This is a genomic window from Streptomyces sp. NPDC111656 (assembly GCF_055656965.1).
In genome coordinates, this window is record NZ_JBVKCA010000031.1 from 1 (window position 1) to 57,671 (window position 57,671).

Consider the following 57,671-nt stretch of genomic DNA (forward strand, 5'->3'; position numbering starts at 1 on the left):
CACGACAGACGGTTGAACAGCCCCTCGGCATCACTCGACAGAGCTGGACAGACCCCCGCACCGCACCGCCTGCACACCTGCCTGGAAAAGGCGTCTGGCGTCGAGGACGGTGAGCAATCGGGCCATCGTGCAGCGCACAGTGCAGGCCGAGACACCGAGATGGTCGGCGATGGCGTCGCCGGTCAGTGATTCCTCATGTGGTCTGTCAAGCCGAGTGAGGGGTAGGCGGCGTGGCTTCGTAGCGCCGACCGTCGCGTAGCAGGGCCCAGAGAAGACGTTGACGCAGCGGCGGGCAAGGGCGAGGACGGTCGATGGTGTGCCGGGTGGGGATCGCCTGCACCATCTGGGCATGCGCGCGGGCGCCGGCGGGGGCGAGCGTGGCATGGAGGTCAGGAGCCGGCAGGCCACCTCGTTGGACCCGGTGAACACGCCGGGCGTGCGGGAGTACAGGTTGAGGGCGCCGAGCTCTTCCTCGTCGGTCTCGAGCAGGAAGCCCATCATGCTGCCCACCCCCAGGGCGTGGGCCGGGGGAGTGGAGGCCTTCCAGCGGGGCTGCTCGCGTTCGAAGGCCGGCGGTCCGCCGACGGCCCAGCCGCGCCGCAGCCAGTCGGCCTTCTGGCCGGCCCGCTCCGGGATTACCGCACGGATGCCCCGCCTGCGTCCGGTCTGGCGGATCGCCCGTGACGAGCAAGCCTTCTCCGCGATGACTGCGTCGGGGCACCGGCACCGGTCCGAGACACGCGCAACTTCTCCAACACCGCGTCGAATGTAGAGGTGCAGTCGGGCGAGCTGCCGCAGCCGAGGGGGCTGAGCGCACGCCCCGCTCCTGTCCGTCCTAGGCGGAACCGCGGGACTTGCGGTCGGGGTCTTCCTGGCGGCCGTCTTCGTGCCTGCGTCTTCTTGAGTGTATGTGTCGCGGAACTCCTCGCCGTCCAGGTCCTCGCGGGCCAGGGCGGCCATCAGCGCCGGCGCCCGTCGATCTCCTTTTGCGAGAGTCGACCGCGGGCGGGGTCTCCAGATCGGGCCGGGCGGACCAGGCCCTTGCGGCTCGTGCCTCCCCCGTGGCAAGTGGAAGGAAGACCGGGTCACTCATCCCGGCTCAGCGAAGTTAGCGGGGGTCGGGATGGCACAGCGCTCCACTTGGCGGTCGTCTCGGCCGGCCCCACGGCTGGGTCAGCCCGGCTTGACCGCCAGCGTCGCAAAATAGTTCGACATGTATTGAGCGGATGCGCTGGATTGGTGCGGCGCTTCCGCGAAGCCGGTGAGGACGAACCCCGCGGCGAGTTGCCCGCCGATCTGGTCGGTGAGGGTGTGGCTGTATTCAAGAGGGGCATCCGCGCCGAACTTCGTGGCGCGTTCCTCGGCGGAGTACTGCGTGACATCGCTGTAGGGCAGCTTGTGCACGACGATCAGCTCGCCGCGCTCGTCGAGCGCCTCGTGGTCGAACAAGTACACATCAGGGTTGAGGAAGCCCACGAGCAGAGTTCCGCCCGGTCGCAGGACGCGGAAGCACTCACGCCACACCGGTGCCAAGTCTGGTACGAATAGGTTAGAGACCGGATGGAATACGACGTCGAATGTTGCGTGGCCGAAGGCGCTGAGGTCGCGCATGTCGCCCAGGACGGTGCGCAGCTCGAGTCCGTCGCGCGCCGCCACCATCTGGTCCTGGCCGAGCTGGCGGGGTGAGTTGTCGAACACGGTGACCCGCGCCCCTGCGGCGGCGAGGATCGGACCCTGCTGGCCACCGCCGGAGGCCAGGCACAACACGTCCTTGCCGGTCAGGTCCGTCGGCAGCCAGGAGCGGTTGACTGGCTCACGCCCGATGAGAACAATCGACCAGTCGCCCATGCGGGCGCGCTCGACATCCTCAGCACTCACCGGCCTCGTCCACTCGTTGCCCTCTTGGACACACTTGTCCCAGGCTGCCCGATTGTGGGCAACGGGGTCGACAACAATGTCCTGCACGTTTAACTCCCTGCTCTAGCCAAGCGGACACCTGCGGTACTGACAGTTCGGTGCCGCTAGCCAACACGATTGCAGGGTGCGGGCTCAACGAAATTAGCGGGCATCGAGGTGTCCACGGGCTCGACGGGTGGTCGCGTAGCACGACCGTGCGGCCCTGATCGGCCACCGCCGCCCCGGCCGTAGCCCGTAATCGTGTGGTCAGCCGTTTACGTGGCGGTACTGGCGGGATCGACTCGGTGAACGAGCGACGCTGGCATGCCGGCTCGTCGCGCGCCAGCGGCGCTTGGCCCACACCAGCCGCGGTCGGCGGCCACCGACCGACAGGTCACGGGCTGGGTCACCCGCCGGCCCTTCGACCGCCTGGCCCGGGTGTCGCAGTCTGGGCAGTGGCGTGCCCGCTCATCAGCAGTGACCAGGCGCACCACCGGCCCGTCGGTGTCGTCGGCGACCCCGACCACGGCCAGGCCGTCAAGGCCCAACAACAGCGTCGTATCGTTTGCCACGTCCGTAGCTCTTCTGGTGTGATCATCTTGCTTCGACAACAACATGATCTACGAGAGCTGCGGGCATCTATCAGTCAGGGTCCACAGTGGAACCCCGTCCGGCGCTCAAACCCCCACCGATTTCGAAGAGTCCTCATCCCTTGTCCCGTCGCAACTCGCGCTGCATCGTTGCGACTTGTACGAGGAGTGCACAGTCGGCCGAGTGAAGTCAGCCAGGCGTGAAAGACATGAAGGCAGCCGTAGACCCGGGCCGGCTCTTTCGTGGATTCCTACAAGAGCCGGTCAGGTCTGCGGCGTTGAAAACTCCTATTACTGCGGCGGCAGTTGGCCTCAGCAGTACGGCTCCCAGAGCTCGTACTCCAGGGCATCGGAAACCGCGGGCGAGGAGTCGCGCAGGCGGGCGAGCAGGGCGCGGTTGTGCTCGCGGATCTCCTCGTCGTACCCGGCCAGCGGGCTGTCCTCGGACAGGTCCAGCAGCCACAGCGGCCGGAGCGTCGCGCCGCGCAGTGCCTTTCCTTCCGCGGTCTCGGTGCCCGCGTGAATCCAGCGCACTCCCGGGAGCCGCGCCGCCATGTAGTAGGTGATGTTGAAGTACTCGGCCGCCGACGCGAGTTGGTCGTGGTCGAGGCCGAGCCCCCGCAGGTACACGGTGTCGCCGCAACGGTAGTACAGGCAGAAGCCGACGGGCGGTTCGCCGGAGCGCGAGCACAGCACCACTTCGGCGCGCGAACCGGCGAGTTCACCCTGCTTGCGGAAGGACTCGGCCATCGGGGCCACGTCGACAGTTCTGCCGTAGCGCAGCAACGAACATGCCAGCAGCCGAGCGACGTCCTGCCAGCACTCGGCGAGCGTCCGGTGCTCCACCTCGTATCCGGCCTTCTCGAACTTCCGTATCTCGCTGCGGATACGGCGGGCCCGGTGCGCCGACAGCGATTCCAGCCAGGCGTGGTAGCCGCCGGGCGGGATCTCGATCCAGGCGTCGGTCTTCAGCGCGACCGGGGACGTCCGCACCCCCGCCGCGCGCAGCGCTCCCACGTCCTCGGTGGTCAGGTACATCGCCACGCGGGCGATCTTCGACTCCTCGTGCAGGGGTGAGCGCAGCGCGCGGACCGCGTCGAGCACCTCGACGGCGGCCTCGGTCCGATCGGTTCCCTCGCCGGTCAGCAGGTGCGCCAGGTAGCCGCGGCGCTGGCCGATGAGCAGGCCGCCCGGCTCGGGCGCCGGCAGGCCGCGCGCGGCAAGCAGGTCGTGCCACCGCAGGTCTGGGGTGGGCTCGTCGGTCACCGCCGCCACGGGGATCGCGGCCCGGCCGCCGCCCGGGGTCTCCACGTGCAGTCCGCCGGAGACCGACCCGGGGTCGAGGGCGCACGCTCGCAGCCACAGCGCCGACGAGTAGAACCTGCCGTCGGCGAGCCGGTCCCACTCGGTGTCCCCGAGCCCGCCGATGGCGTCGGCGAAAGTGTCCGTCGTGGCGGTCATGGCGCCTCCCGTAGTCTCGGCCTGACCGTGCCCGCGAGTTCGCTGCGCGATCGGACGCTGAGTGTGCCGAACATCATGCGTAGGTGATAACTGACCGTGCGAGGCCAGCGGTTGATGCGGGTGGCGATCTGTGGGCTGGACGGCCGGAACGCCCGCGGCGGCCCGACGGGCTCGTCGGGGCGTACGGACTCGCCGCGGGCCCCCGCCCGCATCGGTTCGGGTAGCGACTCCAGGACGGCCTGCCAGAACAGCGGTCGGGTGAAGACCAGCCGGTAGCCGACGCCGCCGATGACCCCGACATCGGTGGCCTCCTCCACCAGCGGCATCCCGGCGGGCTGCCCGAAGGGCTCGGCCGCCGCGCCGAGCTCGAACGCCTTGCCGCTGAGTGCGGCGAGCTGGATGACCAGCCCGCAGCGTGAGGAGATTTCGGCCATCAGCGGCAGGACCACCCCGTGCACCCGCTCGGGCAGGGCCCTCGAAGAGCAGCCGGGCGTTTCCTTCCGCGGCGGCGAGCGCCGCGAGCGTGGGTGAGGTCGGAGTGCCGAGCAGGTCGGCGGTGAGTTCCCGCACCGTGTCTTCGGACAGCGGGCCGAGGGCCACTCGGGTGTGGGGCAGCGGCGGCTCGGGCGGCAGTGCGAAGACGCGCTCGACTTCGGGCCCCCGCGGCCGGTTCGGCGGGTCAGGTCCCAGACGACGGCGGCCGGAGAGGAATCTGAGATCAACTGCGGGAGTGCTGACGGCAGTTGCGCACCCAGCTTGTGCAGATCATCGACGGCGACCAGGACGGATGCCGCAGGGTCACTGAGCCCCCGCCAGACCCATGACAGGGAGGGAACCGAGACAACATGGGCCGTCGGGACCCGGAACCCCTTTGCCGCGCCTCGGCCGACAGCAGATGGCCCTTTCCGGTTCCTGAAGGACCTTCCACCAAAAGCAGGCACCTGGTGCCGCCTTCCTCCATCGACCGGATGCGTTCCACGGGCGCTTGCCACTCTTGCGGCATGGCCGAAAACAAACGTTCCCCGATGGCTGCAGAACTATTCTTTTTCGGGTGCTCAAGTATTCTAGTCCTAACACAGATGTTCTGTGTCCGCAGGGGCCGTTGGCCGACAATTGAGCCGCAATTGAGCCGCAAATGAGTCGCACTGGAGACCGGGGTGAAACAGTGACCCCTGCGAGCCGAGAGGCCCAGTCACCATCGAGCGGGAGCGGAGACCACATGTCGGCGGAGCGGGTAACAGCCCAGTACAACGAGGAGTTCCGCACGCCGGGCAGCGACTTGCCCACGGTCGCCCAGCACGTCAAGGACTTCCCGACGCTCGCACCCTGGCATGGCGAGTATTTGACCAGACCCCTCTTCGTCGCCGAGCGTGAGATTCGCGAATTCGCCGATGACCTGCAGCACCTTGTCGAAATCCAATTTTCCTTGCCGGACCGGATGTTCGGCGGCGATCTGGACGCATTCCGGTCGGTGCTCGGTATCAGCGACGGCCACTGGGAAGCGATACGGCAGTTCGGTGGTGACGTACTGCCACCCCGCTATGGCCGGGCCGACATGTACCACGACGGCACTTCATTCAAGCTCCTCGAAACCAATCTGGGGAGCGAGGCCGGCGGCTGGGCCCTCGCGAGTGAAATCTCCCGGGCGACGATGGAGGTCGCCGGCTTCGCCGGCTTCGCGCGCCGGAACCGGCTCGGCTATGTGCATCCCGTTCGCGCCGTGGTGGAGGCGCTGCGCCGCTTCGGCGCCCGGGTGGCACCCGGGCGCGACCCGGTGGTGGCCATGCTGGAATGGCGTGGCGGTCTGAAAGACTACGGCGAGCTCGCGCTCAACTTCCAGTCCGCACTGCGCTCGGCGGGCCTCGACATCCTGGTGGCCGAGGTCTCCGACGTGCACGAACGCGGCGGGGCGCTCTACCTCGGGGACACGAAGATCGACGTGGTCTACCGCACCTTCGTCCCGGACCAGATCGCCGAGGAACCCGATGGCTGGGACGTGGTCGCACCCCTGCTGCGTGCGTATCGGGCGGGAGGGACGCTGCTGTGGACCCCGTTTTCCAGCAACATGTTCGCCAACAAGGCCGGAATGGCGCTGCTTTCGGACCCGGCGCGGCGGCGCAACCTCAGCGAAGACGAGTGCCGGCTCATCGACCGGGTGCTGCCCTGGACCCGACTGATCAACACTGACGTGCTCAAGACTGACACCGACCTCGTCGACGAATGCCTGGAGCGGCGCGAGCAGTTGATCCTGAAGGTCAACGCGCGCGGCGGCGGAGTCGGCGCCGTGGTGGGCTGGGAAACGGACGACGCCACGTGGCGGCGGGCTCTGGAGAACTCCGCCGCCGAAGGATGTGTCGTACAACAGAGAGTGATCCCCCGGCCTGAGCTTGTGGTGGACCCGGTATCCGGGGAAACCGAGGAATGGCACGCGGCCTATGGCATGTTCTACACGCCGCATGGTTGGGCAGGCGCATATGCCAAGGTGGTACCGGCCGGTTCGGGCAGCATCATCTCCATCGCGGCACATGCCAAGGCGTGCAGCGCAGCCGTCTTCCATCAGAGCGAGCTGGCCGCCGGGGGCGAAGTGCCTGCCGCGGGCGAAGTGCCTGCCGATGCAGCGAAGTAAAGAGAAGTCATGATGCCGCAGCATTCCCCCGCGCCTTCGACGTGGCGGCGGATTCGGACGGCCTGGGGTCTTCCGGACCTCGCGGGAAAAGGCCGATTCGTCACGGCCAATCTGATCGACAGCCTGGGAAACGGGTTGGTGGTGGCGTTCACCGTCGTCTTCTTCGTGAAGACGACGTCGCTGTCACTGGTGGCCGTCGGCACCGCGCTGACCGTCGGCCAGCTGCTCGTCCTGCCCTTTCCACTCTTTATCGGGCGCCTGTTGGACAAATGCGGTCCGCGCACCGTGGTCGCTGCGGGTAACTGGATTTCGGTGGCCGGATTCATCGGTTTTCTGTTTTCGCACGCGGTCTGGCAGATCGTGCTGTGGCAGTTCGTGGTGCAACTGGGTTCCACCGCCTTCTGGATGGGCAACAGTCCGCTCACCGTGCTGGTCGCCCGGGGCGTCGAGCGGGCCCGCTGGTTCGGCTTCGTCCGTGCCCTGCGCAATGTCGGCGTCGGTTTCGGCGGCGCCGCGTCCGCGGTGGCCCTGAGCATCGGAACCGTCGCCGGGCTGCGGGCGGTCATGGTGATCAACGTGGTCACCTTCGCCGTCGCAGGCTGGCTCGTGATCACCTTGCGGGGCGCGGACACGAGCGAGGCGGCCGGCGCCGGGCCCGCGGAGCCGAAGCCCGCCGAGCCGGAGCAGGCAGCGGGCGAAACCACCGGACGACCCTCGGGCGGCTATCGCACCGTGCTGAAGGACACTCGGTATCTGCGGCTGGTCGCGACGAACATCTCCTTCGTCTTCGCCTCTACGGTGATCACGGTGCTGCTCGCCGTCTACGCGGTGGACAACCTCGATGTCGGCGCCTGGATCGTCGGTGTGATCGTCGTGCTGAACGCGGCCATGGTCGCGCTGCTTCAGACGCTCGCCAGCCGGTGGATCGAGGCCCGCAGGCCGGTGACGGTGTTGGTGCTGGCCCTGCTGTTCAACGCGGCGGCGTTCGTCGTCTTCGGCACACTGCTCGTGCTGCCCGGCTGGGCGGTGATCGCCGGGCTGCTGATCGCGATGGTGCTCTACACCGTGGCCGAGATGCTCAGCTCGCCGCCGACCAGCGAACTGAGCGTGGTGATGGCGCCCGAGCATCTGCGGGGCCGCTATCTGGGCGTCTACCAGCTGTCTTGGTCGGTCGGCGGTGCCGTCGCCCCGGCGCTGCTCACAGCGCTGTTGGAGGGCGGTGCGGCGCTACCCTGGGTGTTCCTCACCGCAATCAGCGTGCTGGCCGTACCGCTCGTGCTCGGGCTCGACCGGCGGCCCGCGGCCACGAGCGAGGCCGCACCGGCCGGGGACGTCGTCCCCAAGCAGCAGCTCGACGGCGACCCCGTCGGCTGAGCCTGCCCCCACGCCTGTTGAGCGCGCACCGCGCTCGACGCCGACCGCCGCCCGGCAGCACACCGGGCGGCGGTCGGCCCGCTGGAGAACATCGTGATGTCTTCGTAGTTGGCCTTGATGCGCGGCCGGTACAGGTAATCCGCGATGGTGACCGGCCGGACAGCCCCGGCAACGGCATCTTCCTCCGCGGCCGTGAACCGAGCCGACTGCGGCTCCGGCATGGGAGTGCGGCCAGCCGCCGGACGAGCGTCCCGGTCGGCACGCCAGGCCTTCCTCTTGGCGCTCAACAGCTCGCGTCGCTGGTGGGCGAGGCGTTCCTCGACCAGCAGTCGGCAGGTGGAGCGCAGCGCCCTGGCGGCGATGTCCCAGGCTTGGTCCCCCTGCCAGGACACCCACGGGTGCAGATCCAGATCGAGGGGGCGTCCGTGGTCGGCGAGGAAGCCGTCGGCGTCGGCGAGCCGGGTTCCGGGAGCGGCGGCAGCACGTGTCCACGGTGCGAGCTGCCTGGGAGGTCCACAGGTCCAGGCAGCGGCGCTTGGTGGGCTCGTGCACCTGCGGGCGGGACCCGCGTTCGGCGACCAATGAGGGCCTGCGCGCAGCCGAGCGACGGCGCCCTCCAGTCCTGACGCCTCGTCACCCAGGGCGAGTTCGCGGAAAGCGCGGACGTAGGAGGTAGGAGGCGTGGGTGCGGAAGCTCCGCGTCTGTTCGCTGTCCGGCACCAGAGAAGGAAGAAGAATGCGTGCCACGCCTCATTGTTCCCGATGGTCACGGTTGTCCACCCTGCCGGTGGTGCCGGAGGTGTGCTGGGGGAGTCCAGTCCGGACCCGTGCAGTTCGGGCCGTACCAGGCACAGGTAGTTCTCCTGCACGCCGACCGGCTGCTTCTTCTTGATGTGCGACTTTCAGCTCGCAGGTCACACCGTCGTGGACGACGTCGGTGATGCCAAGACCCTGCCGGGCGCCCCGGCCGCCGAGCGGCGGATCCTGTTTCAGACGTACGACGCCCTCGTCGTGGAAGCGGGCCTCGGACACGTACTGGCCGCGCCGGAAGAGCTGGTCATAGGTGAGCTCGGCGGCCACGGCGGTGACAGCGGCCAGGAGCCGGCCGAACGCCTGCGGGCCCGGCTCGCCGTCGGTGAATTCCCGGACCTTCTCGTGCAGGGCGAGCAGACGGAGATCGACCTGGGGGAGTGCTGTGACCGGCCCGGGGCGGTCTGGCTGGCACTTGACTGCTGTGCGCCGTTGCCGGATGACGCGGTGAAGGCCAGCGTGTTGTCGGAGACGCTGTCGATCTGGAGCTCGTCCACGCCTGCCGCGCCGTCGAGCTCGATGGTGTCCCCGCTGGTCACCTCGACCTGACAGGTGTTGTGGAGGCAGGCGCTGAGGTCCGTGCCGTCGCTCTCCTGGCCGGCCCCGTCCCCGGCCCCGTCCGATGACGAGGACGAAGCGGGAGGCGAGTCAGGCGATGTGGGGGCGTCCGAGGAGCAATCCGAGGGAGGCGACGAGGGCGAGTCGGTCGCCCCGGCAGAAGCACCTTGCGCGACGGCCTCGACCGTCTTGGCAGCGTCGGCGAGCCCGGCGCCGCAGCCCTCCTCGCACCTTCCGGGAATCGGTCGCGCGTTGGCCTGGATGGCCGTCTCGATCTCCGCGGGTGTCAGGTTGGGGTTCACGGAGAGCATCAGGGCCGCGAGTCCGGAGATCTCCGGGGCAGCCTGGCTGGTTCCCATCTCGAAATGGAAGTTCTCCTCAGCGGGAACAGTCTTGCCGGAATTGAGGGTAGAGAGGATGCCGTTTTCGGGGTGGCCGTTACTTGTGTCACCACCAGGGGCCGAGATGTCCACGACACTGCCGAAGTTGGAGTAGAACGCCTTGTCGCCCGCTCGGTCGGTGGCGGCGACGGTGATGACGTTGTTGCAGCTGGCGAAGTCGAACTTGCCCGCATCCAGCGGCGCGGGACGGTTGCCCTGATTGCCGGTGGCGACGACGATCGTCGAGCCGCGCTGGACGGCTTGGTCGATGGCCGCCTGCATGGGTGGAGTGCACGGCGCCTCCGAGCCCAGGCTCATGTTGATGACCTGGGCCGGGGTCTGGTTGTCGGGGACACCGTCGACGCTCCCCCCGGAGGCCCAGGCGATGGCATCGATGATGTCGGAGTCCGGCGTGATGCAGCCGCCCAGCACGCGTATCGGCTCAACCTTCGCGGCGGGCGCGACCCCCACGATCCCCTTGCCGTTGTCGACGCCTGCCACGATCCCCGCGACGTGGGTGCCGTGCCACGAGGACTCTGTGGAAGTGGCCTCGTTTGCAGGGCACTGGCCCTCCTTCGCGAAATCACCCGGATCGGAGGAGTCGCTGTCGCGACCGTCACCGTCGTTCGCGTTGTCCTTGTTCTCCCCGCTCTCGTTGGGGCCGTGGTCGGAGATGAAGTCGAACCCGGGGACGATGTTGGCATCCAGGTCGGAGTGCTTGGCGATTCCCGTGTCGAGGACGGCGACCGTCACCCCCTTGCCGGTGGAGACACGCAACGCGTCGGGCACGTCCAAGCCGGCCTTGGGTTCGGACAGGTTCCACTGCTTGGAGGTGAGGTCGCTGCCGTCGGACGGCAGGTTGGACTGGGCTTCGTCAGGGGGCGACTCGATGTCCGAGGTCGGCACCAGGGCGTCCGGCACGACGTAGGCGACCTCCGCGTCGGCCTGCAACTGGTTCATGACCTTGATGACTTCTTTGGCCGGCTGTACTCCGCCCAGGTTCACCAGAGCCGCGCCCATGCTCAGACGGCGTTCGTACGACAGCTTCTCGCCGGTCTTCGCGGCCGCGGCGCTGATGCCCTCGCGTACTGCCTTCTCCGAATGCGTCTCCTGCGCCTTCGACTTGTAACCGACGATCAGGCCGGACGCGGGCTGGATCCCCGTTGTGGCGGATTTCGGCAACGCGGAGGCACTGCCGGACCCGGAGGAGTTCTCCCCGGCCATGGCGGCGAATACGGCCCCGCCGAGGAGTGTCACACCCAGCACGGAGGCGACGAATATTCGCCCGCGCCGGGACTTTCGGTGTGTACGCACTGTCTGCCTTTCGAGCGGACCGGATTCGGGCATGCCGAACCCGGGTTGGATGATGCTGGTGTCTGGCCCGGGACGACTCTCGGCTGCCCAGTGCGGTCGGGCTCCGCCGTTACCGGCGGGGAGGAGGATGGCCCTGACCGCACTGGGTTGGGTGTGTTCCCGCCCGACGTCACTGGAGCGGTGAACACACGCGCCGCGCCCGGCGTGCTGCGGCCGTACGATGACGCTTCATCCTTCTTGCACCGTACGGCCCGGGGATCAACAGCACGCTTGGCCGTGCTTCGAACTTATGCCTGACGCAGGGCAGTTACCTATGCGTGATGTCGAATCACGGGTACGTGATCAACTGCGCGGACTACGGGTGGACGGCTCCGTTGTGGGGCCGCACCGCACCCCGTCAGGACCTGGATGTGCCGCTTGGCCTGGGGGTTTGTGCTCGTAGGTGCTCGTGTTGTCGGGTGTTGTGGATGTCGGCGAACCCCACCGATCCTGTGACGCCTCGGGTACGTCCTCGGCGCAGAGGTCAATGCCGGGTCGTGATCGAAGCAGGATGCGGGTGCGGGGGAGGCGAAATGAGGTTCTGCCGTACTTGGCTCGCTTGATGTCTTGATGCGGTGGACGTGGCCCTCGACGATGCCCGAGCTCCACGGGAGGGTGAGCCCGGCGGTGACGGCGTCGAGATCGGGGCGCAGGGACTGCGCGAAGGAGCGGAGTGGGGGTGGTGCGTCGCGTTCGGCCTGGTGTACCCACTCCAACAACTGGTAGCCGCGCCGGTGGTGGAGCAGATTGTGGATGGTCCGGGCTCGGTCACCTGCTCGCGCGATGTCGGGGCATGCCAGGCGTACGCCCAGGAGTTGTTTTCCTCTCGGGCTTCAGAGCGCCGCCCTGCCGGCGCAGGTTCCCACCGGGCGCCATCGCAGAGAGAAATGCCGGGGCATGGGCCGGGACCGGGGCCAGGGCGATTCCGGCGATGATGAGGGACAGCACCGACTTGCGCAGTCGGAACAGGACTGCTCAGGAGGGTTGTTTCCCCCGTCTCTTCCGGGCTTCTTCGGAGCGGAGGCGCCGGGTGACGGTGTGTGTACTCATCGTTATTAGGTATCCGTAGGTTGATCCTCCTGCTTGTAGCAGCAGTGCAGCGGCGGTCATGGTCGGAGCGATGTTCTCGCACAGCACATCAGCGACCACTCCGGGAGATATCGGCATGGCCATCATCGACGGCCCTCACCTCGTCGTGACCGACCGTCCGCGCCAGGGACCTGCAGTACGGCCGGGGCGGACGAGGCCTCGGGCTCTGCTCATGACCAAGGCGGTGGCCGCCGCCGTACCGGAGGCACGTCGGTTTGCACGCTGCGCTGCACTGCGGTGGGCCATTCCTGACGAGTCGAGCGACACGCTGTCGCTCATCGTCAGTGAACTGGTCACGAACGCTGTGCTTCACAGCGGCAGCGCGGACGTCACTACGCTCCTGGTCTTCGACGGCGTCGCCGTGACCGTCGAGGTCACCGACTTTGGTCGTTGGCTGGTACGCGACGCCAACCGCCGTATGGCAGAGGACGGAGGCGCTGCCTTCGGACGGGGGCTGGACCTGGTCAGGGCCTGCACCAACTGGTTCACGATTCATCCGTCCCCAGAGCGCACCCGCGTTGTCGCCCATCTGCCGGTCGAGAAGTCTGGAGCAGATCAGTGACAGACAGACGTTCAGGCTCGGCTGTCACCCGCCTCTCTGACGCGGAACTCGCCGGTTCCTTGAAAGACCAGGGAGCCGATACTGCGGTCGAAGAACTGTATCGACGCCATCGATCGGCGGTCTTCTCCTATGCCTCCGCCTGTTGCAGCACGCCCCGCAGTGCCGAGGACCTCACCTCGCACGTGTTCCTCAAAGCCTTCCGCGCCGTGGCGTCCGGGAGGGGCCCCAGGGCCGCCTGGCGGCCGTACCTGCTCACCACCGTCCGCCGCACGGCTGCTGAATGGGCAGGTACGATCCGCCGCGCCGAATTGACACCTGAATTCGTGCAGTGGCTGGCCGACCTGCCCGAGCACCTGGAGTCCGAGAGCAGTGAGGCGCGCATGCGCCGCCTGGAAGACAGCAGTCCAGTCCTGCGGGCGTTCCAGGCGCTGCCCGAACGACGGCAGACGGCCCTGTGGCACACAGAGGTGGAAGGGGAATCGGCTCAGTTCATCGGTTGCCTGCTCGGCCTGGACGACAGTGTTGTCGCCCCGCTTGCTGCCCAGGCCCGGGACGGTCTGCGGGAAACCCGTCTGGGCGCACTCGCCGACCACGCAGGCGCCGATGATGAGTGCCGCCGCTACATCCCCATGCTCGGCGCCGTCGTGCGCCACACGGGGCGTCGCAGGACCGAGGATTTCGACCGGCACCTTTCGGAGTGCCAACGCTGCGCTGCTGCACTGAACGACCTCACCGACCTCGACGAGAACCTGGGCTCGGCTCTGTCGGCCGCGGTGCTGCTGTGGTCCAACAGGGCGTATGTGGCGTCCAGGATGACCGCAGCCGACGTCGGCCTCAGCAGTGCGGCGAAAACGTCCGCATCAGGACGTGACACTCTCACGGGCAGTGACACGAGGTGGCGATCATTCGTCTCGGTCTCCCCGCTCCGCTCGGGTGCTGTCGCCGGCGGCATCGTCGCCGCCGTGGGACTCGCCGCCCTTGCCCTTCCCATCTGGTCGGACGCTTGGGGCGGGGCTGCCCCTTCAACGGAGACCAAGGTCGTGCAGACCCGCACGGTTCGCGCTGAACCCCCACGGGTCACCGTCACGGCCAAGCCGTCTGCACCCAGGTCGTCGCGTGCGCTCGAGCCGCACACCGCAAAGAGATCGCGTACAGCATCCGCCGAACCGCCCGCCTCCCACGGAGCGCGACTCGGCATCGTCACCTGGTCGGGAACCCTCCGCAACAAGGGTTTCATCGCCCAGTGCGTCGAGCCCCTCGGTGCGCAGGTCGTCCAGAACACATGCGACGGCAGTGCGAGGCAAACGTGGCAAACCGTCGCGGTCAAACGGAATCCCGGGAACAGCTGGCTGCGCAACAGCGCCACTGGCCGGTGTATCGACTACAGCCGAAGCGTTCAGAGCGTGCACGACAACGCCAACAACCTGGCTGTCGTCATGGATTCCTGCCGGGCATCAGGAGAAGGGCAGTTGTTCCACTTCGACCCGTTCTGAGACGGCAGCGACGGCAGCTACCTCGTGCGCGCCGAAACCAGTGACGGGAAGCCTTGGAACGCGATGCAACTCGGCATGCTCGACTGGGCCGTGGAGGACAGCCCGCCGCTCGCTACGAATGCCACCATTGTGCTGACGTACAACTATTACAACAGCCCACAGCTCCGCTACTTTGTTGAGGGTCTGGCGCGCGGTTCAGGATATTAGCCGTACATTCCCGCGGTGCGAGGGCAGTGGGACCGCCTCAGTGAAATACCACCGAAGCCCGGTGCCTCAGCGGTCCCCGCGCACCCTCAACTGGGCCGACTGTGCCAATGGGCGCCACTGGCCTCGATCGGAAGGCATCCTCGATGCAACTGCTCTTGGGTTTGCGTCCGTTAAAGCAACCGCTTTCTGACGCAGCCCTGATGCTCGCTGTACGCAAGGGAGAGGTCGATTCCTTTCGCTATCTCTATCGCCGCCACTACGCTGCCATACAGGCTTACGCCTTCCAATGCATGGCCAGCCCATTGCATGCGCAGGAGGTGACGGCACAGGTTTTTGCCGGCCTGCTGCAACAGGCGCTGGCCGGTGAGTCCCTTATCGAGCGCCGGTATCCCGGCCTCCTGCGAACTCATCTACTGGGGAACGTCCGGACGACTGCCACCATGAGCTGGCACCGGGAACCCGAAACGCTGGCACCGGAATTCCGGGACTGGGTCGCCGCGGGATCCCGGTGGCCCTGGGGCGAGGACGGGCAGTTGACGGTCGCATTCGAGCGCCTCCCCTTGCGCGCTCAGCGCCTCCTGTGGCATTCGATGGTGGAACGGGACACTCCCACGTTGATAGCCCGGATCACGGGGCTGGCCCCCCACGCGACTCCGGTTGCGTGCGAAGACGCCAAAGACGCGCTTCGCGAGGCTCGTATGGGCCTTTACCTCGAGCGGCTTGAGCGTCAGGACTGCAGGGACGCAATACGACGTCTCGCTTTGCGATCCGGGGTTCCAGCGGATGAGGAACTCGAAGGCCATCTGCGTATCTGCCGCTCCTGCGTGAGCGTCTACAAGGACGTGGTCCGGCTGGACTCGCAGTTTGAAGCGCAATTGCCGGTCCGGTTGTTGGGCTGGTGGACCGGCGAGCGGTATCTGCGAGCGAAGGCCGCCATTCCCGTGCCACTGGGCGAACCACCGTTCCTGGCAAGGCTGCTCGAGCGAGCCAAAGCTCATACCCCAACAACACCCCCTGGTACACCCAGGGCTACGACGATCGGGGACTGGAGGCACCGGCGAGGAGGCCGACCATCCCCGCTCGTTGCTCACAACTTCCTGGCCGATGTCCCCGCAGAGCCATCGGACGGACCTCCAGCCCCGCCGCCCGCGGCACCGAGGCGCCACCGGAGGAAGAAGCGTGTGTTCGTGCCTCGTAGCTCAGGCGCCACCATCGCAGCTGCGGGCTTCATGGCCGGCGTCGGCGCAGGCATGCTCCTGCTGGCGTCGTGTGAGGGACAAGGACCCGCTCAGTCGCCCTCGCGCACCGTGTCTGGGGTGTCGCATGATCCGGGCGTTCCTCCGACGCCGCCTGCATCCACCTCTCCGGAACTCTGGGGTGTGAGATAGGGATCCGGTGGGAGAGTGAAGGTCCCACACGGTGGCGTCGTGCCATCGAGGACGGGGCCGGGTGCTCGATGGCGCCGCCGCGCACCCGCGACCGGACTGGCGTGCCTACACTCCGGTGGTGCGCTGCGGCCCCACCTCCTGAGCCAGCTGGAAGCCGCCTGCATCGCCGCCGACGACCTCGAAGGCGGTGGAGGAGGCGTTCCCTCAGCACCCGGACGCTGACATCCTCCCGGTACGAGGTGCCGCGGCTGCCGCCCCACCCGACCGCCTTGCCCGTGCTTTTCCCGTTGGGGCATGCGCTGACCAAGGGGCAGAAGGCCCGGACGTCGTGGATCCACTACGGGGCGCTCGCCGGGATGCATCAGTACATCGACTTGGACCGTGCCGCCTCGGCGGAAGGGTTCCGATGGCGGCCGCCCGCACGGCTGGGCACTCCCCTCCTGGTTGAGGCCCCCGACTGGGAGAGAGCCCATCTGAACGGGGAACGCAGATCGTGGCGGCAGCTGCGGCCCGCGGAACGGATGTGCCTGGTCACCCCGGAGGGGCAATCGCCCCTGGTGGGCCTGCAGTCCACGGGAAAGCCCTTCGGGGACTGGTCCACCGTGTTCCGTCGAACATCGGTGAGGATCCGTGAGAGGTACGAGCCGAGATTCCCCACCACGGCCTCGCACCGGCTCAGGCACACGATGGCCATGGCCACGCTCGAGCAGCTGATCAAAGGGTTCTACCGGCAAGCCGCTGCGCTGGTCGAGGACACCGGTGACGACGCGGCCCTGGCTCTGTACCTGATCAAGTCCGATCCGATGCTGGTGCTGCGTGACCTGCTCGGACATCAGAGTGTCCAGTCGACGGAGCTCTACATCGCGCGCCTGGACGTCACTCGGCTCTACCGGAACGCCTACAAGGACGCGCTGGCCCGACGGCCCCCCTCGGCCGCGGCCGAAGCAGACGCCGAGCTCGACGATGAGGAGGATGCCCGGTGACCGCGACCGTCATCGATGCCCCGCTGGCTGTTCGGTTCATACTGCGGAACGGCCGTTCGTGGACGGCGGACTTGGAGGGACTGCCCAACCCGCACCTCGCCCGTGACCTTGCGGTCGGTCTGGCGGAGAATGCGCATCCGCATGGAGGCATCGGGGCGCGGAACACGGCCAATTTCTACGCGATCTCGCTGCGGCAGATGGTGATCTCCCTGTCCGCTGCCGGGTTCGATGGCCCCGCCTCCGAGCTGACCCGCGGCGCCTTGATGCAGTTCTGGCTGACCACGCGGTACGACCGCGAGGTCCAGACACGGATGCTGCTCAAGGGCTGCGACACCGTCACCGGTGCGCTGCACCCCGAGGTCCGCGAGTACATCGCCGGCAATCCGATCCAGACGGAGAAGGCAACGCGTCCGCACCGCGCGTACACGGACGCGGAGTGGTCGCGCCTGGAGGCGGCGTGCAAGGCCGTCGTGCAAAGCAGCCGTTCCCGGCACAAGGAGGCCGTGGCTCTGGCCGAGTTGGGCGCCGAACCTCGGTTTGAGGGGCGCATCACCGAGGCCGATATTGCATGGCTCATGCGGGGCGAGGGCCCGATGGCCTACAACCCGGACTTCGTGGAGCGCGTGGGAGGTGGTAAGTGGAACCGCTCGCGCCGCCGGCTTGTGCAGGAGGTGCGCGATGGGCTCTTTCCCAGCGCACACACGCTGATCGCCTATCAGACGCTCTTCGGCATGTACTGCGGCATCGTGTCGGACGGGATCGACGGACCGGGTCTCGATGACATCGAGTGGGCCGGCGACGCGACGATCTTGCTCAGCTACGTCAAGGGACGGGCGGCGAAGGAGAGCTTGAACCTGCCCAAGCGGGCGGTACGGCTGCTGGAGCACTCCGCTCCCTTGAGGGTCTTCGCCGACGACCAGCTGCGCGAGTCACTGTGGATCGCGCAGGACCTCGCCACCGCTATCCGGGTGACGGGCCCGCCCGCTACGGGCAAGCCTCGCCAGACCTTCGTCAAGGAGGTTGGCGCGGTTGCGTCCATGGAGATGGTGTACGGGTTCGACCTGATCCGGGGTTTGCTCCGGCATCTAAATGGTGCCCGCATAGATGAACGGTCACCGGCTGATCTTCGAAGTGTCGAAGCCTCGAAGGAGATCAGCACGATGACCGCACCTGGCAGTCTGCCCCTGCACGCCCTCGCGGAAGACAACCTCGCCGCGGCGAGTCCCGATCTGCTGCGCGCGATGGTCAAGATGTTCGCCGACGCACTCATGTCCGCGGAGGCCGACGGTCTCTGCAACGCCGAATACGGGCAGGTCAGCGACGAACGCGTCAACCACCGCAACGGATATCGCCCACGCGAGTGGGACACGAGGGCAGGCACGGTCGAGCTGGCCATCCCCAAGCTGCGCCAGGGCAGTTACTTCCCGCACTGGCTTCTCGAACGGCGCCGCCGGGCCGAACAGGCCCTCATCTCGGTGGTCGCCACTGCCTACCTGTTCGGCGTGTCCACCCACAGAGTCGAGAAGCTCGCCGCCTCCCTGGGTGTCGCCCAGTTGTCGAAGTCCCAGGTCAGCACGATGGTCAAACACCTGGACGAACAGGTCGCAGCCTTCCGCAACCGGCCCCTGGACGCCGGGCCGTATGCGTTCGTCTGGGCCGACGCGCTGACCCAGAAGGTCCGCGAGGGCGGCCGGATCATCAACGTCCACGCGCTGATCGCGGTCGGCGTCAACTCCGATGGCCACCGCGAGATCCTCGGCCTGGACGTCGCCCTCAGCGAAGACGGCGCCGGCTGGCTGGCCTTCCTGCGCTCCCTGGTCGCGCGCGGTCTGTCCGGAGTCCAACTCGTCGTCTCCGACGCCCATGCAGGCCTGGTCAACGCGATCGGTGCTGTGTTGCCCGGCGCTTCGTGGCAGCGCTGCCGCACGCACTACGCTCGCGCGCTGCTGAGCCAGGTTCCGAAGTCGGCCCAGCCGTGGGTGGCCACGCTGCTGCGGACCGTCTTCGAACAGCCGGACACCGACGCCGTGAAGGCCCAGATGCGGCACGTTCTGGACGCGCTGGAGGCCAAGTTCCCTAAAGCCGCAGCCCATTTGGACACCGCCCAGCACGACGTGCTGGCGTTCACCGCATTCGCGCGTGAGAGCTGGCGGCAGATCTGGTCCAACAACCCGCAAGAACGGCTGAACAAGGAGATCAGGCGTCGCACCGACGTCGTCGGCATCTTCCCCGACCGCACCGCCCTGATCCGCCTGGTCGGTGCCGTGCTGGCCGAACAGAACGACGAGTGGACCGAAACCCGCGATACATGGGACTCGACCTGCTGGCCAAGGCCCGCCTCCACCCGATCGAGTCAGAAACCAACGAAGCCGACCTGCCCACCGAACTCACCGCATACCTCAAAGACGAGATCACCGAGTGGCCGTCAATACACCACTCCCGCGGACGTGACCCAGCGTCTGATCCCCGAGCGTGAGCGGGCCCTGCGCGTGGTCGCCGACCTCGATGCCGCCGTGTCGGAAGGGACGGCGTGACGTGCCGCGGCTGAACGCTCAGGACAAGGCCAGCAACGAAGCGGCCGTACGGGCTGCCATGGAGCGGATCCTGCGGGGCGACCTCCCGCCCGGAGCCAAGGCCGATCTGAAGACCCTTGCCGAGCTCGCAGGGGTGACCCGCACCGGCTTCTACGCGAAACGCAACCGTGACGGCACGAGCCGGCCCGTCGCCTACCAGCACCTGGCCGAGGAGTTCATGACCCGTGTCCAGGCGCTGCAGGACGCGGGCGAGATCATCGACCCCCGCGCCGCACAGCTCGAGCGGCTCAAGATGCAGAACGCCGAGCTCACGGACAGGGTGGCCCGTCGGGACGCCGAGGTGGCGAAGCTGACCGAGTTCCGGACTCTGGCGATCTCGCGGTTGGCTGCCCAGTACGACGAGATCGAACGGCTGCGCTCACCACTGACGCAGCAGGCCGGGGCCTGCGACGTGGTCACCCGCCTCGCTCCGCGCCCGTCAGGCGCGGGGAACGCGCCATTCGGGTCCTGCAGCTGACTCAGGCGGCGCACAGAACTCCGCAGGGACGATGGACGAATTCGCCCGCGCCAGGCACTCGTACGATGGATCGGTGCTCAGATGCTCGGGCTGGTGGACGTCGGCGTTTCCTGGCGGGTGATGAGACCGGAGGCGGTCACCGCCGCGGTGCGGCGTACCAGGTCGGTGAAGTCGATGCGCATGCCGGCCAGTTGCGGGTCGGAGGCGTAGGCGGCCTGCACCGCCTCCGACGGGCGGCTGCACGGCCAGGCCGTCATCGCCATCAGCAGAGTGGTCTCCACCAGAGCCACCGAGCCGTCGATGCCGAGCTCCGGCAGGTGCCGGTGCACGAGTCGTACCAGCGTCTCGATGGACTGTCGTGCGGCGAGCTTGTGGCCGATGGCGACCTCGGCGGAGATGTTGTGCTCCAGCACCGCGGCCTGCGCGCTGAGCAAGTCGCACAGCACCGGCCGCTCGGCCATGGAGGCGGCCAGGAGCTCGGCGAGATGGTCCCCGCGCTCGCGCGGCGTGCCCTCGCCGGGCGGCACGGTGGCCTCCAGTGCGGTGATCCAGTCCTTCACCTCGGCGTCGAGCAGGACGAGCAGGACGGCCTCCCGCGACTCGAAGTAGCGCAGCACGTTCGCCTTGGCCAGTCCGACGCGTCGGCTCAGCTCGTTCAGGCTCAGCTGCGCGACCGGCATCTCGGTCAGCATCCCGGCTGCAGCCTCAAGGATCTGCTCGCGCCGCTGGGCGCGCTGCTCGTCGGTACGTGCTCGCTGAAAGGCCATATCCCTATATTACATACCGCCGGTACTTTGTTAAGTGACCGGAGGTACGTTACGGTGAAACGGAGACAAGATACCGGCAGTACGTAAAAGGAGCCCGTCATGTACCAGATCCCTGACCAGCGCGGGAAGCTCGCCGTCGTCACCGGCGCGAACAGTGGCACAGGCAAGGCCGCCGCAACCGCCCTCGCCGCAGCGGGAGCCACGGTGATCCTCGCTGTGCGCACCGTCGCCAAGGGCGAGCAGGCCCAGCGCGACATCCTCGCCGCCCACCCCGGCGCCCATACCGAGGTACGCCACCTCGACCTGGCCGACCTGGACACCGTCCGCACCTTCACCGACGGACTGATTGCCGACGGCAGGCCGCTGGACCTGCTGCTGAACAACGCCGGCGTGATGATGCCCCCGGTGCGCCACGAGACCAAGGACGGCTTCGAGCTGCAGTTCGGCAGCAACTTCCTGGGCCCCTTTGCCCTCACCATCCGCCTGCTCCCGCTGCTGCTCAATGCCCCCGCGCCGCGCGTGGTGACGATGAGCAGCGGCCAGGCCGCCCGCGGCACCATCAACTTCAACGACCTCAACGCGGCCACGGGCTACAAGCCGATCCCCGCCTACGCGCAGTCCAAGCTCGCCGACCTGCTGATGAGCCAGCACCTGGCCGACCTGGCCGTGCAGAACGGGTGGCCACTGCTGTCCACCGGCGCACACCCGGGCAGCGCCCGCACCAACATCGCCGCCAACGGCCCGACCATGGGCGGCCGCCCGCCGCTGCTCCTGCAGATCCTCGGCCGCCTGGTCCCCTCGCAGGATGCCACCGGCGGCGCCCAGCCGCTGCTGCGCGCCGCCACCGACCCGGACGCTCAGCAGGCCGCCTACTACGGGCCCCGCTGGTCCATGGTCGGCCCGCCCGTCGTGGCGAAGCTGCCGCGCACGGCGGCCGACAAGCAGGTCGCGGCCCGGCTGTGGGCCGAAGCCGAGAAGCTCACCGACGTCTCCGTGCCCGCCAGTCTCTGAACCTCACGAGCCCGGCCCGTTCCGCACCCCGTCAGCCACCACGACCCCGTCGACAGGACACCATGCCTGCTCAGATCTGCGCGCACCGCGCGAGAACTCTCGCCGGGAGCCTCCTGCTCATACTCAACCCGCTCCTGTACATCACTGCGGAAGGAGTAAGCGCGGCAGCCTGGAGCCATCCCGCCTACCGCTACAGCTTCAACGCGATCAGCGACCTGGGCGTACCCAGCTGCGGCGACCTCGCCGGACATCCCGTCTGCTCTCCGCGGCACGCGGTCATGAACACCGCCTTCATCACCCACGGCGTCCTGTTCGCCGTCGCCGCGATCCTTCTCGCCCCGCTGCTGGCGAAGCGGCCGGCCCGCCGGGTCCGCATCCTTGGCGTCGTCACCGGGGTCGGCCTGCTGCTGGTCGGCACCTTCCCCGGCTCTCCGGAGGCGGTCGCCGACGGCACCATCGCTCTGCACACCTCCGGCGCCGCGCTCGCGATCTTCGGAGGCAACCTCGCCGCGGTCGCCGCAGGCGTTGGCCTGCGGCGAGCACACCAGCGCCTCGGCACTGCGCTCCTCGCCCTGGGAGCCGCCGGGATGCTCAGCGTGCTGGTCATGTTCGTCTGGGCGGCGATCGTCGCCTCCTCCGGATTCATCACGGGGGTCGCGGTCGCCGAACGCACGTCGGTCTACACGATCATGGCCGCCGAACTCCTCGTCGGCATCGCCGTGTTCACCGCGATACGACGGCGACCGACACAGCGCCGGTGCCATCGACAGGAAAGGAGCATCACAGCATGAAAGTAGTGGTCTTCGGCGGGAGCGGCCTCATCGGCGACGGCTTCCTCCAGGAGAGCCTGCGGTCCGAGGACGTCACCGAGGTCATCAACGTCGGACGGACGCCGTTGAGCCTGACGCACCCGAAACTACGGCAGGTCCTGCACCACGACTTCCTCGACTTCACCGCGATCACCGGGGAATTGAACGGAGCGGATGCCTGCCTCTGGGGCCTCGGCGTCTCCTCCGCCGGCCTGAGCCCGCAGGACTACGAACGCATCACCCACGACTACACCGTGGCCGCGGCGCGCACCCTCGCCGCGGTCAACCCGGAGCTGACGTTCGTCTACGTCTCCGGCGGCGGCACCGACAGCACCGAGCAACGCCGCAGCCGCTGGGCCAGAGTCAAGGGCGGCACCGAGAACGCGGTCATCGCCACCTTCCCCAACGGGTACGCACTGCGCCCCGGATTCGTCCAGCCCTCCCACGATCAACGATCCAAGACCGCGGTCTACCGGTGGGCCAACACCCTCGTCACCCCGCTCGTCCCGCTGCTGCGGCTACTCCGGCTCTCGCCCCGCCTCATGACCAGCACCGCGCAGCTCGGCCAAGTCGCACTGCACCTCGCCCGCCGCGGCTACGCCCGCCACGTCCTGGAGAACCGCGACATCGTCACCGTGGCGACCCTGGCGGGCAAGCATGAATGACAGCGGACGCTCGGTGCAGATTCCTGCGTCCGGCCCCGTCGATCTGGCTGGTCATGCTGAGCAGCTCGCTCCGCCTGCCCCCACGCTTCGCTCGTGGATGAGCACCATCTTCGGTGTGGCCAGGGGTAGTTGGCGTCCAGCTCTTTTCGTTACCGGGGTCTCGGCCGCGATCCCGCTGGCGGCCGTGGAACTCGCATGGGGCCTCACCGAGGCCGCCGGCTACCGCACCACCCGCTCGCTCCCTGACGTCATCGCCGCCCTGGGTGACCCCGCGGCCGTCCCACTGACCGCCGTCCTGCCTGCGGTGCTCTGCTGCTCCTCGGCGGGCTCTACGCGTTCGTCGTGCCGGGGATCTACCTGCTGTTCGCGCTGTCCATGTTCAGCTTCCCCGTCCTGTTCGAGCACAGCCGCCGCCTGCTCATCCACTCGTTCGCCCTCAGGCACCGGCGACCTGGACGGGCCCTCGCCCGGTGGGCCGCCCTCGCAGTGGTGACGGTCGCCTTCGAGGCAGCCTTGAGCCTGGCTTTCGGCGCCATCAGCGTCGTCCTGCTCGGCGATCAAGGATATGGCGCCGCCGGACACGGTCTTGGTGGCGCACTCATCGACAGCGTCCACACCGCGGTCGGCGCACCCACGTGGGCTCTGCTGGTCATTGGGCTCACGGTCACCCATGCGGACCTGCGTCACCGACTGTTCATGATCACGTCATGAACTCGACCGGCCCCCAACCTTGCAGCATGTGGATCGACATCCTCCTTTTGGCGGAGCTTGCGCGGGGACCGAGGCACGGCTACGAACTGCGCCAGGAGATCGAGGCAGCGACGGGTCACACGCTGTCGAACAAACTCCCTCTACCCCCGGCTGCGCCGGTTCGTGGCGGCGGAGACCGTGTCCCGACGCGCCGAGGAGCATGAGGGAACACCGCCCCGGCACGTCTACTCGATCACTGGCGTCGGCCGTGTGCCGCTGCACGACATGCTGGCCGAACTGCCGGAGGACACCGCCGACAACGGGCGGGAGTTCATGGCGCGGGTGGTGAACTTCGGCTGGCTCACCCCTGAGGAACAGCTCCGGATCCTGGACGCCCAGGACCGCAATCTGGCCCGCAAACGGGAGAACGTTGCCAGACTCGCGTCGTCGCGGACGGAGCCGTGGAGCCGCCGGGTGCTCGACTACGGGATGGCACGGCTGGACACCGACCGGGCCTGGGTGGCCAACGTGCGCACGGAGGTTGCGGCGAAGGCGGCGGCAACGGGCCCGGGCGGAGGCGACGACAACCCATGAAGGCCGGGCAATGCCCCTCCCTGGCCGGGACGCAACGCAGGTCACCGAGCCCCGAGGATGACAGGCGTTAGTCCCGTAGTACTAAAGGGCTGCGCCGGAATGGGAACCGCAGGGGGCACAGCGTACCCGGATCCGCTCCTAGCTTGAGATCACGGGTCAGTCAGGCCCCAGCTCACGCAATGACCTCTTCTCCTGGTGGGAGTAATCCGTGGCCACCTTCCTGTACCGGCTCGGCCGGCTGGCGTTCCGGCGACGACGCCTCTTCCTGACGTTGTGGATTGTCGTCCTGGCCGCCGTCGGTATCGGCGCCGTGAACTCGTCCGGCTCCACGTCCGAGGGCCTGAGTCTTCCTGGCACCCAGTCCCAGCAGGCGATCGACCTGCTGCAAAAGGAGTTCCCGCAGGCGTCCGCCGACGGCGCCACCGCGCGAATCGTCTTTGAGGCACCAGCCGGACAGAAGCTGACCTCGGCCGCCAACAAGACCGAGATCCAGTCCCTGGTGGCCAAGCTGACCAAGTCGCCGCAGGTGTCGAGTGTCTCCGACCCCTTCACCGACGGCCCCAGCAGGTCCGGCACCATCGCCTATACGCAGGTCTCCTACAAGGTCGCCCAGGCCGACGTCAGCTCCGCCGCACACGACGTACAGGCCGAGGTCGTCGCGCAGGGCGAGAAGGCCGGGCTGACCGTCAGTCTGGGCGGGAATGCCGTCAAGGACACCTCCTCCAACCAGCTCGCCGAGCTGATCGGCCTCGCGGTCGCCGCGGTCGCCCTGGTGATCACCTTCGGCTCTCTCATCGCGGCCGGGCTGCCCCTGCTCACCGCGATCGTGGGCGTGGGCATCGCCATTCTGTCGCTCACCATCGCCACTCAGTTCTTCGACATGGCCTCGCAGGCAACCACCCTGGCTCTGATGCTGGGACTGGCCGTCGCCATCGACTACGCCCTGTTCATTGTCTCCCGCTACCGCAACGAGATCCGCGACGGCCACCAACCGGAGGACGCGATCGGACGGGCCCTGGGCACCGCGGGCTCGGCGGTCGTCTTCGCCGGCCTGACCGTGATCGTCGCACTGAGCGGTCTGAGCGTCATCGGCATCCACTCGCTGACCTCGATGGGTCTGGCGTCCGCCTTCGCGGTGGCCGTCGCCGTGGTGATCGCGCTGACTCTGCTGCCCGCCGTGCTCGGCTTCGCCGGCAAGCGGATCACGAGTAACCGGCTGTCGACCCGCCATATGAAGGCCCTGGAGCGCGGCGAGGGTGATGCGATGGGCGTGCGCTGGGCGAAGTTCGTCACCCGCAACCCGGTCAAGGTCCTCGCGGTCTCGGTCGTCGGCCTCGGGCTGCTCGCGCTCCCCGCCACGTCGCTTCGCCTGGCCCTGCCCGACGACAGCATGAAGCCGCCGGGAAGCACCCAGCGCGTCGCGTACGACACCCTCAGCAAGGGCTTCGGGCCCGGCTTCAACGGCCCGCTCACCGTGGTCGTCGACGCGCGCGGCAGTGACGACCCGAAGGCCGCTGCCAAGGAAGCCACCACGCTGCTGGGCAAGCTGGACGACGTCGCCGGCATGAGCGACGCCGCCTTCAACAAGGCCGGCGACGTGGCCCTGATCGGCGCCATGCCGAAGAGTGCCCCGACGAGTCAGGCCACCAAGGACCTGGTGGGCTCCATCCGCGGCCAGAGCGCTGCTCTGCACAAGGACACCGGTGCCACTTTGATGGTCACCGGCTTCACCGCCGTCAACATCGACGTCTCCGCCAAGCTGTCCCAGGCCCTCATTCCCTACCTGGCCATCGTCGTCGGCATGGCCCTGATCCTCCTGCTGCTCGTCTTCCGCTCGATCCTGGTCCCGCTCAAGGCCGCCCTCGGCTTCCTCCTCAGCGTGGTCGCCACCCTCGGCCTGCTGGTAGCGGTCTTCCAGTGGGGCTGGCTCAAGGACCTCTTCGGCATCGACCAGACCGGCCCCATCGTCAGCATGCTGCCCATCCTGCTGATCGGCGTCGTCTTCGGACTCGCCATGGACTACGAGGTCTTCCTCGTCACCCGCATGCGCGAGGAGTACGTCCACGGAGCCGACCCCACGAAGGCGATCGTCCAGGGCTTCAGGCACAGCGCCCGCGTCGTAACCGCCGCCGCGATCATCATGATCTCCGTGTTCTCCGGCTTCCTCCTCGACGACGCGGCGCTCATCAAGTCCATCGGCCTCGGGCTCGCCTCCGCGGTGCTCTTCGACGCCTTCGTCGTCCGCATGACCATCGTGCCCGCCGTCATGGCCCTCCTCGGCCGCCGTGCCTGGGCTCTGCCCGGCTGGCTCGACCGGGTCATGCCGAACGTGGACGTCGAGGGCGAGAAGCTGCGCCACGCGCTGGCCGCCCAGCAGGCGAGCACCGTGCCCGAGCCCGTCCTGGCCGGCGTAGCCGCCACAACTCACAGCAGCATGGAACACAGCAGCGCCCCGTCCAACCTCGACGCCGGCTCCCGCGGCCCGGGCGCGGCATCCTCCGGGTCGCCGATACCCCGGCATCACCGCGGGCGGGCTCGCAGGCTGCCCGGGAGCCCGAACCGTCAGACGTACGGCGAAACGCCGGGGGAGACCCAGACGCCGCCGCGTCAACCGCAGACCCGGGGCAAAATACGAGGACTGTCCCAGCTCAAGCAGCGTTTCACACGTGGCAGCGACGCCACCTCCCCCGACCCGACCGACGACCAGGTACCGGGCACGAGGAGGCGGCGGAGGAAGCCCACCGAGAACAACTGACGCCGACCGGCCGCAGCGACAGCTGCCATCCGACCGTCCTTCACCGGCACCCCGCCGGAAGACGGTAGCCAACGCCCCGTTCGCCGGTCCGTTCCCCCCGGACCGGCGAACGGCCCCAAGACCACGAAGGGTGCACCGTGACTCCACCGAGCGCCCCCGCTCCCACCCCCCGCCCCGAGGAAAGCCGCCTTCTGGCAACCCTGACCGGCGACCCCGAACAGAGCGTGATCGTGTCGGTCATCGCCCGACTGGCCGCCTGGCGGCGCGCCGACCGGGCCCATCCCCGGATCCGACGGTGGGGTGTCCCGGTCCTGTGCACCCTGGCCGGCGCCGACACCTTCCTCAACCCCTACAACGTCGGCGACCCCAAGCTGCCGCTCATCCTCGCCTTCACCATCCCTCTGCTGTGGCGCGAACGCAGGCCCATGCTCGTCTTCGCCCTCACCACCGCCGCCTCCATCGCGGCCATCCCCTTCGGCGTCCTGACCGGTGCCGAATGCGCCCGGGTCGTCGCCCTGTTCAACGTCGGCCGCTTCTGCACCCCACGCCAGGTGGCCGCAGCCATCGGCATCACCACCGTGCAACTCGCCGCCTGGGCCCACTTCTTCTGGCGCGGTGGCCAACTGGCATACGCCACGCGCCCCGAGGTCATCACCCTGATGGCGATGGCAGCCATGGCCTCGTTCGCCACGCTGGGCCTCTTTGCGCGCCTGGCCTACGCCTACATCGACGTCCTGAAGAGGGAACGAGACCAGCAGGCCCGCCTGGCCACCGCACAGGAACGTGCCCGCGTCTCCCGCGAGATGCACGACATCCTCGGCCACACCCTCGCCGTCATCGTCGGCCTCGCCGACGGCGCCGCCGGACTCACCGAGGCCAAACCCGAACGGGGTGCCCAGACTCTGCGCATCATCAGTGCCAGCGGCCGCGACGCCCTGGCCGAACTACGCCGCCTGCTCGCCGTCATCAGCGACGACGGCGAGGACAACAAGGAGGGGAACCGTACGGCCGGCGCCCCGCTGGCCCCTCAGCCCAGCCTCGCAGACCTCGCCCCCCTCCTGGAACGGATCCGCAGTGCCGGTCCCACCGTCGCCCTGGACACCCAAGGTGACCTCACCGGCCTGGCCCCGGGCCTCCAGCTCTCCGTCTACCGCATCATCCAGGAAGCCCTCACCAACGCCGTCAAATACGCCGCCGCCGACACCTCGATCCAGGTGTCCCTCACTGCAGCGCCCGACGCGGTGCACATCACCGTCGAGGACACCGGCCCCTCCCGCGCGTCGGGAACAGGCCGCCCATCCACAGGCGGCGGCCGGGGCCTGCTCGGCATGCGTGAACGCGCCGCCCTCTACCAGGGCAACGTCACCGCCGGCCCCAATACCGAGGGTGGCTGGACCGTCCAAGCCCTCCTACGTCCCAGCCCGCCCGCCGACTCCCCGGAGAAGAACACCGTATGACCACCGTCCTCATCGTCGACGACCAGGCCCTGCAGCGCATGGGCTTCAGCATGCTCATGGAGCAGCACCCCGACATGACGGTCGTCGGAGAGGCCGCAAGCGGCGGCGAGGCGGTCCGGATGACCTCCGCACTGCGCCCCGACGTCGTCCTGATGGACGTCCGCATGCCCGGCATGGACGGCATCGAGGCCACCCGCCGCATCGTGGAGTCCGGCGGCCGCTCCCGCATCCTGGTCCTGACCACCTTCGACCTCGACGAATACGCCTACGAAGCCCTCCGCGCCGGCGCCAGCGGCTTCCTCCTCAAGGACGCACAGCCCGAGGAACTCGTCGCCGGCATCCGTGCAGTGGCCTCCGGTGACGCCGTCATCTCCCCAGGCCTGACTCGCAAGCTCATCGACGCATTCAGTGACCGCCTTCCCGGCCAATCCCCGCAACAGCAGAGCCGCCTCGCCGACCTGACCGAACGCGAACGCGAGGTCCTCACCGCCGTCGCCTCCGGCTGGACCAACAGCGAGATCGCCGACCGCCTCCACCTCGCCGAGTCCACCGTCAAGTCCCACCTCAGCCGCATCTTCACCAAGATCGAAGCCCGCGACCGCGTCCAGGCCGTGATCTTCGCCTACGACACCGGCCTCGTACGCCCCGCCTGAACCGTCCCCCACACCGCTCCCCTCGCACCAACCAAGTCCCGCAGCCGAGCACCTACGACGACGAACAGGACACAGCGATCGGACCGTTGACACGAACCGGCATGGGCGGCGGATCTCGGTGACGGCGTGCGCCATCGCCGACTGCATCCGCACCCCCAGGACGTCGAGCTTGAGCAGTCCGAGGTCTTCGACGTCCTCCTTGTCGGCTTGCACCATCGGGTAGCCGCCCGGGGTGGGTTGCACGGGCAGCCGCTCCAGCAGACTTGCGTCGGACAGGATGACGCAGCAGGGGTGCATGGCGTAGCCGCGGGGCAGCGCGTCCAAGCCCTCGGCCAGCTCCCACAGCGGCTCGAACTCCCCCGCCCGAGCGGCAAGTTGGCGCAGTTCCGGCAGCTCGGCCAGGGCTCCGCGGATGTCGTGCGCGCGGATGTGCGGGAACGACTTGGCGATCTCGTCCACGACCTGCGGGGCCAGTCCGAGGGCGAGGCCGGTGTCGCGCAGGGTGTGGCGGGCCCGGTAGGTCTCGGGCATGCCGGTGACCGCGACCCGATCACGCCCGAACCTTTCGATGATCTTGTCGTAGACGTCCAGGCGCCGGGCCGACTCCACATCCAGGTCGATGTCCGGAAGCGAGGTCCGCCGCTCGCTCAGAAAACGTTCGAACAGCAGCCGGTGCTCGAGCGGATTGGCCGTGGCCACGAACAGACTGTGGTTGACCATGGACCCGGCGCCGGCGCCACGCGCGGCGACCCGGATTCCCATCGCCCGTACATCCGCCACGACCTGCGCCACGGCCAGTAAATAGCCCTCGAAGCCCAAGCGGCCGATCACGTCGAGCTCGTAGCCGAGCTGCCGCACGGCGCCCTCGTCGGTGTCCAGGCCCTGGGCGAGCATGCCGGAGTCGCACCGCTGCCGCAGCAGCCGCATCGCCGAACCGGGCTCCGGTCCTGCCCCGACGACGGACGGCTCGGGAAAGTGCGGCCGCCCCAGCCCGAGATCGGCTGGGGTGAGCGCGCAGGACTGGCCAGTCGCCTCCGTCTCGGCCAGCAGACGCGCGCCCCGGTTGCGGTCGCCGGCGACGGCCTGGGCGATCCGCTCGGCGGCCGCCGTCATCGCGGCCGGGTCCTTCAGCCAGCGTTCGCCGCCGTCCAGGTACTGGCGGTCGATGGGCCGCAGCAGCCGCGCCGCATCGAGCACGTCGGCGAGCCGGTGCTGAGCGGGGTCGGCGTAGCGGACCGTGTTGGTCAGTACCACCGGCACACCCAGCTGGTCGGCCAGGCCCACGGTCCGCGCGGCCAGCCGCAGCGATCCCGGAGCGGTTCCCTCACGGCCCAGATACACGGCCTCCAGGCGCGGCCCGGCCAGCTCCCGCCACGGCACGAGCAGCTGCTCGGCGACGTCGATTCGGCCCGTGGACAGGGCCCGTACCGCCTCGGACGCCGGACCGAGCAGCACGACCAGGTCCCGGTCGGCGTACTCGCGCAGCACCGGCCAGGACACGACCGGCAGGCCTCCGTTCGCCTCGGCGTGCGCGGCGGACACGAGGCGGCACAGCCGTGCCCACCCGGCCGGGGTCTGCGCGAGCAGAGTGATCCGCAGCGGCGGTTCCGCCACGTGGGCGCTGCCGCGTGCGGGCGTACGCGGCCGACCGGCCGTCGGGTCGGACGGGGTGATGGGGGCGACGGCGACGTCGACACCGAAGACGGGGCGGATGCCGGCGGCGGCTGCGGCCTTGGCGAAGCGGACCGTGCCCGCGACGGTGTCCCGGTCGGTCAGCGCGAGCGTCGTCATCCCGCGCTCGGCAGCACGCTGCACAAGTGTGTGGGGGAGCGAGGCGCCGTAGCGGGCCGAGTAACCGGAGGCGACGCGCAGATGAGTAAATCCACGGCTTCGCACCTCCCGTCTCTCGCGTGCCCCTCCCTGACCTGTGTCCTCTCCAGGTATCCACCACAACTCGAAATCGTACAAGCGTGCGAACGGGTGACTTGATGCTGTCCCACGCCCTGCAGCAGCCGCAAGAAGCGGACGGCCTTGAATCAGCGGCCCAGGACACGCCCGTGTGACGTGAAGCGGGCGATGGCGGCCACGGATCTGGTGCCACTGAGGACGGCGACCAGGCGCAGGGCGAGCAGGGAGCCGATCCGGTAGCGGCGGCCTCGGACCCGGCTCGGGTCGGGCACCTGGTCCAGTACGTCAGCCAGGGCGCTCAGGCCGGGAAGTTCGATGAGCGGGCATGGAAGGTCAACGTCCCCGTGGTGGCGTGCGAGGGCGTCGATCAGGGAAGATGGCGCGCGAACGCGACCCCTGTTCATGATCTTTGGCTTTGAGAACCTTGATCATCAGGAGTCGCGTTCGTCATTTCCAGTCGGGCACATCGGCCACTGTGCACCACACCAGGGTGAACTTCTCATCTCGCCACGTGAGAACGCATCAGCCCTGGTCATAGGGGTTCCCGGGGTGCCCTTCTGAGGGCGAGCGGCGCGGGCAGTACAAGCTTGGCCGTTCGGGCGAGCCGATGTTCGCAAGCCTCGAAACAGGCTCGTACTGTCCTGTCTTCGCCCCGTAATGCCCCGTACACGGCGTACAGTTTTCTCATGTCCCGGCCTCGGCAGTTTGACGACGAGGAAGTTGTTCGGGCTGCTCGCGACCAGTTCTGGTCCCACGGTTACGACCGAACCTCCATCGACGATCTGAGCGCCGTCACGGGCTTGGGACGCGGAAGCCTGTACGGGGCCTTCGGAGACAAGCACGCCCTGTTCCTACAGGCTCTGGACAGCTACAACAGTGACGCGATCGGAGCCTGGCGTTCGGCTCTGCGCGGCCCGGGACCGGCCCTCCCGCAGCTGGAACGCTTTGTGTGCGACGTCTCCGAAGCGATGAGCAGGGACGTGGAGCGGCGCGGCTGCATGATGGCCAGGAGCGCCACGGAACTCGCCGCCGTCGACAAGACCGTCGCCGAGCGGACTGCTGCCACTGTCCGCGGTATGCACAGCGAGCTGTCGGACTGCCTCGCCCGGGCCCAGGAGGAGGGCTCGTTGGATGCCGAAGCGGACACGGACGGTCTCGCAAGCCTTCTCCTGGCTGTGCTGCGGGGACTGGAGGCCCTGGGCAGGGCGGGAGCCGCAGCGGAGGTTGTCATCGGCGCTGCCGAGCAGGCCTTGACCCTTCTTCCCCGCATGTCCACGAGCGAGCCGGCGCCGGATCGGCGGGAGGACCGTTCAGCGCCGTGACCCGGTCCTGTTTCGGCCTTGACTGTCACTTGGTCGTCCGGGAACTCGTGGCCACTGAGGATGGCAAACACCCTTGTTGTTCGCCGCTGTCTTGAACACCACGCGGTCCGGGGCGAACGGACGCGACTCGCTGACTCCGGCGAAAGAGAGCGCCAGCTCCCGGACGTCGTCCACGGTCATCATGGCTTCCTCGCTTCCATGACTGACGTAGCGGCGGCTGCTAGGGGCGGATGAGTACGGTGCCGACCTTGCCGGGCTGCACCGCGTGTTTCACGGCGGTGGCCAGCTCGCCGAGGTCGTACGTAGCGGCCACGTCGAACTGGTCCTTGAACGCCAGCGCGATCAGCGTCGCGGCGACCGCGTCCGATGCCCGCCTCTCGGCGGATGCCTCCAACAGCCACCGGCCCAGGTTCGCGCCCCGCACCGTCAACGACTGGTAGAGCAGAGTGGACGCATGCACCGAGATCCGCTCCTCGGCGAGTTCCCCGTAAATGACCAGCCTGCCGCCCGGCGCCAACAGCTCTAGAAGGCTTTCCGTCAGCTTTCCGCCGACAGGGTCGAAGGCCACACTGAGCGGGCGGCTGCCGGCTGCCTTGCGGACCTCGTCGGCCCAGCCCGGATTCTCTGTCGCCACGACTGGGACGTCCGGGAACCGCTTGCGCAGTTCGGCGGCACCGCGGTCACTGCGGACGACGTTGACCAGGCCCACGTTGTGGTACTGCATCACGCCCGTTACCAGCCGCCCGACCGACGAGCCAGCGGCGGCCTGCACCAAATATCCGTCGTATCCCAAGGCCAGGTGCTGCTCCGCCTCACGGCGCAGCATCACCGCGGTGAGCGGGTTCGTCAGCATCTGCGCGGCGACCTCGTCCGACAGCTCATCAGGCACGGGGACAACAATCTCGGCGTCCGCCAGGATCCACTGTGACCATCCCCCCGGCAGGGGAAAGACGGTTACACGGCCGCCGACCTCGACGCCCGGAGCCACGCGCGTATCCGGGCCGATGGCCTCGACCACGCCGGTGGCCTCCACACCGACTGGAACCGGCTCAGGTGCCGTCCCGGGGTAGGCCTCGACGGCTAGGAGATCACCACGGTGGATGGGGAAGGCTGTGGTGCGGATGAGGACCTGACCGTGCGCAGGCGTTTCCGGCTCGGGCTCCTCGATGACGGTCAGGACGTCGGCGGGCAACCCGCCGCGGGTGTAGACGACACGACGGTTCATGATTGCTCCTGTGCGCTGGTGTGCATGGGGCTTGGCCGGGGCGTCAGCCGACGTCCATGAGCAGCAGGTGCTTTGCGCTGAGTGCTCCGTCCAGCTGCATCAGCCGGCCTCCCTCCCGTAGACCGCCGAGGTCCAGGGCGGCGAATCCGAATTCGTTGAGCAAGCCGGCCACGGCCGCCTTCGCGTCGGCGTCGTCGCCCGCGTAGAAGACCACCTGACGGCCTTCCTCGTGCTGGGGGTCCGCGGCGATGAACGCGGCGAACAGGCTGTTGAACGCCTTCACGATCCGCGCTCCGGGAAGGCGCTCGGCGACCCACTCGCTGCCCGTGAGGTCACCGACGTCGTACCGGCCACTCCAGGGGTTGGCCGCGGCGAACTGATTCGTCGTGTCGACGACGATCTTCCCGGACCAGTCGGTAAGGCTGGTCAGGTCCGGCACTGCGGAGAACGGGACCGCCAGGAAGACGAGGTCCGGCTGCGCCGCCTCCTCGGCCGTCACGGCGCGGGCCTTCGGCCCCAACTGCTCCGCGACTGCCTTGAGTGTCTCGGGGCCCCGGCTGTTGCCGATGAGTACCTCATGTCCGTGACGGACGGCCTTGTCGGCGACGGCCCGGCCGATCTCTCCCGCGCCGAGAATGCCGATAGTGCTCTGTGCGGCCATGCTGCCCATCCTTGATCGTGTGTCGGGACCGTGCCGGCGCCCCGGCAGCGGCTGTGTGGTCGGCTCAGGCCGCTTGCTGCCGGGACGGTCCCGGCCTCAGCGGCAGGTGCGGGCGGTACCTACGCGCGATGCGGGTTGAAGTCCAGGAGGACCTTGCCCTTCTCCCGGAAGTACGCGAGCGCCTCGGGAAAGTCCGCGGCCTTGTAGACGGGTGCGGAGGGCAGGACGAGTCTTCCCTCGGAGACCAGCCGCGCGGACTCCGAGTTCAGAGCCGGAAGCCGGGGAAGAAACTCGTCCTGGTACATCCAGAATTTCGTCGTGGTGATGTTCTTCGTCCTCAGCACGTCAGGATCCGGCGTGAACGGCTGGCCGCTCAGATACCCGTAGATCGCCAGCAGGGCGCCGTCGGTCAGTACGTCCAGCAACAGTGCAGTCGCCGCACCGCTGACACCGTCAAGGCCGAGTAGCACCGGATCGGAACCGATGGCTTCCCGCACGCGCGCGCCGGCGTCCGCCGAGTCGACCACCACGATGTCGGCGCCGAGATCACGGAGTTCGCACACGAGTTCCGCGCGGCGAACGATGTTGATCGTGCGCAGCCCTCGTTCCTTGGCGAACACGATGACAGACCGGCCCACCCCGCTGTTGGCCGCGTTCTGCACCACCCAGGAGCCGGCCGCAAGGTCACGCAGGCCGACCAGGAGCCCTGCGCTGACGGGATTGATGGTGAGCATCGCTGCCTGTTCAAGACTGATGGACTTGTCCACGACGGTCAGGTCTGCCGCCTTGGCCACCACCCGCTCGGACCAGGAAAAGACGCCGAAGGGAAGCAGGACCCTCTCGCCGGGGCTGACCTCCATGACACCGGGCCCTACGGAGACGACCGTCCCGACGCCCTCGTTTCCGATGGCCGTCGGCAGCTCAGGGCGAACGGGGTAGACACCTTGCGCCAGGAGAAGGTCGTGGTGGTCGAGCGGGGCGTACTCGACCTGGACCAGCGCCTGTCCGGCGATGGGAGCCGGGGGCTCGGGCACGTCCACCACCTTCAGGCTCTTCTCCGGCTCCCCGAACTGGGTGAGGTGAATGGCGAGCATGGGACACGACTCCTAGCTTGGTCGCCGTCGCTTCTCGAAATTCGAGACATCGCTTCGGATGCCGACGGCCCGGTCCCCGAGAGATTCCACTGGTGTATCCAGCTCGGTTCTGCTCCGGCCCGTGAGGTGGACGGTGGAGCCCTCGGCGACGAACCGACGAGCTATAGCCAGACCGATCCCGGTCGAGCAGTCACCAAACCGACCTTGCCATCAAGCTGTCCCAGAATGTCCACTTCTTCTTCGATGTAGCTCACCCGGAGACCTGCAGAGAGCACAGCACGCCGACACACGGCAATCCATGCCCGTCCATCTGGTGACGCCCTCGTCGACGACGGAAGACTCCGCCACGCCACCTCACGGACCGCACGGTTTAGCGAGATTTGTACCTACTAGTAAAGAACCCGAACCGGGTCACTGCAACCGGAGAGGCACCTGCCCTGCCCGGTCTCCAGCTGGCTGAACAGATGCTGTGCTTGAGTTTTGACCTCACCGTGCCCTCGTAGTCCGATCAGCCTTTTCTCGCGTCCTCACTACGCGTAGTACGCGATGCCGCAGCGATGCTCCGGCAAGAGAATGGACGCGACCGTCTACGTGCAGCGTCGTTCTCGCCCGAGGAGCGGATGAGATGAGCTTGGAAGGCATGGCCGGCTTGCGGGTGATCACACATGATGTCCAGGCTGTGCTCCTGTCGCTGAGCGGCGACGAATGGGCCGCTCCGAGTGCCGCCACCGGCTGGTCAGTCAAGGACTTCACACGCCAGTCCACTGAAGCCTTGCCGGTCTTCGACACGTTGCAGAACGAGCCGTATGCCTCCACCCAGGCGCCGTACCTCGACTTGGAGACGTATCCCCTGCACAACATGGCCGACCTCTGCGCGTTCGACTTCTACGCGCATCTGCGACGGGACATTCTCGCTCCCGTGGCCCTCTGCGGCATCAACCGCCCCCACCGGACGAGGCCCGGCTTCGCCCCGCCGTGGGATGGCTCCTGGCCGGCCTGCCGAACATGCAGCCCGGCCTCATCGACAGCCTGACCGGGGCCATCCAGCTGACATTGAGCGGGCCGGGCGGAGGCGGGTGGGTGCTCGAACCAGAAGAGGGGCAGATCACCGTGAGACCGGCAACTGCCCATTCCCGCGCAGCGGCCACCGTGGAGTCGACGGCACACGACTTCACGGCCTGGGTCACGACCCGGTTGCCCTGGCGCGACGTACGACCGTGACCGGTGACCATCAGGTGGCGGACCGCTTCCTGGACACGCTGAACCTCGTCTGAGCTTGAGTTATTTATCCTGTGCGGCCGTCGGGTTTTCTCGTCGATGGAGGTGTGTTGGATGACGTCGGTCGTGGGACTGCTGGAGGTTCGGGAGTTGGCCACGCGGGAGCGCGTGGAGGGGTCGCGCGAGGCCGCGGATCGGATCCTGGCCGAGCTTGGCGAGGCGGAGACGAGGGAGCAGCCTGCCCAGCACCGCGGTGACCTCTGTTCGAGGTGCTGGCCGGGCCCCTGGCCCATCCCACGACACCCGGCGCGTGCTACCGGCGGCGGACTGTCGCCTTCGACAGCTGCAGCTCTCTCAAGGCTCGCGACCAACCGCAGATCCGCGGCTTTGTGAACAAGATCCGCCGTCACCGGAGTAGGGCCGGCCATCCGGCCCTGTGCCTGGTGGCCTTTGACGCCAACGCGTTCCTCGTCACCGCATCCGATACCGGCGCCCAACTCTTGGTCCGTCTCAACCCTCGCCGTCGTCCGGCCGTACGGACCGCTCTGCCCGACAGGTCATTCCTGACCCGCTTCAACGGTCTCAAGTTCCGCGTCATCGAAGCTCACATCATCGTCACCACCAGCGACGGGCAGCCGACGTCCTGGCACACCCCTATCACGAGCGCTGGGAAGTCGAATCGGCTTCTACGTCCTACGCCACACCCTGCTCTCCGGCCGGGTGCTGCGTTGCTGCGAGTGAATCCGTGAGCTGGAGAGAGAACGTGATGTCGTCAAATGCTGCATGGCCTTGTGAGCGAAGTAGCTGCGGCGGACCCGGCCCAGGTGGTCGGGGTGTTCAGCGGCTGCAAGGCCGAACAGGACGTTTCGCACACCACGGTATGCCGCGCGCTGGGCGTGAGCGAGTCGTGGTTCTACAAGCGGGCCGCTCGCTCCAGGACCTGATCAGCATGGTGGCGGAGCAGCGCGAGCGCCTTGGGTTCACAGCTCCGCCTTGTTGCGGTCCTTCAGCGCCAGGCCCTTGCGCGAGGCTATGCCCAACTTCCTGAGTGCGCGGGCAACATGCTGCTCCACTGTGCGCGGGGACAGGTGCAGCGTAGCCGCGATCTCGCGGTTACTGAGGCCTGAACCGGCGAGCTCCGCAACCTCCTGCTCGCGCGGAGAGAGCCGCTCATCGTATCGGGGCCGGCCCTGTGGGCGTCGCTCGGTGTGGGGATGAGCGCGCAGTTCAGCACGTACCCTGGCGACGTCCCATGTCGCGCCGAGCACTTCCAACTCCTCGGCCGCATCGGCGAGTTCCGAGACGCCCGCGGTGGTCCCCGGATTGCTCGCTTGGGCGCATCGTCCGGCGGCCTCCGCCATGAGAGCCGCGTCGTAGGGCCGGGGGAGTGACTGGTAGCAGGTACGGGCACGCCGGAAGTGCTCAGCCGCTTCCGGGAACGTACCCTCCGCCTCGGCCAGCAGTGCCCGGCACCGCATCAATGCCGCGGTGGCCATGGGCGCCTGTCTGCTTTCGACACCAGCCGCGAATTCGTCCACCATCTCCCACGCGGTTTCCGACTTCTCGGCGCGGATGGTCGCTTCCACGGCCCATGGGGCCAGCTCGGCCGCCCAGACCCACACGCCTTTGGCGCGCAGCGCGGACCACCCGTCGGACGCCTCCCGGGCCGCGGCCTCCAGGTTCTCGCGGGCGAGGGCGAGTCTGATCCGGCCGCCTGCGGCTGCGGCGGTCGATGGTACGGGACCACTTGCCTCGGAGACGACGGAAGCCGAGAGCCAGAGGCCGGCCTTGTCCCAGTCTCCCTTTGCCATGGCGAGGACGCCCAGCGCCAGCATGGCGTCGCCAGCAGCGAAGGGCGTGTCCCCGACCTCTGCCACGTACGCGCGGGCCCGGGAGGCGAGGCCCGCCCAGCGACCGGTCACCATGTCCAGATGCAGTGCGCTACCCCGTACCATCTGTTCCTCGTACACGGAACCACTGCGCATGGCCAACTCCGGTCCCTCGGCCAGTAACTCGCGCGCTCGTGTGTACTCGCCCAGCCACGTGGCCGCGTCGACGGCGTTGCACACACCGCGTGCCGCATGCTGGAGAATCCTCGGATCAGCGTCTTCCCGGGGGAGCCTTTCCAGCTGCTGCCATCCGTCCGGATCGCCCACACTGAGCAGTGCGGTCGCCTGGTTTGCCGCGACCGCCGCCTGGACCACCGCGTCCTCGCTCTCGGCCGCGGTCGTCACGGCCCGCGCCAGCCAGGTGAGATTGTCGGCCAGTGGACCATCGGGCCAGTAGGGCAGTGCCAAAGCCGCCATGGCCCGCGCTGCCAGCCTCCCGTGGCCGCTCAACTCCTCGACGGATTTGATGAGTTCGACGCGACCTTCAGCCGCCTGCCCCAGGTGATTGCCGAGGAGCAGCCCGAGGTCGAGCCGGATCTCCCCGCGCACAGCGGCGGATAGCTCGGGGTCGTCGACAAGTCTGCACAGCACCTGAACCGTCTGGTCCGAGCGCAGTCCGCTGTACGCGCTGCGGGTGAGCATCAAGGCCAGCCGTTCCCGGTTCGGATGAGCGACTGAGGGGTTCGCGAGCGTGTCCTCGAGCAATGCGATCGCCGACTGGTGGTCCCCGGCCTCCACGGCCTCACGCGCGGCTTTCTCCACGCTCTGCAGCCAGTCGGTCGTCCGGCCGGACGCGAGCTGGTGGCGGGCCAGCTGTGCCCACGGCGTCGGACGCCGAGCCTCCAGTACCGCGGCTGCGCGACCGTGCAGCTCTCGTCTCACCGGACCGGCCAGCAGCTGATACACGGCCGCGGCCTCCATCGGTATCCGGAACCCGTACTGACCGAGCCCGAGCTCGTGCAGCACCGCCTCGCGCAACGCGGCCGTCAGCGCGGAACGGCCGCTGTCCACGGACAGGTCCGCCATCGATGACAACTCGTCCTCGGTCGCCACCTCGTCCAGGACGGCCGCCGCCCACGCCAGGCGTCGTGTCTCCTCGTCCAGTGCCGCCGTGCGGCCGACCACCAGCTCGGTGAGCCGGACCGGCACCGCGGTCTCGTCCACGTGCCGGGCCGTCAGCCGGTCCCGGCCGACCGCCGTAGGTCTGGCGCCCGGATGCGGACTGGCCGTCTTGAACTCGGCCACGAGATCGGCCACGGCCTGGGCGATGCCGCCCGAACGCTCGTACAGCCGGGTGAGGAACTGGGTCGAACAGCGGTCTTCGCCCAGTGCCTCCACCGCCATCTCGCGGACCGTGGCCTCGTCGAGCGCCCCAAGCCGCAGTCTCAGGAGGTTCATCTCGGCGGGGTAACCCACGGGGGCGCCCAGCACCAGCCCGGGGCGTGCCAGCTCCTCTGGGCGGTAGGTCAGCACGGCACGTGATCCCGCCGGCGGATGCTCCAGGAGGGTCCGTAGAGCGCGAGCGTCCTGATCGCCCGCACGGTGCACGTCCTCAGCCACCAGCAGCATCGGTCCACCCGCGTCGAACGAGGCGGCCAGCTCGCTGAAAGAGGAGACGCGGGGCTGAGTTGGCTCCGACTGCACCAGGACGGTGGTTCGGGTGCCCGTGGCACGACGCGGCCCCTCTGTCTTCGTTGTCGCCGACGCGATATGTTGCGGGCGGGCGGATTCCTGGCGAACAACGGCACCCGAAGGCCTGAACGTGACTTTCAGGCGAGGTAGCTCGCCGAGTCCCGGGAGCGTGAGAAGCCACCTCACGAATTGAGTCTTACCCGTCCCCGCCGCTCCGTCGACGAGCACCAGCACCGGCGCACCCGTCGCCAGTGGCTCGCGTACCGCTGTCTCCCACTCGCGTTCACGCTTCACGCCCTCGTCCGTCCCCCTGCGTCCATGCCCACTTGCCAGAACAGAGCCCCGGCTCCGTCTGGTTCATTTCGCCATCGCCATCACATACCGAACGAGTCTCATCGAAGCAGAAGTCGGGGTGACAGTGTGCGTACTCAGAGCTATTGCGCATCCGTAGGTCGGTTCTCCTGATTGTCGTAGCGCTTCGACGGCGACACGGTCGAAAGTGATGCCTCGCACAGCTCATCAGCGGTCTCAGGAGAAAACGGCATGGCCATCACGGATGGCTTCCCCTCCATCACAGCCGACCGTCGGCGACCAAACTCGCCGGCACCAGCTAATTAGATGGCTGTCCCAGCGCAGGATTTCACGCTCCAGTTGCCGCTCCTTCTCCGTTTCGAGCAGCCGGGCGTTCTCAGCGCGTAGCAGGGCCAGCTCCTGAGCCGTGCTCTCCTGCCCCCGCCCAGCGTGGCCGGCCGCTGATAGGCGCTGTCCTTCCCACGTGCGCAGCGTCTCCCTGGTGATTCCGAGCCTGCGGCCACCGCCGCATACGGGCGCGCGCCACCGCTCGCGCGGTGCAGCGCGTTGGCGTCCCTCCGAAGCGCACGCTGGGCGTTCGGGGCCGGTTGGGCCAGGTCGTGTCGCGAGACCGCGCCCAGTTTTCGCAGGGCACTGGCGACATGCTGTTCCACTGTGCGCGGGGACAGGTGCAGCTTGGCCGCGATCTCACGGCTGCTCAGGCCGGTGCCGGCGAGCTGTGCGACCTCCTGCTCACGCGGCGACAGTTCGGTCGCCGTATCGGGGGCGGCCCTGTGGGTGTCACTCGGTGTTGGGATGGGCGCGCAGTTCCGCCCGTACCCGGGCCACGCCCCATGTCGCGCTCAATGCAATCAACTCCTCTGCCACATCAGTCAGTTGCGACATCCCACTGTGGCTCGGCGCGGGCGAAGACGCGGCCCATGAGCACTGCGCGGCGGTGACCGACGAGTTCAACTCGGCAGCGGCTGCCCCTCTGCGCTCCGACCCATCGGGGCCTCGTCGGCGAGGTCGCGGAGGAGCGCCGTACGGGCGGGAGTGCCTGACGGGTGGCCACGGCGGAGAAGCCCGCGCCGTTCCCCCCGGGGGCGCCGGCCTCGTACTGATGGCCGTGACAGTGGCGACGGGGTGAAGACCTGGACCTTCGCTTCGGGCTCGCCAGGCAGGTCACAGCCCCTGTGAGGCCGGGAGCATCCGTTTGCGACGCCTACCGGCGGCTGCCGGGCGATCTCGCCGATGGCGCCCTGGGGGCTTCGCGGGCGTCAGCGAGAGGCTGCGTGGCGGTCGGCAGAACATCGTTGCCGTAGAGATCACGGACCCAGTTGGCTTGGTAGATGGTCTCGAGATAGCGCTCTCCGAGGTCCGGGGCTATGGCCACCGTGGTGAGGGAGGGCGTGTCATGTCGGGTCAGCCAGTCGATCGCCCCGCTGACCACGGTGCCCGTGGAGCCGCCGAAGAGGAAGCCATGTCTGGCCAGGCTGTGGCAGGCCCGGATGGTGTCGGCCTCCTCGACCTGTATCGCCTCGTCCACGTACGACGAGTCGAGCAGCGGTGGTCGCATGCTCATGCCCAGGCCGGGGAGCATCCGGCGGCCAGGTGCTCCGCCGAAGGAGACCGAGCCCAGAGGGTCGACCGCCACAATCCGCACAAGGCGATGCCAATGCCTGAACCAACGGGCACAGCCCATGAGTGTTCCGGTCGTGCCCGCCCCGACGAACAGGACGTCCAGGTCAGGGAATGTGTGCGCGATGGCCGGTGCTGTTGTCTGGTAGTGCGCCTTCCAGTTGTTGGCGTTGGTGTACTGGCTCAGCCACACATAACGTTTGTCCTGTCTGCAAAGCCTGCGGATGTAGTCGAGGCGAGCTCCGAGAAAACCATCGTGCGGGCTGGGCTGGGTGACGATGTGGACCTGGGCTCCGAGTGCCTCCATCAACAACCGGGTCTGCAGGTTGCAGCGCGAGTCCGTCACGCACAGAAGCCGGTAGCCCTTGCTGGCCGCTATTACGCTCAGGGCCACGCCCATGTTGCCGGACGAGGACTCCAGCAGGATCGATTCGGGCGTCAGGACCCCTGCCCGTTCCGCGGCCTTGACCATCTCCCTGGCCGGCTTCAGCTTGATGGAGCCTGCGAAGTTGAAGCCCTCGCATTTCAGGAACAGCGGCTGCCCGAAGATCGGCTGCAGGTCGACGTAGAGGTCCTCCTCGTTGAAGCTGTAGGGGTCGGAGATGACTGGCACGATGGCCTCCGTGGTTTGATGCGCGGCGTGGCGCCGTGGGCTGCCGCGCCGTTCATCCGTAGCGGTTCAGCTGGTGGAAGAAGTCGTCGACGACGTGCGGTTCTTCGGAGTCGGCGACCTTGTCGTAGACGTACTTGCCGACGGCCGGATCGAGTGCCCCCAGGCCGAAGGGGGAGGACGGAATCGTTGGTGTCTGGTCCCGTGGCGATAGTGGCGATATGTGGAGCACGAGTGGACCGTGCGTGAACCATGCCGGGTCATGGACGTGGGGACGGGCGGCGACCGTGGCGAAGACCACCAGGTCGCTGAGGCGGATCACCTCCCCGGCGTTGTCGTGCACGGTGATGTGCCCCACGGCGCCCGACTGCTCCAGACAGCAGCGCAAGGTTGCCGCGTTGTCGGGGGACAGATCGAACACGCCGATGTTCTCGGCCGGCGTGCGTGACCAGCGCGGAAGGATGGTGACGCCGCCGCGGCTGACAACGGACTGCCAGCAGTCCTCGTCGTCGGGCTGGACCACATTGACGTCGGGTGCGACGGTCATCAGCTGCACCTTTCTGCCTGGTCGCAGCCCTGATCACAGCCCTGATCCAGCTCCCGGGCCGGATTGCCGCCCCACCAGGAGTGCGAGGGAACGACCTCCCCTTTCATGAGGAAGGAGTCCGGGGCGAGCACCGCGCCGTCGCCCACTGTCACGCCGTAGTGGACCAGCGCACCGACACCGACCGTGCAGCCGCGGCCGAGCGTGATGCTGTCGGACTTGAAGGTCCCGTCCTCCTGCGAGTGGCACTGGATGATGCTTCCCGCGTTCAGAGCGCACGCGTCACCGATGGACACCATCCGCCGCTCGGTCAAGTAGCAGCCGTCGTCGAAAACCCTGCGACCGATCCGGACGCCCAGCGATCGCCAGATCACGTTCTTGAACGGAGTGCCGTTGAAGATGCGCAGATAGGTCTCCGACGGCACCTTCCAATAGCGCTCGCGCCACCAGAATCGGGGATCGTAGATCGAGCAGTACAGGGCGCCCGGACAGCGCACCGCGGTGAGGACACGCTCGACCAGCACGAAGTACACCGCGGTGAAAACCAGAACGAGCACATCGGCCAGCGCGAGAGCAAGCGCGCCCAGACGTGCGTAGGTGTCGACAGCCCCGGCGGCGAGCAGTGCGGCAACCAGAACGTAGATCCACCGCACCAGCAAGTACCAGCCCATGGTGGCCGCGTTGTGCTTGTTCTTCGCCGCGAGGCCACGGCGAAGCTCTTCGCCGCTCGCCAGCCGGTCGAACCGACTGTCGCGCAGGACCGACCGGGGGATCTCGAAGCTGGGTGAGCCCAGCAGACCCACACCTTCCCGGAGCTTGCCGTCGACGGGGACCATGACCTTCGTCGCCAGAAGGCAGTTGTCGCCGGCGCGTGTCCGCGCCGGATAGGCGATGCGGTTTCCCAGGAAACTGTGGGCCCCGATCGGTGCCCGGGAGACCCGGAACGCTGTACTGGAGAAGTCGGCATTCACGATCGACAGGCCGTCGGCCACCATCGTTCCGCTGCCGACCGAGCTCAGGAACGGGCTCTCGTGCCTCACGTCGCAACCGAAATTCGACCCCGTCTGCTCGATGGGGGAGAAGTCGTAACCGATGCTGCGCAAATAGTGGACGATGCAGGAACTGTCACCGAACAAGCGGGTGAGGAATCGCCTGTTGGTAAGCCGCGCGACAGCTCGGTGCACTGAGTAGTGCCATCCGTACAAGGGGTAGTCGCGGCCCGGTACGACGGCGCGACGGAGCACACGGGGCAGCACGGTGATGAGCAGGAGGCCGAGCGCCACACCGCCGAAGACCAGCACGGCGGCAGCCACCGCGGCATCGCGATAGAACGTGCCGCTGGTGAAGGCCGAGGGCCCCGGCTCGATGAGCGTGTTGAACTGCGGAACCGCGACCAGCAACATGACTGTGCCGCCGACGACGAGCGGCACGGACAAGAACAATGCGCCCGCCAACTGCAGGACACTGTGCAGGGCTCTGCGGAGCGTGGCGTGCGGCATCTCGCCCACGACCTGGAAGTTCGTCTCGGTGCGCTGTGCCGGTGATCCGTGCCAGCGCTCGCCGTCGGACACAACCTGCCCGCTGTGCAGCGAGGAGGCATGGGCTAGCTGGGCTCCGTCACCCAGCGCTGTCCGGATGTCGATCACCGTGGCCTCACTGACGAGCACCGACTTCCCGATGCTGACCGGGCCCAACTGGAGCACGCCCCCCTGGGCGCGATAGCAGGAGAAGAACGAGTCCTTCCGGATGACGGTGTCCTCACCTATGGTGAGCAAGTCGGTGCACACAGGCACGTTTCGGGAGAGGATCACGGCTCCCCGCCCGATGTCGGCACCGAGCGCTCGGAGATAGAGCACGTACAGTGGCGAGCCGACGAACAGCACCAGCGGACTCGAACGGATCAGCGTCCTGACGATCCAGAAGCGAACGTACGTCAATGACCAGATACGGATCTGCCCCGGCTTCCACCGCCCGATGAGCGTCCACTTCACGAGGACGGGAAGGGCGCACAACCCGAGGAAACCGGCGCCGCCGAACAGTACCGACCTCACATAGACATCGAACACGCCCGACCCGGCGGAGATCCACTCGTACCCCCATGCCGTGGCCACGGCCACGAGACAGGTGTAGGCGAGGAAGGCGAAGGCCTGAAGGAATCCGCACCGGACGTATTCCGCCGTGCTCGCGGTCGCGTCGGTGGGCGGGCCCATGGCCTGCGTGGGCCGGGCGGGGGTCGGTGCGGGCGCCGACTGAGGGGCCATGGGGGCCGGCACCGCAGCCGCCAGGCCCCTTACGGTGGGATGTTGATAGATCTCCTTCATCGACACGGAAGGCAGATCCGCCCTCTTCCGCAGCCGCGCGCAGAAATGCGCCATCACGAGGGAATCGGCACCCAGGTCGTCGAAGAAGTGACTGTCGACAGGTACCTGCTCGATGCACACGACCTCGGCCAGCACTTCCGCGAGAGCGTGTTCCATGTCGAGGTCTGCGGGGTGCCCGTCGTGCGACGGTGAGGTGGATCGGAGCCCCGGTCTTCGGAGATCAGAGGCGAGCAATTCAGCTTCGCCGATGCCGGGTCGGCCGCCTGCTCCGCCATGGCGGACAGTGCTTCCGGATGCGTTTGACGTGATCTTCGATTCTGACGTCATGATCTGTATACGCAGCCCGTGCGGGAATGTATTGGATATTTGATCTTTTCTCATATTAAGGTCATTTACCTTGCGGTGCAGATGGGGGAGCGCGCAGTCCGGGCCCCGCCGGGCGCTACCGCGCGAGCTGCTCCCGATGCACCGTGGCGGCGGAACGGGGGAGAGCGCACACGATCGCTTCGTGGGGAAGATCTTGATCACCGGGAGCAGGCCATCACCGACCTGCTGACCGGCCACGATGCGGGCAACCTCGTTGTGGCCGACGGGATGCCGTCCTCCGTCACCTGGCCACCGTCGAGCCGCTGCTGTCCGGGCTGTTGACCCAGTGCGCGGCGGACCGCAGTCGGCAGCGCGAGCAGGAGCGGGCCGAACAGTTGAAAGAGTGGCACAGCGAGGCCCAGGAGCTGACGTCGTGCTACGTGGCGTTGACCACCTCGGCCCGGCAGTATCTGGCCGCGCTCACCGACCGCTTGCACGCGCTGGGACGCGACGAGGATCTGCGGTCCGTGCGGCAGCGGCTGGCCGAGGCGCGTGACCTGCATCGGGACGTGCACGCGGAGGCTCAGATGCGGGTGCCGGAGCGCGTGCTCGAACTCGCGGGCGACCTCGGTCATGACCTGGGTGTGGTGTTCGGCATGGTTCGGCGTCTGGACGACGGAGCGCCGCGAGCGGGGGACTCGCCGGTCGTTGTGCAGGACAGCCTCGACGCACTGTGGGGTCGGCTGCGGGAGACGCGGCGCGAGATGAGGGCCGAACCGGGCGCGTCCCGGGCGGATTTCGGGCGTTGAGGAGGAGAAGCGCGGGATCTTGTCGCTATGCGTCCGGCGGATCGGCACAGTGGCGTTGATTCCCAGGGCCGTCGAGGTCCAGGAGGGGAGGCAGGGGGGCGGTGGGCGACGAGGAGAGCGGCGGCGTACAGGGGCTGCGCGTCTGGGCGACGGACGCCGCGGAGTGGGTCAGGCGGCTGACCCCGCCATGGGCGCGAGAGATGTTCCGCTTCGGGCGTACGACGCGTAGATCGCCGAACTCGACCAGCCGGCACGGCTGCTGGACCACGACCCCGCTCTCCGCGGCGCGGTGAGTATATGGCGGGGCGGTGCGATGGGTGGCCTTGTACCTGGTGTCGATCATTACGCCGATACGGGCGCAATAGGGCGGGTACGGGGCGGTACCTGACCTCTCCGTCTGCGGAGGCCGCGGAGAAGCGCGCTCCCAGCGTGTCCGCCGGCCTGGTGGCAGCCCACCTTGCGAGGTCGGGGCCAATCGGCCGTGTCGTGTGGTTGGTGCATCAGGGGCGGCGACTTTCTCGGATGGTCGCGACAGGTCTCCCAGAGCCAGTTGGGCAGGCGGACGGGCATTCGCCACGGCTGATCACGAGCGAAGCACTGGATGCGGTCGGGCCTGACTGTCAGTGGTGCCGCATGCCCTGAATGAGCACGTCGGTCGGCTACTTGTCGACGGGCCGGGTCCAGCAAGGAGGGTGGGGCGATGGCTGATCGTAGGACGGTGACGCGCCCGACGACGCGTTCGAGGCCCTCTCACGAGTGCTGGACCAGGTCCGTACCGAGAACCACCGCCTGGTGCACAGCCCGCAGCCCGCGCTCGGCCGGCGTCCGCCGCCCGCGTCCGGCCCGGCCGATCGGATCGAGCAGGTCCGACTCTCAGCAGTCGGTTTCCACCGGTTCAGGGATGCCGTCCGTGCCCAGGGCCTGGCGCAGGTTCTCCACGCTCGGTGCCCCGTCCGCGGTCCCGCCCGCGTGCCGGTAGATCCGGCACGACACGCTCGGCCCCATTCCGGCCTGCGCGAACGGGTCGATCCCATCGACGAGCACCGTGGGCGAGCCGGTCATGCCCCACCGGGCCGCCTCCGTGGCGTCGTGCACCTCCACCGCCTTGACCTCAGCGGCCCGCCCGGCCAGGGCGGCCCGGATCCGTTCTTGCGCCACGGGAGCGTTGCGGCAGTCTGGAACCGTCAGCACCGTGATCCGCATGACCGTCGTCCTCCCAGTTCAAAGGCTTCGTCTGCGACGCTAGACCTTCCAGTGCACAGGAAGGTCAAGGGCTAACCTGGAAGCATGCGCATCGGCAAGCTGGCCACTATGAGCGGAGTTGCTGCCAAGACCATCCGCTTCTACGAACAGGTCGGTCTCATGCCCGAGCCCCCACGCACCGCGGGCGGCTACCGCGACTATCCCGCCCACGCTGCTACGCGTCTCACCTTCATCCGCGACGCCCAGCGCGCCGGCCTCACCCTCGCTGAAATCCGCGACATCCTCTCCCTGCGCGACAGCGGGCAGGCCCCCTGCAGCCATGTCAGCGATCTCGTCCACCAGCACCTCGGTGATATCGACCTGCGCATGGCCGAACTGCGCAAGACCCGCACCGCGCTCAAGGAACTCGCCCAGCGCGCTGCCGCAACCGACCCGGCTTCTTGCAGCGATGCCGACATCTGCCGCATCCTCAGCCAGCCTGCTGGAAGCATCGCCGGATACCCTGGCCGCAATCCATAAGTGCCTGAATTCAGGATTGTGTGCACTCTCGTGGTGTGCTGACTGTTGCCTCCGGCATCGAGGTGCTGGCCCGGTTCGGCCGTGCGCTAGAGGCAATCGCCGCCATCGCCGTCAAGGAAGGCCGCGAGGCCTGGCCGGGCAAGTGGTGCTGCGCACCCGCCTCTGCGGTGATCCCGGAGTGGACCGGCACCGGGACGGGCGCCTGCGGCTGCCGCTCCGGATGCGAGCTGCAACTGACGGCTCCCGGCGAACTCCGCCTCGCGCCACGCCTCTCGCCCCAGAGAATCCGCTGCGCCTCGCCTGCCGGGCGAGCGAGGAGCGGGCCGCCGGGGACGCGCACCCGCTTCGGATACTCGTGCGCCTCAGTCTCCGAGTCCTCAGTCTCCGAGTCCTCGCCGCGAGAAGCCTGCGCCTTCACCCACTGAATGCTGAAAAATGTACCCAAATCCTATTGACTCTTGGCGCATCCGGTGCAGTGTGATTACTAGGCCACAACACCGAAAGAGCCACAAAGTCGGTGAGGACGTCTAGTCGGCAGAGTGACGTGGACAGGATGTGGTTCAGGCCCCCGGCAAGCCGGCGCGATACCGAGGCGACAGTGACGACTGAAGCTTCAGGACACGTGCAGCACTACCGGGGACTGTTTTGCCCTCGGAGCCCTCGGAACTTTTTGCGCGGGCCTGACCGCGGCGCGAAGGCTCCGGCGCGCCTGCGCTCCGCGGAACCGAGAGCGCCAAGCCTGTCCCCTGCGGCCGGATCCCGGTCAGTCTGCATCGATGTCGGGATCGATGTCGGGCTGGATCTCCACGGTGAAGGCCGCGTCTTCGGGACCGTCGCCTTCCTCGTCCTCCCAGACGATCACGCGTACGTGCCTCTGCCCGGTGCCGCGCACCTCCCACTCGGTCACCAGGTCGGTGACGACGAGGGCGGCGACGTATTCGGCGGCCTCTTTGGGATCGTCGGTGATGACGGTCCCGCGCCACCGCTCGGGATGGCCGCCGTAGGGACGCCAGCCCTGCGAGCCGTACGGCTCGTCGACCCGGTACACCCAGCCCTTCTCGGTGCCCATGGCACCGATCCTTCCACTACTGCCCCGGCGGCATCGAGCTGGAGAAAACAGGGGTGACACGGGGTGACATGGGGGACTTCCTCGTGACCCGGGCAGCTCGCTGGGGGTGGCCGCGACCGGGATGCGCACCAGGTGCTGTGGGATGACGCTGGAGGAATGAAGGCCACGTGGTCCGGGATGCTTCGGTTCGGGTTGGTCGCGCTGCCGATCAGGCTGTACGCCGCCACGGAGGAGCATCCCGTGCGCCTTCACGAGATCCATGTCAGCGATGGAAGCCGCGTCGAGCACCGCTGCTTCTGCAAGGCCGAGAACCAGGAAATCCCGTACGAACAGGTCGGCAGGGGCTTCGCCCTGGGCGACGGGCGCACGGTGCGGCTCACGGACGAGGACCTCGCTCATCTGCCTCTCCCCACGAAGCGGACCGTCGACGTGCTTGGTTTCGTGCCCTTCGAGGACATCGACCCGATCAGCTACGGGCGGCCGTACTACGTGGGCTCCGGACCGGGCGGCGACCGCCCGTACTCCCTGCTCGTCGAGGCCCTCGCCCGCACCGGCTACGCCGCCGTCTCCAAGGTCGCCCTCTGCGGCCGGGAGCGGCTGGCGCTGCTTCGCCCTCGCCACGGCATGCTGATCCTTCAGACTCTCCTGTGGCAGGACGAGCTGCGCGACCCCGGAGACCTCGCGCCCTCGACGCCGGTCACCGACCGGGAGCTGGAGTTGGCTGAGGTGCTGATCCGGGAGCTCACCGGCATCGACGTCGGAGAGGTGCACGACGAGTACGCCCACGCCCTTGAACAGCTCGTGGACATGAAGATCACCGGCGGTGAGCTTGCCGGGCCGGTGGAGGCCGCCCCTTCGCCGGACCTGATGGCGGCACTGGAGGAGAGCGTCCGGGCTGCCAAGCGGGCGCACCGACGCCCGTCGGCCCGTCCCCAGCCATAGACCTCGTGGTCGTACAAGCGCTGTGGACGTTCGCTGTAGCGGATGCTGCTTGCGTGCGTCGCCGGGGCCCCAACCGCGCGGGTCGGTGACGAGCCAGTGGCGCCGGGCCGCGGGCGCCATGCGGTGCGATCCCCGAACAGGTCGCCGGAGAGCTCGGCGTCAGCCGCTCCACGCTGTACCGGGAGCTACGCAAGCACCGCCAACACCTTGCGACGCCTGCCACCGATGACGGACTCTGGTCGTAGTCGTCCATACGCACGGGCGGAGTACACAGCTGCCCTACCTTGCTGCTCCTGTGGTCCGCGGGGTGCGAAATGAAAGTCGAACTGATCCAACAGGCCGCCAACGTGCTGTTCGGCGTCCCGGACGATGTGCATGACGAGATCATCACGCTCATCACAGCGGTGACCCGGGCCCCGAAGCTACAGGCTCCGGAGCTGGCCGCAGTGTTCGGTGAATGGTGCTGGCTTGTCTACACCAGCCACGGTGACGTGATCGAAGTGCTGGACGTCGGCTGCGCCCGGTGACGTCAGCGGCATCCGGCTCGTACTCATCGGCGGGTTCGTGATCGCCTCAGCGACTGCGGAGAGCGGGCAGGCCACGCTCCAAGTACTCCTGCGGGGCGTCCCAGTGCGCGAGGCCATGACCGCCGACCCTCTCGCGGCCGCAGCCGACACCACCGTCTTCGGCTTCCTCGTCGACCCCGCTTTCCGCTACGTGGGCTGCCTCGATTCGGTGCCGACAGGACGTCCCCGCTCATGGCCCCGTGCTGAAGCCGGAAAGAGTATGGAGGAGAGGGCACAACGATGGCGCGGATCCTCGTCAACGGCGACGACGTCGTAATACGTCTGCCGTGGTGGGAGAAGGCGGCCGCAGGCCGCGCCACTGTTCGCCCAGCGTCACGAATTGCCAGGTCAGTAGCTGCAGCCGCCCGGATCGATCCGCCCTACGTCAACGTTTCGTCAGATGCCGATGCGCGGGGATCAACGATGCGTCAGGGGCAACCCGGCGAGGACGCGTCACCGTCTAGTGTCGCGACAAGCGCGCACTTTTCCGGCAGGCAGCCGGGACGGGCGTGGCGAGCCGGGCGTAATCGAACGGGTGGAAACGGGGGAGACAGCAAGATGGGACGGGGAGGGCCGGAGCAGGCCGCCGTACTGGATGTCGGGTGCCACAGCGCACTGCTGACGGTGGTCCGGTGGCGGTCGGGTGCAGGGCTGGAACCGGTCTTCTCGTACAAGGTACGGCTACGGCTGCAGGAGGCGATCGACCGCCGAGGTCGTATGAGCGAGGCCGGAATCGCCGGCGTGCAGCGCGCCGTGGCCGAGGCGATGACCGCCGTCCGGTTCCGCAGCCCGCCGACCGTGTTCCCCTGCGCGACCTCGGTGATCCGGGACGCGTCCAATCGGGAACAGGTGATCGCGCAGGTGGCTCGTGCCACCGGCACCAGGCTGAGAGTTCTGCCCGGTGAGGAGGAAGCGCGCCTGGCCTATGTGGCGGCCCGGCAGTGGACGGGTTCCGAGACCGGCCCGCTGCTGATGCTGGACATCGGCGGCGGCACCGTGGAGGTCGCCTCGGGCCGGGGAACGCAGCCCCGCGTCGTGCTTTCGCTGCCGCTGGGTGCCCGGAGGATCACCCGGGACTGGCTCCCGGGCGGCACCGTCCCGTCCGCGGGGCGCCTGGAGGAGGTACGGGAGTGCCTCGGCCATGCCCTGGGTAAGGTACCCGGCCTGCCGGTGGCCGCACGGGACGGGCGCGTCGTCGCCTGTTCCAAGACCTTCGAGCAGCTCGCTCGGCTGGCCGGCACTCCACCCCTGCGTAGCGAACCTCATGCCGGGTGGCGGCTGACGCTGCCCCAGTTGCGGCGGTGGATCCCTGTGCTGGCCGGAGCGGATCCCGTCCGGCGTACCCGCTTGCCGGGCATCTCCCGGCACCGTGCGGGGCAGTCCCTGGCCGGCGCTCTGGTTGCCGAGGCTCTCCTCATGGCGTGCGAGGCCGAGAGCGTCCACATCTGCCCTTGGTCCACCAGGGAAGGCCTGCTGTTGGAGCAACTCGGCGTGGTCTCCCCAGCACCCCGGCATGACCTGCCTCTCGTCGGCTGACCGGGCAAGCTCAGGGGGTGCGGGAGGCGGCGACTGCCTCGAACTCGCCGCCTTCGGCGGCGCCATCCGCCTCCGCGAGAGGAACGCCCCGACGCAGTCGCCCTGCTGTCCCCGCGCCAACTTGCCGCGTCTGTACGCGCCGTCGAAGCAGACACGGACGCGTTCAGTCCCGGCGGATCGTGATCGTCGTCCAGAGCCCGACGTGTACGCGGTCACCGTCCTTCAACGGCACTGGCACGAAGGGGTCGATGGGGTCCTCGGCGCCGTTCACCGTGGTGCCGTTGGTGGAGTTCTGGTCGATGAGGGGCCAGGTGGAGTCGGGTTGTTGGATGCGGAGGGCGTGTTTGTGGGACACGCCCGGGTCTTCCGGGGCACTGGCGAGGTCGATGTCGGGGGTTGAGCCGGTGGACCGGCGGCGACGGCCGATGGTGATCACGACGCGGGTGAGGGGGATCTGGAGTTCGGGGGAGTGGCGAGCCGTCAAACACCTCCCCCGGGAAAAGCTCTTTCAGGAAGTACGGGTGTGACGTCCTCTGCGTCGCACGCGTCCCTCGGCGTCCGGCGCACCTACACCTCGATGTGCGAGCCCATGATGACCGTGCGGTCGCGGGGCAGGCTGAAGTACTCGGCGGCATCAGCCGTGATGTAGGAGGTGGCGATGAACAGCCGCTTGCGCCAGGGCGCCATCGTCGGTGCCTTCCCGCGACGGAGCTCGATCTTCGACAGGAAGTAGGACGCCTCATCGAGTTGCAGAGGTCCTTCGGTGTCGGCCGGGTCGAGCATGGCCAGTGTGCCGGGCACGTCCGGTGTCTCCATGTAGCCGAACCGGGCGGTGACGTGGATGATCCCGTCGTCGGCGTACCCGAGGTCGTCGACGACGATCCGCTGCTCGGCCGGGACGCGGGGCACGGGCTCGGTTTTGATGGACAGGATCACGACCTGGTCGTGCCGCACGTGGTTGTGCTCGACGTTGGCCCGCATGGCCAGGGGTGCGGTCTCCTTGCCCCGGTTCAGGAAGACGGCCGTGCCGGGCGCCCGGAGCGTCGGCTCCTGCCCCGAGCGGAGGTGGTCGATGAACTCAGGCAGCGGACCTTCCTGGCGCGCTCGTTCCGCGGTGACGAGTTCGCGGCCGCGCTGCCAGGTCGTCATGACCGTGAACGCAGTGAGGCCGATCAGCAGCGGCAGCCACGCGCCGTGGACGAGCTTGGTCAGGTTGGCCGCCACGAACAGCAGGTCCACGAACAGCAGCACCGTCGCCCCGATGGCGAGCAGCCACCGGGGCGTGCCCCATTTCGCGCGGGCGACGTAGAAGAACAGCAGGGTGGTGATGGTGATCGTGCCGGTGACCGCCATGCCGAACGCGAAGGCCAGCGCCGCGGAAGTGCGGAAGGCGAAGACCAGGGTCAGCACCGAGACCATCAACAGCCAGTTGATCCACGGGACGTAGATCTGGCCGATGGTGGATTCGGACGTGTGCGCGATCCGCAGCCGCGGCAGGTAGCCGAGCTGGGCCGCCTGGGAGGCGACCGAGTACGCGCCGGTGATCACTGCCTGGGAGGCGATGACGGTGGCAGCCGTGGCCAGCAGAACCATCGGCCACCGTCCCCAGTTGGGCGTGAGCAGGAAGAACGGGCTGCTGATGTTGTTCGGATCGTCGAGGATCAGAGCGCCCTGGCCGAGGTAGCTCAGTACGCACGCTGGGAAGACGAGGAACATCCAGGCGCGGGTGATCGCCCGACGGCCGAAGTGCCCCATGTCGGCGTAGAGCGCCTCAGCACCAGTGACCGCGAGTACGACCGCGGCCAGGGAGAAGAACGCGGTACCCCAATGGCCGAACAGGAAGCCCAGCGCGTACGTCGGTGACAGCGCCCTGAGGATGTCCGGATGGTCGGCGATGCCGGCGACGCCGCACGCGCCGATGGCCACGAACCAGGCGATCATGACCGGCCCGAACACTCGGCCCACTGCCGCGGTTCCCCGGCGCTGCACCAGGAACAGCACCACGATGATCACCGCGGTGATCGGCACGACCGCGCTTCCCAGCGACGGCTCGACGACCTTGAGTCCTTCGACCGCGGACAGCACCGAGATCGCCGGGGTGATCATGCTGTCACCGAAGAACAGCGACGCACCGAAGATGCCGAGCGCGGCCAGTACGACGGCGGCCCGAGGCCCACGCTGTGAACTCCACCGCCGCAGCAGGGTGATCAGCGCCATGATGCCGCCCTCGCCGTCGTTGTCGGCGCGCATCGCCAGCAGCACGTAGGTGACCGTGACGATGATCATCACTGACCAGAACACCAGCGACACCACCCCGTACACGTTGTCCGTGGTGACCGGGACGGGGTGCGGGTCGCTCGGGTTGAACACTGTCTGGAGGGTGTAGATCGGGCTGGTGCCGATGTCGCCGAAGACCACGCCGAGAGCACCGATGACCACCGCAAGGCGCACCGTGTCGTGCGTGCTCGCCCGACGGGCCTCCGGTGCCCGCGACGCGGATCCGTCATCCGACGCGGTTCCCTGTTGGCGATTGGACATCGTGCTCCTCCTCCGTGCCGTCCGCCGAGCCGCGGACCAGGGGCATCGGGGCGGACGATACCGATCCCCTGGCGTGACCGTCGGCAGGGGCGCCGCTTCGTCTTGAGCGGCGTCTGCCGACGTGGCCTTCGACGGGGCAGGACCGTAGGGCAGAGGAAGGTCGGCGGTGAGGGCGGAGACGCACGAAATGCCTGCCGGACATCGCGGCCGCCTGAGGGAAGCCTGGGACCGGAATCATCCGTGCGAACGCCGGGGACGCGGGCCTGGGTGGACGGTGCGGGTACAGGGAGCCGGTCTGCCGACGTTCATTCGCAACCCTCTCGTGCCGCGCCTGGGCCGGAAGACGCTGACCGGGCCGGCGTGGCGCGACTTCGAGAAGTTCGCCAAGGACGTGCAGGCATCCGGTACGGGGCCGACGGCGTCCACGGTCAATGACCGCATGGTGCGATGTCACGATCGGTTGAGGCGGAAAGGGCCGTGCTCAGGCCGCGTCGGCCGGGGCGGGGGAGGGGGCTTGGATGCCGTCGAGGAGCTGCCCGAAGGTGATGTTCTTGTCGGTGGGGCCGTAGTCGAGGGCTTCGAGCAGGGCGTTCCAGCGTTCGGGCCGCGTGCCACACTGGGCGAGCAGGTGGGGCAGGGCGAGGTGGGGTTCGCTGCGGGCGAGGACTTCGTCGGCGGGCAGCCGGCGCAGGTGGTGCACGGTGGGGTGGCGGGAGTTGAGGACGGCCCGGTACACCTCCCGGTCGGTCCAGACACCTTCGGTCGCGGGGGCGTCCAGCCAGGACTGCAGCACAGCGCCCGGGTCGGGGTGGTGGTCGAGTTCGTCGTCGGTCAGCAGACGCAGTACGGCTTCGTTGTCGTCGGCCGGGGCGAGGGCGGTCGCGGCGGTGCGCAGCCAGTCGGGGATGTCGTCCTGGTGGCAGATCCAGGTGAGTTCGAGCGGGTGCCGGGCAAGTCCGGTGACGAGGCCCGGGGTGGGGCGGTGGGTGCGCAGAATCGCGGGCAGGTCGGCGGCCGTGACCACGCCTTGGTCGGCGAGGTCGGCGAGCTGCCCATCGTCGGCCTGTTCCAGGGGCCGCCGGCGCAACGCTGGGTCGGTCGTGCGTAGTAGGAGGGCGGGCAGCGCGTCCGCGAAGGCCTTCTTGCGCCACTCCTCGCGGCGGTCGTAGACGTCGTGGATGGCGCGGGTCGGCGCGCACAGCGCCTCGATCACCGAGGGCAGTGCCTCGTCCGGCAGCCCCTCTGTGACGGCGAGTTGCTGCCTGAGGCGACGTTACGCGGCGACGGCCACCCACCGGTCCGGAACGGGGTAATACGCCGGCAGGTGCAGCGGAAGGCCGCTGTCGGCGGGTGGTCTGGAGGATGAACAGGGCTGCCGGCACGTTGAGATGAGGCGAACGGGGTGGGCGTACGGCGTTGCGCAGTGGCGGGTTGTCGGGCGCGGACCGTCGGCAGATCCAGACGGCTGGGGTCGTTGAGTGGTGTGTCCCCGTCGACGAGTTCCCGCGCCACGGGCGGCGGCGCGTGCCGGGACGCGGCACTGCGCCGTGGCTGCGGCCTCGTCGAGATCCGCGCCGCCCTTCACAGAGGACGCATACGGCCGCGCTGCGGGCGGCGACCGGCCAGGCCGTCACTCCTGCGGCGTCTGCCGGATCTTGGCAAGCGTCAGGACACCGCCGCCGATGCCCCATCCGGCGTCGGCGACCTCTTCGACCAGTACGAGGGTGGTGGCCCGGGCGCGGTCACCGAAGATCTCTGCGTACAGGTCGGTGGTGCGGGTGATGATCTGCTCCTTCTGCTCTGCGGTGAGGGCGCCGGCGGGGACCTTGAAGTTCGCGAATGGCATGGTGCTCTCTCTTCGTGCGGGGGCGCCGGAACTGCTCACCACGAGCAGGAGGCCGACCCCGATGGGGCAACCATCCGTCCGAGCCACCTGCTCTGACCAGGGCTGAGCCCACCCAGGGGTCACCAGCCCCTGGCTCGGACCCCGCCGGAGAGGCGACGATGAGCGGGTGAACCTTCCCGAACTTGCGGCGTTCCTCAGGACCCGGCGTGATCGGATCCGGCCGGCCGACGTCGGCCTGCCCGCCGGGCCCCGGCGCCGGGTGCCCGGCCTGCGGCGCGAGGAGGTCGCGCAACTGGCGGGCCTGTCGGCCGACTACTACACCGAGTTGGAGCGCGGACGCGGCGCCCAGCCCTCGTCCCAGACGCTGGCCGCCCTCGCCCGGGCGCTGCGGCTGGGCGGCGACCAGCGCGACCACCTGTTCCATCTCGCCGACCGGCCGCTGCCGGCATCGACGCACGGCGCGAGCGCGCGACACGTCCAGCCCGCCCTGCTCGGGCTGCTGGACCGGCTGGCCACCACCCCGGCCCAGGTCATCACCGACCTGCACGAGACCCTCGTCCAGAACGAGCTGGCCGCGGCACTGGTCGGCCGGGCTCCGGAGCCGCGCGGCCCCGCCACCGGCTTCGCGTACCGCTGGTTCACCGATCCGGCCGCCCGCGCGGTCTACCCGCCCGAGGACCATCCGCACCACTCGCGGGTCTTCGTCGCTGACCTGCAGGCAGTCGCCGCCCGCCGGGGCCGCGACACCGAGGTCGCCGG

The 57,671-nt window shown here is 68.3% G+C and carries 48 protein-coding genes and 2 pseudogenes (1 of these 50 running past the window's edge); 27 read left to right on the forward strand and 23 right to left on the reverse strand.

What is annotated here, in order from left to right; genetic code table 11:
* Window positions 1-189: hypothetical protein (locus tag ACZ7M3_RS47180; RefSeq protein WP_472072176.1), on the forward strand; the 189-nt coding region annotated here is incomplete at its 5' end.
* Between the two features lie 984 nt (window positions 190-1,173).
* Here ACZ7M3_RS47180 and ACZ7M3_RS47185 read toward each other — a convergent pair.
* The 3 genes from ACZ7M3_RS47185 to ACZ7M3_RS47195 all read right to left on the reverse strand — a co-directional run bounded on the left by ACZ7M3_RS47185 (window position 1,174) and on the right by ACZ7M3_RS47195 (window position 4,381).
* Window positions 1,174-1,965 (reverse strand): class I SAM-dependent methyltransferase, encoded by a 792-nt coding sequence (locus ACZ7M3_RS47185; RefSeq protein ID WP_472072178.1) that lies wholly within the window; start codon window positions 1,963-1,965, stop codon window positions 1,174-1,176.
* 833 nt (window positions 1,966-2,798) lie between these two features.
* Entirely contained in the window at window positions 2,799-3,947 is a 1,149-nt protein-coding gene (locus ACZ7M3_RS47190) for a GNAT family N-acetyltransferase (protein ID WP_472072180.1), read from the reverse strand.
* Window positions 3,944-4,381, reverse strand: coding sequence for a hypothetical protein (locus ACZ7M3_RS47195; RefSeq protein WP_472072182.1), 438 nt, complete (start codon window positions 4,379-4,381; stop codon window positions 3,944-3,946). The genes ACZ7M3_RS47190 and ACZ7M3_RS47195 overlap by 4 nt, the downstream gene beginning before the upstream one ends.
* A 785-nt stretch (window positions 4,382-5,166) precedes the next feature.
* Between ACZ7M3_RS47195 and ACZ7M3_RS47200 the strand changes: the two genes are divergently transcribed.
* The gene (locus tag ACZ7M3_RS47200; RefSeq protein WP_472072184.1) at window positions 5,167-6,573 is read left to right on the forward strand and encodes a hypothetical protein; all 1,407 of its coding nucleotides are present in this window, start codon (window positions 5,167-5,169) and stop codon (window positions 6,571-6,573) included.
* 9 nt (window positions 6,574-6,582) lie between these two features.
* Window positions 6,583-7,947, forward strand: a complete 1,365-nt coding sequence (locus ACZ7M3_RS47205; RefSeq protein ID WP_472072186.1) for an MFS transporter — start codon at window positions 6,583-6,585, stop codon at window positions 7,945-7,947.
* Window positions 7,948-8,936: 989 nt separating this feature from the next.
* Here the strand turns inward: ACZ7M3_RS47205 and ACZ7M3_RS47210 are convergent.
* Window positions 8,937-11,009 (reverse strand): S8 family peptidase, encoded by a 2,073-nt coding sequence (locus ACZ7M3_RS47210; protein ID WP_472072188.1) that lies wholly within the window; start codon window positions 11,007-11,009, stop codon window positions 8,937-8,939.
* 1,204 nt (window positions 11,010-12,213) lie between these two features.
* Between ACZ7M3_RS47210 and ACZ7M3_RS47215 the strand changes: the two genes are divergently transcribed.
* From ACZ7M3_RS47215 to ACZ7M3_RS47225, 3 genes are read left to right on the forward strand one after another with little or no spacing between them, the layout of a single operon-like run.
* Window positions 12,214-12,699, forward strand: coding sequence for an ATP-binding protein (locus ACZ7M3_RS47215; RefSeq protein WP_472072190.1), 486 nt, complete (start codon window positions 12,214-12,216; stop codon window positions 12,697-12,699).
* Window positions 12,696-14,192 carry a sigma factor gene (locus tag ACZ7M3_RS47220; RefSeq protein ID WP_472072192.1) on the forward strand — a complete coding sequence of 499 codons (1,497 nt, stop codon included), beginning with the start codon at window positions 12,696-12,698 and terminating at the stop codon, window positions 14,190-14,192. The genes ACZ7M3_RS47215 and ACZ7M3_RS47220 overlap by 4 nt, the downstream gene beginning before the upstream one ends.
* A gap of 24 nt (window positions 14,193-14,216) precedes the next feature.
* Entirely contained in the window at window positions 14,217-14,399 is a 183-nt protein-coding gene (locus ACZ7M3_RS47225) for a hypothetical protein (protein WP_472072194.1), read from the forward strand.
* A 170-nt stretch (window positions 14,400-14,569) separates the two neighbouring features.
* Here ACZ7M3_RS47225 and ACZ7M3_RS47230 read toward each other — a convergent pair whose 3' ends face one another.
* On the reverse strand, window positions 14,570-14,809 hold the full coding sequence (locus ACZ7M3_RS47230) for a hypothetical protein (protein ID WP_472072196.1): 240 nt from the start codon (window positions 14,807-14,809) through the stop codon (window positions 14,570-14,572).
* Between the two features lie 1,253 nt (window positions 14,810-16,062).
* Here ACZ7M3_RS47230 and ACZ7M3_RS47235 point away from each other — a divergent pair.
* The 3 genes and pseudogenes from ACZ7M3_RS47235 (at window position 16,063) to ACZ7M3_RS47245 (ending at window position 19,821) form a co-directional block, all read left to right on the forward strand.
* The gene (locus ACZ7M3_RS47235) at window positions 16,063-16,770 is read left to right on the forward strand and encodes a hypothetical protein (protein WP_472072198.1); all 708 of its coding nucleotides are present in this window, start codon (window positions 16,063-16,065) and stop codon (window positions 16,768-16,770) included.
* Between the two features lie 1,160 nt (window positions 16,771-17,930).
* A pseudogene (locus tag ACZ7M3_RS47240) lies at window positions 17,931-19,165 on the forward strand (IS256 family transposase); the annotation flags it as partial.
* 140 nt (window positions 19,166-19,305) lie between these two features.
* Window positions 19,306-19,821: a hypothetical protein gene (locus ACZ7M3_RS47245; RefSeq protein WP_472072200.1), complete on the forward strand. Its 516-nt coding sequence runs from the start codon at window positions 19,306-19,308 to the stop codon at window positions 19,819-19,821.
* Window positions 19,822-19,898: 77 nt separating this feature from the next.
* Here ACZ7M3_RS47245 and ACZ7M3_RS47250 read toward each other — a convergent pair whose 3' ends face one another.
* Window positions 19,899-20,588, reverse strand: coding sequence for a TetR/AcrR family transcriptional regulator (locus tag ACZ7M3_RS47250; protein ID WP_472072202.1), 690 nt, complete (start codon window positions 20,586-20,588; stop codon window positions 19,899-19,901).
* A 99-nt stretch (window positions 20,589-20,687) separates the two neighbouring features.
* Here ACZ7M3_RS47250 and ACZ7M3_RS47255 point away from each other — a divergent pair, with 99 nt between their 5' ends.
* The 8 genes from ACZ7M3_RS47255 to ACZ7M3_RS47290 all read left to right on the forward strand — a co-directional run bounded on the left by ACZ7M3_RS47255 (window position 20,688) and on the right by ACZ7M3_RS47290 (window position 29,222).
* Window positions 20,688-21,599, forward strand: a complete 912-nt coding sequence (locus ACZ7M3_RS47255) for an SDR family oxidoreductase (RefSeq protein ID WP_472072204.1) — start codon at window positions 20,688-20,690, stop codon at window positions 21,597-21,599.
* 62 nt (window positions 21,600-21,661) lie between these two features.
* Complete coding sequence (locus ACZ7M3_RS47260; RefSeq protein WP_472072206.1) at window positions 21,662-22,390, forward strand: DUF998 domain-containing protein; 729 nt, start codon at window positions 21,662-21,664, stop codon at window positions 22,388-22,390.
* A complete protein-coding gene (locus tag ACZ7M3_RS47265) occupies window positions 22,387-23,073 on the forward strand; it encodes a Rossmann-fold NAD(P)-binding domain-containing protein (RefSeq protein WP_472072208.1) in 687 nt (228 codons plus the stop codon). The genes ACZ7M3_RS47260 and ACZ7M3_RS47265 overlap by 4 nt, the downstream gene beginning before the upstream one ends.
* A 342-nt stretch (window positions 23,074-23,415) precedes the next feature.
* Window positions 23,416-23,784, forward strand: coding sequence for a hypothetical protein (locus ACZ7M3_RS47270; RefSeq protein WP_472072210.1), 369 nt, complete (start codon window positions 23,416-23,418; stop codon window positions 23,782-23,784).
* A 177-nt stretch (window positions 23,785-23,961) separates the two neighbouring features.
* Window positions 23,962-24,357: a hypothetical protein gene (locus ACZ7M3_RS47275; RefSeq protein WP_472072212.1), complete on the forward strand. Its 396-nt coding sequence runs from the start codon at window positions 23,962-23,964 to the stop codon at window positions 24,355-24,357.
* 208 nt (window positions 24,358-24,565) lie between these two features.
* Window positions 24,566-27,112 (forward strand): MMPL family transporter, encoded by a 2,547-nt coding sequence (locus tag ACZ7M3_RS47280; protein WP_472072214.1) that lies wholly within the window; start codon window positions 24,566-24,568, stop codon window positions 27,110-27,112.
* 137 nt (window positions 27,113-27,249) lie between these two features.
* A complete protein-coding gene (locus tag ACZ7M3_RS47285) occupies window positions 27,250-28,569 on the forward strand; it encodes a sensor histidine kinase (RefSeq protein ID WP_472072216.1) in 1,320 nt (439 codons plus the stop codon).
* Entirely contained in the window at window positions 28,566-29,222 is a 657-nt protein-coding gene (locus tag ACZ7M3_RS47290; protein WP_472072313.1) for a response regulator, read from the forward strand. Before ACZ7M3_RS47285 ends, ACZ7M3_RS47290 begins: the two co-directional genes overlap by 4 nt.
* Window positions 29,223-29,327: 105 nt before the next feature.
* On the opposite strand, the pseudogene ACZ7M3_RS47295 reads toward ACZ7M3_RS47290, so the two are convergent.
* Both ACZ7M3_RS47295 and ACZ7M3_RS47300 read right to left on the reverse strand, forming a co-directional pair.
* Window positions 29,328-31,118, reverse strand: a pseudogene (locus tag ACZ7M3_RS47295) (PHP domain-containing protein); the annotation flags it as partial.
* 140 nt (window positions 31,119-31,258) lie between these two features.
* Window positions 31,259-31,534, reverse strand: coding sequence for a hypothetical protein (locus tag ACZ7M3_RS47300; protein ID WP_472072218.1), 276 nt, complete (start codon window positions 31,532-31,534; stop codon window positions 31,259-31,261).
* A gap of 282 nt (window positions 31,535-31,816) precedes the next feature.
* Here ACZ7M3_RS47300 and ACZ7M3_RS47305 point away from each other — a divergent pair, with 282 nt between their 5' ends.
* Complete coding sequence (locus ACZ7M3_RS47305) at window positions 31,817-32,452, forward strand: TetR/AcrR family transcriptional regulator (protein ID WP_472072220.1); 636 nt, start codon at window positions 31,817-31,819, stop codon at window positions 32,450-32,452.
* Window positions 32,453-32,672: 220 nt separating this feature from the next.
* Here ACZ7M3_RS47305 and ACZ7M3_RS47310 read toward each other — a convergent pair whose 3' ends face one another.
* From ACZ7M3_RS47310 to ACZ7M3_RS47325, 4 genes are all read right to left on the reverse strand, one after another.
* Window positions 32,673-33,677, reverse strand: coding sequence for a zinc-binding dehydrogenase (locus tag ACZ7M3_RS47310; protein WP_472072222.1), 1,005 nt, complete (start codon window positions 33,675-33,677; stop codon window positions 32,673-32,675).
* Between the two features lie 43 nt (window positions 33,678-33,720).
* A complete protein-coding gene (locus ACZ7M3_RS47315) occupies window positions 33,721-34,386 on the reverse strand; it encodes an NADPH-dependent F420 reductase (RefSeq protein ID WP_472072315.1) in 666 nt (221 codons plus the stop codon).
* Between the two features lie 71 nt (window positions 34,387-34,457).
* Window positions 34,458-35,432: a zinc-dependent alcohol dehydrogenase family protein gene (locus ACZ7M3_RS47320; protein ID WP_472072224.1), complete on the reverse strand. Its 975-nt coding sequence runs from the start codon at window positions 35,430-35,432 to the stop codon at window positions 34,458-34,460.
* Window positions 35,433-35,444: 12 nt separating this feature from the next.
* Window positions 35,445-35,609, reverse strand: coding sequence for a hypothetical protein (locus ACZ7M3_RS47325; RefSeq protein WP_472072317.1), 165 nt, complete (start codon window positions 35,607-35,609; stop codon window positions 35,445-35,447).
* 454 nt (window positions 35,610-36,063) lie between these two features.
* Between ACZ7M3_RS47325 and ACZ7M3_RS47330 the strand changes: the two genes are divergently transcribed.
* Both ACZ7M3_RS47330 and ACZ7M3_RS47335 read left to right on the forward strand, forming a co-directional pair.
* Window positions 36,064-36,465 (forward strand): hypothetical protein, encoded by a 402-nt coding sequence (locus ACZ7M3_RS47330; protein WP_472072226.1) that lies wholly within the window; start codon window positions 36,064-36,066, stop codon window positions 36,463-36,465.
* Between the two features lie 976 nt (window positions 36,466-37,441).
* Complete coding sequence (locus ACZ7M3_RS47335; protein WP_472072228.1) at window positions 37,442-37,594, forward strand: hypothetical protein; 153 nt, start codon at window positions 37,442-37,444, stop codon at window positions 37,592-37,594.
* 36 nt (window positions 37,595-37,630) lie between these two features.
* Here ACZ7M3_RS47335 and ACZ7M3_RS47340 read toward each other — a convergent pair whose 3' ends face one another.
* The 5 genes from ACZ7M3_RS47340 to ACZ7M3_RS47360 form a co-directional block, all read right to left on the reverse strand.
* Complete coding sequence (locus ACZ7M3_RS47340; protein ID WP_472072230.1) at window positions 37,631-40,465, reverse strand: LuxR C-terminal-related transcriptional regulator; 2,835 nt, start codon at window positions 40,463-40,465, stop codon at window positions 37,631-37,633.
* Window positions 40,466-40,785: 320 nt separating this feature from the next.
* Window positions 40,786-41,280: a response regulator transcription factor gene (locus ACZ7M3_RS47345; protein WP_472072319.1), complete on the reverse strand. Its 495-nt coding sequence runs from the start codon at window positions 41,278-41,280 to the stop codon at window positions 40,786-40,788.
* Between the two features lie 407 nt (window positions 41,281-41,687).
* Window positions 41,688-42,716: a 2,3-diaminopropionate biosynthesis protein SbnA gene (gene sbnA, locus ACZ7M3_RS47350; RefSeq protein ID WP_472072232.1), complete on the reverse strand. Its 1,029-nt coding sequence runs from the start codon at window positions 42,714-42,716 to the stop codon at window positions 41,688-41,690.
* Window positions 42,717-42,768: 52 nt separating this feature from the next.
* Window positions 42,769-43,260 carry a hypothetical protein gene (locus tag ACZ7M3_RS47355; RefSeq protein WP_472072234.1) on the reverse strand — a complete coding sequence of 164 codons (492 nt, stop codon included), beginning with the start codon at window positions 43,258-43,260 and terminating at the stop codon, window positions 42,769-42,771.
* Window positions 43,260-45,734, reverse strand: coding sequence for a Pls/PosA family non-ribosomal peptide synthetase (locus ACZ7M3_RS47360; protein ID WP_472072321.1), 2,475 nt, complete (start codon window positions 45,732-45,734; stop codon window positions 43,260-43,262). The genes ACZ7M3_RS47355 and ACZ7M3_RS47360 overlap by 1 nt, the downstream gene beginning before the upstream one ends.
* Window positions 45,735-46,279: 545 nt before the next feature.
* On the opposite strand from ACZ7M3_RS47360, the gene ACZ7M3_RS47365 reads away from it, so the two are divergent.
* Both ACZ7M3_RS47365 and ACZ7M3_RS47370 read left to right on the forward strand, forming a co-directional pair.
* Window positions 46,280-46,693 (forward strand): hypothetical protein, encoded by a 414-nt coding sequence (locus ACZ7M3_RS47365; RefSeq protein ID WP_472072236.1) that lies wholly within the window; start codon window positions 46,280-46,282, stop codon window positions 46,691-46,693.
* 101 nt (window positions 46,694-46,794) lie between these two features.
* Entirely contained in the window at window positions 46,795-46,986 is a 192-nt protein-coding gene (locus ACZ7M3_RS47370) for a hypothetical protein (protein WP_472072238.1), read from the forward strand.
* Window positions 46,987-47,566: 580 nt separating this feature from the next.
* On the opposite strand, the gene ACZ7M3_RS47375 is transcribed toward ACZ7M3_RS47370, so the two are convergent.
* Window positions 47,567-47,896 (reverse strand): hypothetical protein, encoded by a 330-nt coding sequence (locus ACZ7M3_RS47375; protein WP_472072240.1) that lies wholly within the window; start codon window positions 47,894-47,896, stop codon window positions 47,567-47,569.
* 84 nt (window positions 47,897-47,980) lie between these two features.
* Between ACZ7M3_RS47375 and ACZ7M3_RS47380 the strand changes: the two genes are divergently transcribed.
* Complete coding sequence (locus ACZ7M3_RS47380; RefSeq protein ID WP_472072242.1) at window positions 47,981-48,415, forward strand: heavy metal-responsive transcriptional regulator; 435 nt, start codon at window positions 47,981-47,983, stop codon at window positions 48,413-48,415.
* A gap of 763 nt (window positions 48,416-49,178) precedes the next feature.
* On the opposite strand, the gene ACZ7M3_RS47385 is transcribed toward ACZ7M3_RS47380, so the two are convergent.
* Window positions 49,179-49,484 (reverse strand): hypothetical protein, encoded by a 306-nt coding sequence (locus ACZ7M3_RS47385; RefSeq protein WP_472072244.1) that lies wholly within the window; start codon window positions 49,482-49,484, stop codon window positions 49,179-49,181.
* A gap of 156 nt (window positions 49,485-49,640) precedes the next feature.
* Between ACZ7M3_RS47385 and ku the strand changes: the two genes are divergently transcribed.
* The 3 genes from ku to ACZ7M3_RS47400 all read left to right on the forward strand — a co-directional run bounded on the left by ku (window position 49,641) and on the right by ACZ7M3_RS47400 (window position 52,528).
* Window positions 49,641-50,426, forward strand: coding sequence for a non-homologous end joining protein Ku (gene ku, locus ACZ7M3_RS47390; protein WP_472072246.1), 786 nt, complete (start codon window positions 49,641-49,643; stop codon window positions 50,424-50,426).
* Between the two features lie 314 nt (window positions 50,427-50,740).
* Window positions 50,741-50,953: a hypothetical protein gene (locus tag ACZ7M3_RS47395; RefSeq protein WP_095856578.1), complete on the forward strand. Its 213-nt coding sequence runs from the start codon at window positions 50,741-50,743 to the stop codon at window positions 50,951-50,953.
* A 597-nt stretch (window positions 50,954-51,550) separates the two neighbouring features.
* Window positions 51,551-52,528: a Ppx/GppA phosphatase family protein gene (locus ACZ7M3_RS47400; protein ID WP_472072248.1), complete on the forward strand. Its 978-nt coding sequence runs from the start codon at window positions 51,551-51,553 to the stop codon at window positions 52,526-52,528.
* Between the two features lie 163 nt (window positions 52,529-52,691).
* Here the strand turns inward: ACZ7M3_RS47400 and ACZ7M3_RS47405 are convergent, their stop codons facing one another.
* The 4 genes from ACZ7M3_RS47405 to ACZ7M3_RS47420 all read right to left on the reverse strand — a co-directional run bounded on the left by ACZ7M3_RS47405 (window position 52,692) and on the right by ACZ7M3_RS47420 (window position 56,912).
* Window positions 52,692-53,012: an FHA domain-containing protein gene (locus ACZ7M3_RS47405; protein ID WP_472072250.1), complete on the reverse strand. Its 321-nt coding sequence runs from the start codon at window positions 53,010-53,012 to the stop codon at window positions 52,692-52,694.
* Window positions 53,013-53,095: 83 nt separating this feature from the next.
* Window positions 53,096-55,066, reverse strand: a complete 1,971-nt coding sequence (locus ACZ7M3_RS47410) for a potassium transporter Kup (protein WP_472072252.1) — start codon at window positions 55,064-55,066, stop codon at window positions 53,096-53,098.
* 481 nt (window positions 55,067-55,547) lie between these two features.
* On the reverse strand, window positions 55,548-56,279 hold the full coding sequence (locus ACZ7M3_RS47415) for a hypothetical protein (protein WP_472072254.1): 732 nt from the start codon (window positions 56,277-56,279) through the stop codon (window positions 55,548-55,550).
* 417 nt (window positions 56,280-56,696) lie between these two features.
* Entirely contained in the window at window positions 56,697-56,912 is a 216-nt protein-coding gene (locus ACZ7M3_RS47420; protein WP_057602221.1) for a tautomerase family protein, read from the reverse strand.
* A 166-nt stretch (window positions 56,913-57,078) separates the two neighbouring features.
* Between ACZ7M3_RS47420 and ACZ7M3_RS47425 the strand changes: the two genes are divergently transcribed.
* Window positions 57,079-57,671: the 5' portion of an MmyB family transcriptional regulator gene (locus tag ACZ7M3_RS47425; RefSeq protein ID WP_472072256.1), read on the forward strand. 295 nt of this gene lie beyond the right edge of the window; only the first 593 of its 888 coding nucleotides appear in the window; its start codon is at window positions 57,079-57,081; its stop codon lies beyond the right edge, outside the window.

Bases quoted from the DNA above. Each gene is read 5' to 3' on its own strand.
- ACZ7M3_RS47420 (WP_057602221.1), bottom strand. From the start codon at position 56,912: ATGCCATTCGCGAACTTCAAGGTCCCCGCCGGCGCCCTCACCGCAGAG.
- ACZ7M3_RS47290 (WP_472072313.1), top strand. From the start codon at position 28,566: ATGACCACCGTCCTCATCGTCGACGACCAGGCCCTGCAGCGCATGGGC.
- ACZ7M3_RS47190 (WP_472072180.1), bottom strand. From the start codon at position 3,947: ATGACCGCCACGACGGACACTTTCGCCGACGCCATCGGCGGGCTCGGG.
- ACZ7M3_RS47215 (WP_472072190.1), top strand. From the start codon at position 12,214: ATGGCCATCATCGACGGCCCTCACCTCGTCGTGACCGACCGTCCGCGC.
- ACZ7M3_RS47265 (WP_472072208.1), top strand. From the start codon at position 22,387: ATGAAAGTAGTGGTCTTCGGCGGGAGCGGCCTCATCGGCGACGGCTTC.
- ACZ7M3_RS47300 (WP_472072218.1), bottom strand. From the start codon at position 31,534: ATGAACAGGGGTCGCGTTCGCGCGCCATCTTCCCTGATCGACGCCCTC.
- ACZ7M3_RS47230 (WP_472072196.1), bottom strand. From the start codon at position 14,809: ATGAGTTCGCAGGAGGCCGGGATACCGGCGCTCGATAAGGGACTCACC.
- ACZ7M3_RS47375 (WP_472072240.1), bottom strand. From the start codon at position 47,896: ATGCGGATCACGGTGCTGACGGTTCCAGACTGCCGCAACGCTCCCGTG.
- ACZ7M3_RS47400 (WP_472072248.1), top strand. From the start codon at position 51,551: ATGGGACGGGGAGGGCCGGAGCAGGCCGCCGTACTGGATGTCGGGTGC.
- ACZ7M3_RS47195 (WP_472072182.1), bottom strand. From the start codon at position 4,381: ATGGCCGAAATCTCCTCACGCTGCGGGCTGGTCATCCAGCTCGCCGCA.
- ACZ7M3_RS47355 (WP_472072234.1), bottom strand. From the start codon at position 43,260: ATGACCGTCGCACCCGACGTCAATGTGGTCCAGCCCGACGACGAGGAC.
- ACZ7M3_RS47385 (WP_472072244.1), bottom strand. From the start codon at position 49,484: ATGGGCACCGAGAAGGGCTGGGTGTACCGGGTCGACGAGCCGTACGGC.
- ACZ7M3_RS47320 (WP_472072224.1), bottom strand. From the start codon at position 35,432: ATGCTCGCCATTCACCTCACCCAGTTCGGGGAGCCGGAGAAGAGCCTG.
- ACZ7M3_RS47200 (WP_472072184.1), top strand. From the start codon at position 5,167: ATGTCGGCGGAGCGGGTAACAGCCCAGTACAACGAGGAGTTCCGCACG.
- ACZ7M3_RS47310 (WP_472072222.1), bottom strand. From the start codon at position 33,677: ATGAACCGTCGTGTCGTCTACACCCGCGGCGGGTTGCCCGCCGACGTC.
- ku (WP_472072246.1), top strand. From the start codon at position 49,641: ATGAAGGCCACGTGGTCCGGGATGCTTCGGTTCGGGTTGGTCGCGCTG.
- ACZ7M3_RS47260 (WP_472072206.1), top strand. From the start codon at position 21,662: ATGCCTGCTCAGATCTGCGCGCACCGCGCGAGAACTCTCGCCGGGAGC.
- ACZ7M3_RS47305 (WP_472072220.1), top strand. From the start codon at position 31,817: ATGTCCCGGCCTCGGCAGTTTGACGACGAGGAAGTTGTTCGGGCTGCT.
- ACZ7M3_RS47255 (WP_472072204.1), top strand. From the start codon at position 20,688: ATGTACCAGATCCCTGACCAGCGCGGGAAGCTCGCCGTCGTCACCGGC.
- ACZ7M3_RS47380 (WP_472072242.1), top strand. From the start codon at position 47,981: ATGCGCATCGGCAAGCTGGCCACTATGAGCGGAGTTGCTGCCAAGACC.
- ACZ7M3_RS47250 (WP_472072202.1), bottom strand. From the start codon at position 20,588: ATGGCCTTTCAGCGAGCACGTACCGACGAGCAGCGCGCCCAGCGGCGC.
- ACZ7M3_RS47205 (WP_472072186.1), top strand. From the start codon at position 6,583: ATGATGCCGCAGCATTCCCCCGCGCCTTCGACGTGGCGGCGGATTCGG.
- ACZ7M3_RS47395 (WP_095856578.1), top strand. From the start codon at position 50,741: ATGAAAGTCGAACTGATCCAACAGGCCGCCAACGTGCTGTTCGGCGTC.
- ACZ7M3_RS47360 (WP_472072321.1), bottom strand. From the start codon at position 45,734: ATGGAACACGCTCTCGCGGAAGTGCTGGCCGAGGTCGTGTGCATCGAG.
- ACZ7M3_RS47410 (WP_472072252.1), bottom strand. From the start codon at position 55,066: ATGTCCAATCGCCAACAGGGAACCGCGTCGGATGACGGATCCGCGTCG.